Genomic DNA, 57,361 nt, shown 5'->3' with positions numbered 1-57,361 from the left:
GAAAAGGCGGCCGAGGCGGCCGCCTAGAAATCACCCCGCCAGGGGCGGCAGTGTCAGGTGAATACTATCTCTGTACACTCTGTACATACTATCTCTGTACAAGATGTGGCTTCATTCTAATAGCTTGTTACACAACCAGTTAAAGCGCACAACATCAATTAATCATATCTGTTCAAAAAATATTAATTTGAACCAAAATAAATACTTTTTGCTCGTTTCGTTATCTTACTTTTCATGACACCATCCGCTTGCCCCTTCTCAACCAAGTCATTTTCCTGCAATTTTGCAGTTCGCTTTCCGACCATTTGATATGTTGTATCAATTAACTGTGATATTTCACTGGCTTTCATGCTTTTATTCTCAGAATTAAGGACATCCAATATATCCAGTTCAACAGCTTCAAGCATCGATGCATTATCTACAGCCATAAGATCTTCAATGTACTCGTCTGCCAAGTTGACAATATTGCAATGGCCAGACTTACATTCCGGACAAATCCACCCAAACATATCAAAAGCATCTTTTTTGTCCATGGAAAACGATTGATGGCATGCGGAGCACCTAATTGTCTGCGTTGACGCTAAAAACTGATGAATCACACTGTTATAAGCAAAACACCTTTGAACAAAATAACTCCTATCGTCACGACGCCCCTTTGGGTATCCCCAAGGAATACGTTCAGATTCCGTCAATCCATAATATAAAGCAAACACAGATACATCGTTACCAGACTTATCTCGCATTTCGTGATATTTTGTTAACAGGAAGTTCAGCTCAAGGGGGGCCAGCATATATTCCAAACTTTTATATACTGAAAAATGGCTTGCAGGAGCATTCGATATTCCCTCAAAATATGATCCTCCAATTTCACCTATTGAAATTTTTCTCCTCACATTTTTTGCCTCATTTACGAGCTGACTAAACAGCACCAGCTGATTATGTCTATCGATCTTTGCCGCAAACGGTTCAAGAACAAATCTATTTTTAATGTCAAAATAAGGCCTCAACACGTCTTCATAATATTTTTGAGCAGCAAGTCGAATCGATGCAACAGTTATTTTCTCACCATAAGAGACCTTATCCTTATAACAATAGCTCAATATATAACCAATTATCCTAGGAACATTAAACGACGCCTCAAAAATCGACCTCATATATTCGTCGATTGATGTTTTTTCGTCAAACACGTCATTAAATTCTATACCAAAAGACTTAAATCGGTGCAAGATAAGCCTGTTCGTATAATCAACTGACCGCTTCTCCATTTCTTGAACAGTGTGAGCTTTATACAAATCATAAAAATCCAATTTAACTGTTTCAATTTTTCCAGGATCTATCGACCCATAATACACCATCCCGGGATATGCTGCTATTTTTAACTTGATTGTTTCATCACTTGAATTATTCAATGGAGACAATATAGTATCAACAAAAAGCTTCTGACTCGCCCATGGAATCTCAGAGAAATCATCAAAGAATATAACGACCCTGCTCATACTAAGCTCACCAAGAATTTGTTTCACCTGGTCAATCAGCTCTGAATACGGAAAAGACTGTATTATTGCACTTGAATATTTTTCATAAAAAGCATCATCATTGATCATTTCCTCAAAATGCTCAACACTCACACTCAAACTAACAGATGGACTTACAGGTGATAAAGTAGTCCCGCAGCCAATAGCTCCACCTCCTGAATCTTTTTCTGATCTTCTTGACAACGACTTTTCATCTATTGATTGTAATATTGGTATTATTGTCTTTGTTAAATATCCATCATTCACTTTGGCAACAATCTTCAAAAGTGAATCTTTAGCTTCGTCAATTTGTTTATTTTTCCCCATCCACCTTTCATAAAATCTTGGCTTTCCGACAATGCCACCCAACTCCTTAATTATCTCAGCCAATATAGCATTTAGAAATGATTTTTTAAGTAAATGAGATTGCAGTATAGCGCCATCAATTTCGACACCCTCTATGCTTTTCGCCGGGACATCTTCAGCAGAAACAAGACCATGTAACGCTTTTACATCTATATATATAGATATAATATCATTATTTTTTCTTATCGCGGACTGAGCTTTTGCAAATATTGTGCTTTTACCTGTACCTTTCCTGCCCATCAAAATAGTCGTATTGGAAGATAAAACTGTATTTAAAATAGCATTGTCTGGCAAAGGATCCACATATAATGCGTCAATGGATCTGCTCCCAATCTCTTGATCAAAATCTTTTAGCTCTGCCCGTCGATATTGCCGCAGGGACTCTGTCAGCCTAAGGAATTTATTTTTCATATCTCCTCCAATATATTCATTAATAAAATCTTACCCAATCATCCACAACTTGTCCAGATTACTCCACGAAACAAAAAAGCTGGCCGTCAAACTCGACAACCAGCCTTAGTTTTCCCAAACGAGGACAGATCAAAACATTACTCTTCCCACATTTCCTCGGCCCTGCGCGCGGCTTCGCGTTCCTGGCGGGCGGCTTCCTGTTTGCGTTCGCGGGTGCCGAGGTTCTTGCTCGCCGGATCAAGCGGTTCCTGCTGGCGGGCGAAGATCAGAAAACCCGTGTGGGCCACCATGCGGTCGGCCGGGCGCAGGCGGTCGGGTACGGGCTTCCAGCGGCGGATGAGGATTTCCAAGACCTCGATGTCGTCGAACGGAGCGGTCTCCAGGGCCTCCAGGAGCTGGCTGACCTGGTTGACCACCGGTGCCAGGAAGCAGACCGGCGCGCCCGGGCGCACGGCCTTGGCCACGGTGTGCACGTGGTTCCAAGGGTCGCGCACGTCCAGGAACAGCGCGTCCACGTCGTCCTGCTTGAAGCCGTCGGCCACGTCGCCCTCGAACTGCTCCACGTTGGCCCCCAGGCCGCAGCGGTTCAAATTCTGGCGCGCCAGCTTCATGAACTCGGGCCTGCGCTCGTAGGTGTAGACCCGCCCGGTCTCGCCCACGGCGTGGGACAGGGCCACGGTGAGCCCGCCCGAGCCGCCGCCCGCCTCGATGATGCGCGAGCCCGAGCCGATGCCCAGCTTGACCAGGATGTAGCCGATCTCCTTGGGATACAGGATCTGCGTCTGGCGCTTGATGCCGTATTTGATGAGATCGCAGGTGGTGGGCCGCACCACGCGGAAGCTTTGGCCCAGGTGCGTAACGGCCAGTCCCCCGTAGCCCGCCTCGGCCACATCGGTCATCTTGAGCACGCCCTCGTTGCAGTGCAACTCGTCCTCGGGATCGAAAACCCGAACGTAGCGCTTGCCCTTCGGGCTGATGAGCATTACCAATTGTCCTTGTTTCGGCATACGTCCTCCGGGGGCGTGGGTAGGTCTTTGCGCACGCGGCGTCAAGCCCCTGTCCCCGGGGAGGTAAATGGTTTACAAGGAACAGGCAACAGTGGAGTACAAATACGTCTTCGGCCCCGTACGCTCGGGCAGGCTCGGCCTGTCCCTGGGGCTGGACCTTCTGGGCGACGCGGTGTGCTCCCTGGACTGCGTGTACTGCGAGGTGGGGCGCACCACCCGCCTGACCGCCGAGCGCGCCGCATACGTGCCCGCGCGGGCGATCCTCGAAGAGCTGGAACACTGGAAGAGGCAGGCCGCGCGCCTGCCGGACTACGTGACCCTGGGCGGGCTGGGCGAGCCCTGCCTGAACAGCGAAATGGGCGAGGTCATCGCCGGGGCCCGGCGCATCCTGCCGGGCACGCCCGTGGCGGTCCTGACCAACTCCACCCTGCTCACGGACCCCGAGGTGCGGCGCGAACTGGCCCTGGCCGACGCGGTCCTGCCCTCGGTGGACACGCTGGTCGAGGACGAAATGCGCCGCCTGAACCGGCCCTGCCGGGGGGTGGACGTGGGCGGCGTGCGCCGGGGGCTCCTGGCGTTCGCGAAAGAATTTAACGGCAGCATCTTCCTGGAAGTGCTGCTGGTGGCGGGCATCAACGACAGCGCCGAAAACCTGGCCCAGATCACGGACTTCGTCCGCGAAATCGGGCCCGCGCGCGTGGACGTCGTGACCATGACCCGCCCGGGCACCCTGGCCACGGCGGCCCCGGTGCCCCCAGAGACCCTGGCCCGCTGGCGCGAGGCCCTGGGCGCGGCCGAGAAGCCGCAGAAAGACAAGAGCGTGTCCCGCACGGGCGGGACAAGGCATATTCCAAGGGACGCCGCTTCCGACCCCGGGGCCGACAAGGCCGCCGCCGGGCGGGAAGCGGTGGACGCCGCAAGACAACAGGTGGCCGCCTCCATCACGCGCAGGCCCCAGACCGTATCCCAGCTGGCCGACGCCCTGGGCCTCCGCGAGGAGACCGTGCGCCGGACCCTGGACGGGCTGGACGCGCAGGGAGGCCTGACCTCGTTCACCAGCGACGGAGAGACCTTCTTCGCGCTGCGCGAGGACAGGAGCTGACGCCCCAGGGGACCACATCCCCGGGAAGGCAGCCCCGGCCCCCGGCCCGCCTTGCGGCCGGTTCCTAACTTTTTGACAACAGAGGTACATGCATGCCGAGCAAGAAGAACCGGCAGAAGATGTTTATCAGCATCCTGCCCGGCGAACAGGTGGAGACGGCCATCACCATGGATGGCAAGATCCAGGAATACTACGTGGAGATGCTCCACCAGGCGAAGACCAAAGGCAACATCTACAAGGGCACCATCAACAACATCGATCCCAACCTGCAGGCCGCCTTCGTGAACTACGGGGCCGAGCGCAACGGGTTCCTGCAGATCGACGAGGTGCACCCGGAATACTATCTCGACTCCAACGCCCCCAAGAAGGGCTTCAAGTACCCGCCAATCCAGAAGGTCTTGAAGACCGGCCAGGAGGTGCTGGTGCAGGTGGTCAAGGAGCCCACGGGCAAGAAGGGCGCCTTCGTGACCACCTTCCTGTCCCTGCCGGGGCGCTATTTCGTGCTCACCATCGGCCGCGAGCAGGTGGGCATCTCGCGCAAGATCGAGGACGACAAGGAGCGCGAGAAGCTCAAAAGCGTTGTCGAGGACCCGAACCTGGGCCAGGGCATCGGCGTCATCGTGCGCACGGCGGCCTTGGGCGTATCCAAGACCATGCTCTCCAAGGACCTGAAATTTTTGAAGCGCCTCTGGGCGGACGTGCGCAAGAAGGCCGTGTCCAAGAAGGCGCCCATGATGGCCTACCAGGAGATGGACCTGGCCTCGCGCGCCATCCGCGACTACATGAACAGCGACACCGCCGAGATCTGGGTGGACCACAAGGACACCTCGGAAATCCTCAAGGAAATGGTCTCCCTGGTCTTCCCGAGGCGGCCCAGCTTGGTGAAGCTGCACGCCGACCCGGACAAGAACCTCTGGGAGCGCTTCGGCCTGGACAAGCAGATCGAGTCCATCTACGGCCGCGAGGTGGAGCTGCCCAGCGGCGGGCGGCTGGTGTTCGACGCCACCGAGGCGCTCACCGCCGTGGACATCAACTCCGGCCGCATCGCGGGCAAGAAGAACTTCCGCGACATGGCGCTGAAGACCAACATGGAGGCCGCCGAGGAGATCGCGCGCCAGCTCATCCTGCGCGACATCGGCGGGCAGGTGGTCATCGACTTCATCGAGATGAAGGACAAGAACCACGTGCGCGATGTGGAAAAGACCCTGCGCACCGCCGTGAAGAACGACCGCGCACGCACGGACGTGGGGCGCATGTCGCGCTTCGGCCTGTTGGAGATGGTGCGCCAGCGCCTGGGCTCCTCGGCCCTGGCCGTGTCCACGGAGCCCTGTCCCTGCTGCGGGGGCACGGGCATGCGCCGCAACATGGAGTGGCAGGCCCTGCAGGCGCTGAAATCCATCGATCGTCTGCTCAGGCGCAGGCAGAACGGCGACCCCGTGCGCTACGCCTGCGGCCCGGAGCTTCTGGCCTACATGGCCAATCACAAGCGTGAGCAACTCTCCCTCATGGAGGAAGACTTCAACGCCAAGATCGTCCTGGCCCCCGAGTAGGGAACCGGGGGGCCGGGGGCCGACGCCATGCCCAGAATCCTTCTGCATATCTGCTGCGGACCGTGCGCCATCACGCCGGTCCGCAGCCTCATGGACCAGGGGTTCGAGATCACGGGCCTGTACCTGAACCCCAACATCCACCCGCTGCAAGAATATCTGCGCCGCCGCGACGGGCTGGCGCAGGTGGCCGCGCGCCTAGGCTTCAACGTGCTCTACAAGGACGAGGACTACCACCCGCGCGACTGGTTCCGGGCCGTGGCCCATCGCGAGGACAACCGCTGCTTCCACTGCTACGCCATGCGCCTGGAGCGCACGGCCTCCATCGCCAAGCGCGGCGGGTTCGACTGCTTTTCCACCACCCTGCTCTACTCCAAGTTCCAGAAGCACGAGATGATCGCGGGCCTGGGCCGCGACCTGGCCGGGGGCGGCAAATGCGCCTTCCACTACCAGGACTTCCGCGAGGGCTGGAAGGAGGGCATCGAGACCTCCAAGGGCTGGGGCATCTATCGCCAGCAATACTGCGGCTGCCTGTACAGCGAGAACGAGCGCTACGCCGGGGATCTCAGGAAGCCGCCCCTGGCCGGGCAGGACGCGGACCACCCCGCCGGGGAACCGGATGCTTGACCAGACCATGTACCTGGCCGGGCTGGCCCTGGGCGCGGACAACACGCCCCTGGTCATGCACCTCGTGGCCGCCCTGGTCCCGGCGGTGTTCATCGGCTGGGCCGCCATCAAGGGCAACAACAAGTTCCTGGCCACCGTCGGCTTCGTAAGCCTCAACGCCATGGTCTTTTGCGGCGCGGGCTGGTTCACGGACGGGGGCTACAACTACTGGCTCTACTCCCTGTGCCGCCCGCTCCACGACGCCGGACTCACGGCCATGGCCTCCCCCACGTTCTTCGACAGCGTCATGCTCTACCTGATCCCGGGCCTGATCCACGGCCTGGGCGCGCCCCTCGTCGGCGCGGCGGCCCTGGCCGTGGCGCGCTCGGCGCGCAGGGGGCGCTAAGGCCCGGACGCGCAAAAGGCCGGAGGCTCGCGCCCCCGGCCCTGCGTCGGCCGACGCGCCGCACCCCCCGCGCGGCGTCCGGCCCGTCTGGCGTCCCGTCTAGGCCGGAGTGTACACGTAGGTCATGGACATGGCCGAGAGCTTCTTCTGCACGATCTTGCCCTTGGACTCGGCCAGCATGCGCAACATCTCCTTCTCCCCGAAGACCAGGGCGTCGGTCATGCAGACCTCCACGCACACGGGCTGCTTGCCCGCCACCACGCGGTCATGGCAGAGGTCGCACTTGTGGGCCTTGCCCAGCACCGCGTCGAACTGGATGACCCCGTAGGGGCAGGCCGGGACGCAACTGCCCTTGCCCACGCACTTCTCCGCGTCGATGAGCACGATGCCGTTGGACGGGTCCTTGGTGATGGCCCCGGCCTCGCAGGCCTTGACGCACGCGGCGTTCTTGCAATGCTGGCAGGGCACCACCCAGAAGTCCTGCTTCGGGTTGGGGTAGACGCCCGTACACTCGGTCTCCACGCGGATGTAATAGGGAATCTGCCCGGGGAGGCACTTCTCGTGGTCCACTATCTTGTGGGCGTTTCGGCACGCGACCACGCAGGTCTTGCAGCCGATGCACCTGTCCATGTCGATCATCAATCCAAGCTGTTTCATGGCCGCTCCCTCCTACTTGGTTACGCGCACGCGGGTGGAGACATGCGCCTCGCCGCCCACCAGGTCCTGCCAATCCAGGTGCGAGCCCGCGTCCGGGATCAGCTCGTTGTCGCAGTACCCCGCTCCCGCGCCCACGCGGCCCACCGTGGCCCCGAAGCCGTGCATGATGCCGACGCAGTCGGGCCGGATGTGCTCCGAGAGCTTCACGGGCATGCGCAGCGTGCCCGTGCGGGAGGCGACCGTGACCATATCGCCGTCCTTGAGGCCCAGCCTCTCCCCGGCCGCGGTGTTCATGACCACCGGATTCTCCCCCAGCCCGGACATGGGGTCTCGCAGCTGGGCGTTGTTCACGGACCAGGGCCCCGTGCCGTTGATGTGGATGCGGCGGTAGCTGATCATGATGAAGGGATAGTCCTGGACGTCCGCCTCGTATTCCGGGGCCAGGATGTCCCTGGGCAGCCCCCGGCCCTCGGCCTCCTCCAGGTCGTCCCAGAACAGGTGCACCTTGCCCGTGGGCGTGCCGAAGCCGCCGTCGCGGTACTTGTAAAAGCCCATGGCGCCGGGCGACCACACGCAGCCCATGTCCTGGAGCTTCTTCACCGACAGGCCGAGCCCCTTGAGCTGGATGTCGTAGTATTCGAGGTCGTCCTTGAACTGGAAGTATTCCGGGAACATGCGTTTGCCCAGCTCGATGAACACGCGGTTGGAATGCCGGGCCTCGCCCACGGGCTCCACCACGGGCTGGCGCAGGCACACGCCGTGGCCGAAGTTGTACCACCAGGGCATGTACAGGATTTCCCAGCGCTCGAAGTGGGTCTGGTCCGGGAGCACCAGGTCCGCGAAGCGCCCGGTGTCCGAGAGCATGATGTCCGTGCTCACCAGGAACTCCAGTTTGTACTCGCCGTTCTCGTCCTTCATGCACACGGCGTCCTGCCAGACCTTGTTGCCCATCTCCGTAAGGGCCGGGTTGGCCTCGGTGACCATGAGGATCTTGAGGGAGTCCTCCTTGATGGCCTGGGCCTCGAACCAGGTGGGCTCCAGGATGAACTGGTAGTTCTTGAAGGCGTCCGCGCTGGCGCCCGTGCGGTGGAAGCCCTTCTCGCCGAGCGGCGCGGGGCCGGGAGGCGCGGGCAGCACCGGAGACAGGGGCGTCAGTTCGGGGATGGGCTGGCCGCCGGGGTTGTCCAGGTTGCCGGTGATGGCCAGGAAGATGGCCCAGGCGTGGCCGAAGTCCAGGGCCTGGCCGAGCATGATGGACTTGAACCCGTCCACGCCCACGGCCGGGGCCTCGGCGCACAGGCGCGCCAGCTTGCGGATGTCGTCCGCCGGGATGTCGCAGATGGGGCTCATGGCCTCGGGGGTCTTGGTCTTGGCCCACTGGCGGACCTTGTCGAAATCGCCCTCGCGCACCCACTCGTCCACGAACTTCTTGTCCCAGAGCCCCTCCTCGATGATCACGTTGATCATGCCCATGAACAGGGCCGTGTCGCCCGACGGGCGGATGGGAATCCACCAGTCGGCCTTGGCCGCGTCGGGGCTGAAGATGGGGTCTACCACGATGAGCTTGGCCCCGCGCTCCTTGGCGTCCAGGATGTGCTTGGGCACCACGGCGTCGTCCAAGCAGCCGAAGGCGTGCCGCCCGGCCAGGAGCATGATGCCGCCCCTGGGCATGGTGTGCCACGCCGGGGGGATGTGGTGGTTGGGGATGCCGCCCCAGCACTTGATCTGGGACACGATCTTGGCCGAGTCGCAGTGCGGCAGGCCCGTGTTGATGTACCCGCCGAAGGCGTTGAGGAAATGCCACTTGGGGTCCGTGAGGGAATGGGGGAAGAAGCTGTAGGTCAGCTTGTGGGCCTCGCCTCGGTCGTAGAGGCCGCGCAGCTTCTCCTCCATGAGGTCCAGGGCCTCGTCCCAGGAGATGCGCTCGAACTTGCCCTCCCCGCGCTCGCCCACGCGCTTCAGCGGATGGGTCAGGCGGTCCTCGGCGTACTGCAGCGTGACGCCGGCCATGCCCTTGACGCAGGCCTTGCCGAACTTGTCCGGATTCCCCCGGACCTCGGTGACCTTGCCGTTCTCGATTTTCGCCAAAATGGCGCATTCAGCCTTGCATTGGTAGCATACCGTAGGAACCCAGCCGTTTTTCATCATAGTCCACCTCCTGCTGCCCGCCGGCGGGTCATCCCTTGCGGACGACGCGCGCCGCGGCAAAATGATACAGGGACAAAAGCAACACTCCCCCCCCCATGACCGCCAATCCCAGGCCGTAGGCCGCGCCGGACAGGGGCCGCAGACACATCAGCGCGAAACCCGCCACGCACACGGCCAGCCCCGCGAACTCGGAGCGCCCCATGTTCAGCGCCCCGCACGTCCCGTCCTCCTCGTCGCGGGACGGGGACCGGAACCAGACCCCGTTCCAGGCCATGCCGACGAGCACGGCGGCCACGCCGCCCCAGGCCATGTGCAGGGGCAGGACCAACGCCCCGGCGGGAAGGGGCAAAATGGCCGGAATGGCGGCCGTGGCCGCGGCCGGGGGATGGTCGGCGTCCAGGACCTGCATGAAGGCCGAGGCCAGGAGCACGGCCAGGCCGAGCTTGGCCGCCACGACCAGGCCCGTGCCCCCGAAAACCGCCTCGCCCAGCCAGACCCCCAGCAACCCGCCCACGGTGGAGACGAAATGCCCCACGATGACGCTCTTGGGCCTGGCCACGCGCAGATGCACGCAGGCCGCGCCGATGAAGCACGTGGCCGCCAGGGGCGGATACAGGACCCCCACCCCGCTCCACCCGGAAAGCACGGCCACAACGGCCAGGGACAATCCGCCGCCCAGGGAGCCCCAGACCAGCCGGGTCAGGGAAATAACCCCGGGCCTGTAGAACTCCTTGCGGAATTCCTCGGAGCACAGCGGCACCAGGCGAATCTTGACCATCATCCCTCCCCGCCGGAACCGCGCGCGCGGAATCCGGCCCGACGCTCTCCAATCAAAGAGGGCCGAAACAGGAAAAAGGTTCGCTGACGACGGCGAAGAGCCGCGAAAAACTAGTGGAAGGATGGATGGAGAAAGGCGTCCAGATCGCAGGCCACGCTCAGGCACGACAGGCGGAGGCCCTGGTCCATGACCCGAGCCACCGTCTCCCTGTCGGGCTTGAGGTCCCCGAACCGGATGCCGTCCTCCAGCAACACGTGCTCGGCCAGGGACGCGTCCACGCCCGTGTACAGGGACTGGATGCGCGCCCCGGCCCGGGGGTCGCGCTCCACGTGGCGCCCGGCGTCCCGCAGCAGGGCCGTGTAGCACTCCAGGAGGCCCGGATGCCGCGAGGCCAGGTCCTCGCGCACGGCCAGGCCGCAGCAGACGTGGTCGGGGCAGGACGAGCTGGACCTGAAGAGCTGCCGCCCCCAGCCCTCGGCCACGGCCTTGGCGCCCCAGGGCTCGGAGCAGAAAAAGGCGTCCAGGGCGCGCTCGCGCAGCAGCCGGTCGGCGTAGGGCGGGCTGGCGTAGCTGGCCAGGAACCCCTGCCAGCGGGCCCCGTCCTCCAGCCGCCCCTCGGCCAGCAGGTTGCGGAACAGGATCTCGTGCGTGGACACGCTGTGCGGGAGGCCCATGCGCGCGATCCCGGCGCAGGCCTCGCCCGGAATGGTCTTGCGCACGGTCATGGAGCTGCCGCCCAGGTGGGCGTTGAGCACGTACCGCAGGGGCACGCCCCGGCCCCTGAGATGCAGGGCCAGGGGCAGCATCACGAAGGCCGCGTCCAGGTGCCCGTTTCCCAGGGCGCGGGCCAGGCTGTCCCAGGACAGGAACTTGCGCAGCTGGATGTCGCATGCCGCGCTGTCGCGCCGCTGATGGGAAACCATGGCCAGAAGGTGGTCCGTGATGGGCATGAACCCCACGCGCAGGGTCGCCCGCTCCCCGCACAGCGAGGACCGGATGATCCGCTGCCGCGCCTCGTGCAGCCGCCGCTTGACCGTGCCCATGGGCAGGCCCAGGGAATCGGCGATCTCGCGGTAGCTGAGACCCTGCACATAGCGCATCCAGCAGGCCTCGCGCGCCGCGCCGGGCAGGGACTCCAGGGTGCGGGCCACCATCTCGCGGGTCTGCCAGCGCACGCACAGTTCCTCGGGCCCCTCGATCCAGGAAGCCGCGTCCAGCTCCGCGCCGCCGTCCAGGGGCACGGTGGGCACATTCTCCTTGCGGAGTTTCCGGCAGGCGGAATAGACTATGGCCTTGAGCCAGGAAGGGAAAGCGGTGGGATTCCGCAGCTGGTCGAGCTTGAGAAAGGCCGTGAGAAAGGCCTCCTGCACGGCGTCTTCCACCAGGCTTTCGTCACTCAGGTGGCGCCTGGCCACGGACAGGGCCATGGAACGGAACCGGGCGGCCAGTTCGCCGAAGGCCACACGCCCGCCGCGACGGGCCTCGCCCAGGAGTTCCTGATACGTCTTCATTGCCGCCCCCGGTGGATTCCTCCGTTGGACGCCTCGACCTTTTCCTAATTATTTCCACCACCATAGAGCAAATATAAAAAATGTTCAACCGGTTAGCAAAACATCGCCAGGCCCGCACGCCATGCTGATCTACGTCCACGTCCCCTTTTGCCGCAGCAAATGCGCCTACTGCGCCTTCCACTCCGTGGTGCCCGGCGCGGGCGACCCCGCGCGCTGGGCCGAGGCCGTGCGCAAGGAGGCCGAATACTGGGGCCGCAAGCTCAAGCGCCCCAAGGTCACCAGCGTGTATTTCGGGGGCGGCACCCCGAGCCTGGTGCAGCAGCCCCTGCTGGCCACGGTGTTCGCGGCGCTCAAACGCAACTTCGCCCTGTCCCCGGACCTGGAATGCACCCTGGAGGCCAACCCGGACTCCATGCTGGACATGAACCACCTGCACGGCCTGCTGACCATGGGCGTGAACCGCTTGTCCATCGGCGTGCAGAGCCTGCGGGACGACTACCTGGGCACCATGGGCCGCCGCCACACGGCGGACCAGGCCCGGGCCGCCGTGCGCCTGGCCCGGGACGTGGGCTTCGCCAACATCTCCCTGGACCTCATCTGGGGCCTGCCCAAGCAGCGCCTGTACACCTGGATGGCCGACCTGCGCGAGGCCGTGCGCATGCGCCCGGAGCACCTGTCCTGCTACGGCCTGACCCTGGAGCCCGGCACCCCCCTGGAACGCCTGGCCCGCAAGGTGGACCTGGAGATCGCCCCGGAGGACGACCTGGCCAAGATGTACATACACGGGGCCGAGTATCTGGAAAGCGAAGGCTACCTGCAGTACGAGATATCCAACTTCGCGCGCATGGGCTTCACCAGCCGCCACAACCAGGGTTACTGGGACGGGAAGAACTACCTGGGCCTGGGGCCGGCGGCGGTGTCCACCCTGACGGGCCGGCGCTGGAAGAACCCCGAGGACCTCGGGGAATACGCCCGGGCCGTGGCCCAGGGCGAGCTGGGCGCGGATTTCGAGTCCCTGGACGAGCGCACCCGCCTGCGCGAGCTGGTCATGCTCTCCCTGCGCACCTCGCGCGGCCTGCGCCTGGCCGAATACAAGAAGCTCGCGGGCCGCAACTTCATCGAGGAATTCGGCCCCCTGGTGCGGGCGCTGCGGCAGAACGAGCTGATCCGCATCTCCGGCGGGTACCTGCGCCTGTCCAGGACCGGGATGCTGGTTTCCGACACCATCCTGGCCAACCTGTTCAGCGACGAGCCCCCCTCGGCCTGACCCCCCTTTTTCGGGGCCGACGACCCCAAAAATCCCATGGATGCTTTAGGCCCCGGCGAAAATTTCTTCGCCGGGGCCTCTTCGCGCCGCGCCGCGTAAACCGGCGCGCCCCAGGCTTTTGCCACAAGCCCCCTAAAGTTCCTTCCCCTAGAGGCCGAAGAGAGATGCACACGGCGCAATCCTCAACCGCAGCAGGGAAGCTGTACACACTCTCAAGGAGGGAACAACAACATGTCTCTGGTCATCAACAACAACTTGATGGCGGCCAACGCCGCCCGGAACCTGGGGTCCTCGTACGGCGAACTCAGCGTCTCCGTCCGTCGCCTGTCCTCGGGCCTGCGTGTCGGCACGGCGGCCGACGACGCGGCCGGACTGGCCATCCGCGAGTTGATGCGTTCGGACATCGCCGCCCTGAACCAGGGCGCGCGCAACGCCAACGACGCCATCTCGATGATCCAGACCGCGGACGGCGCACTGCAGGTCATCGACGAGAAGCTGATCCGCATGAAGGAACTGGCCGAGCAGGCGGCCACGGGCACCTACAACTCCGACCAGCGCCTGATCATCGACTCCGAGTATCAGGCCATGGCCTCGGAAATCACCCGTATCGCCAACGCCACGGACTTCAACGGCATCTATCTCCTGAACGGGAACCTCTCCGGCGACACCCACTCGGGATCCGGCCTGGTTTCCACCGGCAAGCTGAAGGTCCACTTCGGCACGGCCAACGATTCGAGCGAGGACTACTACTACATCAAGATCGACAACTCCACGGCCTCGGCCCTGGGTGTCGGCAACTCCGCGGCCACGGACTCGGCCGGCTACTCCATCTCCACCCAGTCCGCGGCCCAGGCCGCCCTGGACGGGATCAAGGAAGCCATCGTGTCCAAGGACAACATCCGCGCCAACCTCGGCGCTCTGCAGAACCGCCTGGAGAACACCATCTCCAACCTGCAGATCCAGTCCGAGAACCTGCAGGCCGCCGAGTCCCGCATCTCCGATGTGGACGTGGCCACGGAAATGACCAACTTCGTGCGTCAGCAGATCAAGTCGCAGGCCGCAGTGGCCATGCTCGCCCAGGCCAACTCGCTGCCCAGGCTGGCCATGCAGCTCTTGGGCGGTTAATCGGGCAGGCCGTCCTGGCCGCCTGATCGCCGCATGAGAGCCGCTTTCGGGCGTCTCGGGCACCTGGCAACGCACACAACAAACACAGCGCCCCCCTTTCTGCGCAGAAGGGGGGCGCTCTTTTGTGATGATGGGGGCGGCCGGGGGACAGCTGGTTCAAACGCTTGCGCATTTGAAGCAGCTACCAAAGGGGCCGGGCAAGCCCCCCTGGACTCCCCTGCTCCCCTTGTGGGGCAAAGGCGTTACCGCACCCTCATAGGTATGGGTAACGCCAAGGCGTGTCCTCCCATGAAAGCCGCGCGTGTCGGCGGGGCAGGGGCTTTGGCGGGGCTACGCGATACGCCTCTGCGTCGCACGGACGGTCTGATTGGCCGGACGCCGATTTGTTTTAGCGCAAAACCAGACGTGCCCTCCCGCGTTACGCGCTGGGCGTCAGCGAAGATTCTCCCCCGGTCCGAGAACGCGACAGAGAAAAGGGAAAGTATCCTACCTGACAAGGAGGATGGGGGCGCTGGGCAGAAACATACTTGGCCCCATGGTGCCGTACTATTTACGATGCTGCCCCACCTGCTCCCCAAGCCCCGGCGCGCTGCCCGGCGCAGCGGCTGCGATGGTAATCAGCGAAGCGGAGCCGGGCTCGTGCGACGGGGCGGCATCACCTGTGCCGCGACACGAGGGGAAGAATCATTAAGGGACCGCACCACCGCGACTTCCCAGCGCCCCATGCGGGTACGGGGGGCGCAGCGACCAGGGTGGAGCCCCCCGAAGCGAAGCCCCCCGTGCCCGCATGGGGCGCGGCCGCGTTACCTCTCCCATCATTCCCGACAAACCAACGCCCTACCCGCGAGGGAGCGCGGTGGGAGGGGGGGGGAGGGCACTTTTGGTTCTGCACCACGACAAAAAAACCTCCCGCCCAGCCAACCTGCCAAACGGGAGGAACTCATTGCTTCCGCATTACGACTCTTAAATCAAAGAGTCCGAGGTCAGGAACGGTTTCAGCCCAAATTCCTCGGCACTTCGACCAGCTCCCGCTCCAACTCCCCTTCATCCCCCACCCGCACATACGCCAGGGTGGGCCGGGCACCCGATTCGCGCAGGCTGCCGGGGTTCACAACGCGGGTGCCGCCCACCTGCTCCCAGGCGGGCTCGTGGGTGTGGCCGAAGCAGACCAGCCCGTACCCCGGGCCGAAGGACTCGGCCACGGCCCGCCACAGGGGCCGCCCGCCCAGCCCGTTGCCGTGGGCCATGCCGATGGTCAGGTCCCCGGCGGTCAGGGACAGGCGGGGGGTGAGCTCCGAGGCCAGGGACCACTCGTCCATGTTCCCGGCCACGGCGTTGAACCCCGGATGCTGCATGAAAAAGGACCACAGGCCCGGGCCGGTCATGTCGCCAGTGTGCAGCAGCAGGTCGGCGGGCGCGAGGTAGCGGTCGTACACCGCGCGCATCCAAGGCGTGGCCTCGCCGGCGTGGGTGTCGGAGACACAGGCAATGAACATCAATCCATCCCCGGCACGGGCGCGCTGGACATGATGTATTTCAAGTCCTCGTCGGTGAAGCGCAGGCCCGCGCCCGCGAAGAAGGTGCTGTCCCCAGAGGTGCTGGCGAAGTCGTCCCACCCGGCGGCCACGTAGAAGTTCTTCAGGAAGTGGAACTTGATGCCCGCCTTGAGGTGCGCGGGGTCGTCCTGGTCGAAGTCGAAGGCCTCGAAGTAGGCCTGCAGCCTGTCGTCCCAGAAATAGTAGTCCGCGCCCACGCCGCCCGTGGACTCGAAAATGCCGCCGCGCAGCACCAGGTCGTCCCAGCGTTTGGCGATCTGGGCGTTGAACTTCAGGCCGTCGCGCTTGGTCTCCTCCTCCACCACCCGGCGCTCGGAATAGGAGCCGCCGGACCAGGTCTTGTAGGTGGTGTCGGTGTCCTCGGTGCGGCCCTTGGGGTCCGAGACCAAGCCCAGGAGATAGTAGTGGCTCTTGCCCGGGTGCAGCTCCAGGTTCAGGTAGGACTTGATGTCCCCTGTCTCGGACTGGACCTCGCCGTGGTAGTCCAGGACGGTCTTGAAGGTGTCCTGCTTCTCCAGGTAGCGGTTGATGCCCTCCAGGGCCTTGTCCACGTTGTCGGCGGTCTCCTCGTCGTTGATGAGCTTGCCGAGCGTGCCCCGGCCCTCGTCGATCTTGCTGGCCACGCTCTGCAGGGAGGCCATGGTCTGCTTGAGGTCCTTGCCCATCTGCTCGTCGTTGATCATGGCGCCCATCGCGCCCTGGCCGCTGTCGATCTTTTCCAGCACCGAGCCCATCCTGTCCAGGGTGGTGCGCAGCTGGCCCGAGGCAACCTCGAAATTCTCGATGATGGTGTTGATGCCCTGCTTGTTCCGGCCGGAGACGTCGCGCAGGTCCGTGGAGAACTCGCGCAGGTTCTCCACCAGCATGTTCACGCTCTCCATGTTGGACTGCACCATCTGGTTCAGGCCCACGCTGAGGTCGCGCAGGCTCTCGAACGTCAGGCGCAGGTCGCGCTCGCCCTGGGGGCCGCCCATGACCGAGGCCACGCTCTTGGCCACCGCGCCGATGTCGTCGGCGATCTGGCCCACCTTCTGGAACAACAGCTCCAGGTCCGCGCTGCGGTCCGAGCGCTGGATGCTCTGCCCGGCCTCCAGCTGCGGATAGCTGTCCGAGCCCCCGGCCAGCTCCACGAACTTGTCGCCCAGAACGCCCCGAGACTTGATCATGGCCGTGACGTCGGCGCGCACGCGCACCCCCCGGTTCACGGCCAGCACCAGGCGAGCCCGGCCGTTCTCAAGGCCGATGCCGCTGACCTTGCCGACCTCGATGCCCGCCACCTCCACGGGTGCGCCCACCTTGAGGCCCGTGACGTTGTCGAAGGTCACCACCAGCTCGTAGGCGTCGTCGCCGAACATGGAGCCGGAGCCCACCTGCAGCGACATGTAGCCCAGGGCCAGGATGGCGATGAGCACGAACAAACCGACCTTGATTTCCGTCCCAGTCTTGAAGGCCATGACAGTCTCTCTTTGCTTGTCCGCCCCGTGGGGCGGGCGCGCCCAGGCGGCGTTTCGCCGCTCAGGTGATTTGGATCGGCCCTTCGGCCCTGCCCTCTATGAATTGCCGCACCACGGGGTCGTCGGACTCGCGGAGGGCCTCGGGAGGCCCGCTGGCGATGATCCGCCCCTCGTAGAGCATGAAAATTTCGTCCGCGATGGCGAAGGTGGCCTGGATGTCGTGGCTGATGACCACGCAGGTGGCCCCGAACTCGTCGCGGGTGCGCAGGATGAGATCGTTGATGTTGGCGGCCATCACCGGGTCCAGCCCGCTGGTGGGCTCGTCGAAGAGCACGATGGCCGGGTCCAGGGCGATGGCGCGGGCCAGGCCCACGCGCTTGCGCATGCCGCCGGACAGCTCCGAGGGCATCTTGTAGCCCTGGCCCGAGAGGCCCACGGCGGCCAGCTTGGCGTCCACCACCCCGGCCACCTCCCCGGCGGGCATGCGCGCATGCTCCTCCAGGGGAAAGGCCACGTTCTCGGCCACGGTCATGGAGTCGAACAGCGCGGCCTCCTGGAACAGCAGGCCGAAGCCCTTGCGCACCTCGGTCATCTCGCGCTCGGACAGGCCCACGGTGCTCACGCCCTGGACGCGCACGTCCCCGGAGTCGGGCTTGAGCAGCCCGATGATGTGCTTGAGCAGCACGGACTTGCCCCCGCCGCTGCGCCCGATGATCACGCTCACCGTGCCCGGCCTGACGGCCAGATCCACGCCCCTGAGCACCTCATGGGCCCCGAAGGCCTTGCGCACGTCCTTGAGTTCGATGATCGGTTCCATGGTTCCCAGCCTACATCATCAGAGCGGTGAGCACGTAGTCGCTGGCCAGAATCAGCACCGAGGACAGGACCACGCTTTCGGTGGTGGCCCGGCCCACGCCCTCGGCCCCGCCGCTGGTGTAGAAGCCCTTGTAGCAGCCCACCAGCGCCAGGATGCCCCCGAAGACGGCGGCCTTGTACATGCCCTCAAGGATGTCGTCGGTCTTCACCAGCTCGTAAATCTTGTTCATGAACAGCCCGGAGTTGATGCCCAGGGTCTTCACGCCCACCAAATAGCCGCCCACCACGCCGATGAAATCCGCGACCACGGTGAGCAGGGGCAGCATGAACACCCCGGCCAGCACGCGCGGGGTCACCAGGTATTGCACCGGGCTCACGGCCATGACCGTGAGGGCGTCCACCTGCTCGGTGACGCGCATGGTGCCGATCTCCGCGGCGATGGCCGATCCGGCCCGGCCCGTGACCATCAGCGCGGTGATCACCGGCCCCAGCTCGCGGGTCATGGACAGGGCGACCGTGGCCCCCACCAGGCTCTCGGCGGAAAACATGCGGAAGGCGTAGTAGGTCTGCAGGGCCAGGACCATGCCCGTGAACAGGGAGGTCAGGCAGACCACGAACAGGGAGCGGACGCCCACGAACTCCATCTGCTTGAAGAACAGACGCACCCGCCACGGGGGCCGCGCGAGCCAGGCGCAGGCCTCGGCCATGAGCAGCATCATGCGGCCCATTTCCGAGACCGCATCCAGGGTCCAGCGCCCGAGCCATTCCAGGAATCGATTCATCACACGTCCGTCGCAGAACGAAATTGCCGGCCGCCCGCCATGCGCCCCGCCCACGGGCGGGACACCCCCAAGGGGCCTCTCAAGGAAACCAGGGTTTATCATCAATCGAAGAGCTTTGCCAGACGCGAAAGCCATGCCCAGCGCCGTTTTAAGCGCTCTCCACGGGATGGAGCGCCGGACGAAACCGCCCGCGCCCCAGGGCTCAGAACGTGGCCCCGTTCCAGCCGAACAGGCAACGCTCCAGGTTCTTGAACTCAATGTACACCCTGGCCTGGGGCACCCCCAGCTCCCGCTCCACGAACTCGCAGATCCCGGCGGACTGGTCCGCGCAGACGTTCTCGGCCAGGCCGATGCTCTTGAACTCCACGTAGGCCGCGGGCTCCCGAGTACCGGCGAAGGCCAGCGCCGCCCCGTCCTCCACGCAGGCCATGACCCACTGGGCGGGCTTGCCCGTCAGCTCCGAGGCCAGGGCCGTGAGCCCCTCCAGGATACCATTCCTGCGCCCCTCGTCCAGGGCCACGTTGGTTTTGACCTTGATGAACGGCATGATTCTCCTCCTGCTCAGGGATCCTTGAGCTCCGTATCTTCGTGTCCGTAAGGCGGGGAGCAGCAGCACAGGATGCGCAGCTCCCCGCTGCCGGTGTTCTCCACGTGGTGCCGCACCCCCGGGCCGATGCGCACGGTGTCCCCGGGCCCCACGTCGAAGGCCTCCCCGCCCAGGAACATGCGCCCGCTGCCCGCCGTGACGTGATAGAGCTCCTCGGCCCGGCGGTGCGCGTGGGCCAGGGTGGCCGCCCCGGGCCGGACCACGGCCTCGGCCAGGGAAAGATTGCGCACCGGGTGCGCGGACGGATGCATGAGTTCCCGGATCAGGGAACCGTCCTTGGTCACGTAGGGGGTGATGTCCCCGTAGGCTGTTTTCATGATTGATCTATGCCGCAAACCCGCGTCCTTGAAAAGGCCGCCGCCAAAACAAAGGCGGGGCCCTGGGGCCCCGCTTTGTGGGTGGAGAGATGCAGTGTGAGGTGTCGCAAGCCTGAAAACCGCAGTTGTGGTTGTCGGAGCGGGCCTCTCAGCCGCTCATGGGCCCGCCGTCTACCCCCCCAGGAGGTTCATGGCCAGCCTGGGCAGGGAGTTCGCCTGGGCCAGCATGGCCACGGCGGTCTGCGACATGATCTGGTTGCGCACGAAGTTGGTCATCTCCGTGGACACGTCCACGTCGGAGACGCGCGACTCCGCGGCCTGCAGGTTTTCAGACTGGATCTGCAGGTTGGTGATGGTGTTCTCCAGGCGGTTCTGCATGGCTCCCAACTGGGCGCGGATCTTGTCCTTGGACACGATGGCGTCCTTGATGCCGTCCAGGGCGGCCTGGGCCGCGGACTGGGTGGAGATGCTGTACCCGGCGGACGTGGACGCCGCCTGGTTGCCGACGCCCAGCGCCGACGCGGTGGAGTTGTCGATGGTCACGTAGTAGTAGTCTTCGCTCGAATCGTTGCCGGCGCCGAAGTGCACCTTGAGCTTGCCCGAGGACTGCAGGGTCGACCCCGTGTGGGTGGTGCTCGAGAGGTTGCCGTTCAGCAGGTAGATGCCGTTGAAGTCCGTGGCGTTGGCGATACGGGTGATTTCCGAGGCCATGGCCTGATACTCGGAGTCGATGATCAGGCGCTGGTCGGAGTTGTAGGTGCCCGTGGCCGCCTGTTCGGCCAGTTCCTTCATGCGGATCAGTTTTTCGTCGATGACCTGGAGCGCGCCGTCCGCGGTCTGGATCATCGAGATGGCGTCGTTGGCGTTGCGCACTCCCTGGTTCAGGGACGCGATGTCCGCGCGCATGAGTTCGCGCACGGCCAGCCCCGCCGCGTCGTCCGCCGAGATCCCCACTCTCAGGCCGGACGACAGGCGACGCACCGAGGTCTGCAGAGCACCGTAGGAGATGCTCAGGTTCCTCGACGCGTTGGCCGCCATCAGGTTATTGTTGATGATGAGTGACATAGCCTTTCCTCCTTGAATGTCTATGCTGCCGTAAAAAACGACTTGTCGGGGCTTGTGATCGCGCTCACTGCGGCGAATCTGTTGCCCCTCCCCACTTGGACAACTTATCGACTTGAGTTTAGGAAACTTTAGGTTTTTTTCCGCGATCCGCGCATTTTTCCTCACACTCCCCCCGGAGCCCCTGAAAACACGGCGCAAAACAAGGGGCTGGCAATCGGCCCGATGCTCAGGCTTTTCCGCCGCGCCCGCCCGTGCATCCATAAAAAAACGCCGCACCCCCGAAGGGATGCGGCGTGGAAATCGTCACGCGGACGATCAGTATATCTGTTTCAGGAGGTCCTCGCCCTTGGAGGACGTGGCCGGGCTGGGGCCGCCCGCGGAGCCCTGGGCGGTCTCCTTGGGCTGGGTGCCGTCCTTGAAGGGCAGGAAGTAGGTCCTTTCCGTGTCCGGACCGGCCAACAGGCCGCTGGACGCGTCGATGCGGGCCATGACCACGCCCGGAGGCTGGGGGAAGTCCTCCACCGGGTACTGGGCCTCCACGGCCATGCGGTAGTCCACCCACAGGGGCGAGGCCGCGCGCGAGCCGGTCTCGTACTTGCCCATGGGCGTGACCTGGTCGAAGCCCACCCAGACCACGGACAACAGGTACGGGGAGAAGCCCACGTACCAGGCGTCCTGCTCATCGTTGGACGTGCCGGTCTTGCCGGCCACGGGGCGCTTGAGCACCCGGGCGCGCCAGCCCGTGCCGTCGCGCACCACCTCCTTCATCAGGGAGGTGATGATGAAGGCGGTCTGCGGGCTGACGGCCTCGGTGACCTCGGGCTCGGAGGCGTAGAGGTCCTCGCCCCAGGCGCTCTTCACCGAGAGGATCAGGCGCGGCTGCACGTAGCTGCCCCCGCGCGCGAAGGCCGTGTAGGCCCGGGTCAGGTTCAGGGGCGTCACCGGCGCGGAGCCCAGGCTCACGGAGAGGTCCTCGGGGAACTCGGCCTCCAGGCCCAGGGCCTTGGCCCGGTCGATGATGGTCTTCACGCCCAGGCGCTGGGCCACGCGGATGGTCACCAAGTTGCGGGACTTGACCAGGGCCGTGCGCAGCAGCGTGGGCCCGTAGAACACGCCCTCGAAGTTCTCGGGCTTCCAGACCTTGTCCGTCTCGTTGTCCGTGTACACGATGGGCGCGTCCAGAAGCACCGAGGACGGGGTGAAGCCGTTGTCCAGGGCCGCGGAATAGACGATGGGCTTGAAGGCCGATCCGGGCTGGCGGTGGGCCTGGGTGGCGCGGTTGAACTGGCTGTCCTCGAAGGAATAGCCGCCCACCAGGGCCACGACCTCGCCAGTGCGCGGGTCGACGGAGACCATGGCGCCCTGCACCTCGGGCCGCCGCCTGAGGGCCAGGGGCCAGGAGGCGGGCTTGCCCTTCCCGGCCTCGGGCACGGCCAGGACCTCGGCCCAGACCACGTCACCGGCCTTGAGCACCCGGGTGCAGTCGTTGACCGGGGGCACGTCCTCCGGGGCCTTGGACGGATCCGGAGTGCGGGCCCAGGACAGGCCCTTGGCCGCGATGACGCCGGACAATTCGCCGAAGCGCACCTGCGCCGCGTCGCTGGCCACCTTCGCCACCAGGACCTTGACCCACTCCCCTTCGGCCAGGGCCTCGGGGGCCACGGGGTTCTCGGCCAGCCAGGCCTCGCGTTCGGCCTCGTCCTCCAGGTGCTCTATGGGGCCGGTCCAGCCCCGGCGCAGGGCCGAGGCCTCCAGGCCCTTGCGCACGGCCAGCTCGGCCGCCACCTGGTGGGAGAGGTCCACGCCGGTGCGCACGATCATGCCCGCGTTGTAGACCTGGTCCTCGCCGAAGCGCTCCACCAGACGGCGCCGCACCTCCTCCAGGTAGTACGCGCCCTGCTTCCAGGACGGATCCTCCATGCTCTTGAAGACCAGTTCCTCGGCCATGGCCTGGTCGTACTGGTCCTTGGTGATCCAGCCCAGGTCCAGCATGCGCGAGAGCACGTAATGCTGCCGGCCGATGGCGCCCTCGGGGTTGTGGAAGGGGTTGAACTTGCTCGGGGCCTTGGGCAGGCCCGCCAGTATGGCGGCCTGAGCCAGGGTCAGGTCCTTGGCGTGGACCCCGAAATAGGTCCTGGCCGCAGCCTCCACCCCGTAGGAGCGCGCGCCGAAGAATATCTGGTTCAGGTAGATGGTCAGGATCTCGTCCTTGGTCAGGAAGCTCTCCAGGCGGTAGGCCAGGATGGCCTCCTTGATCTTGCGCTGGTAGCTGCGCTCCGGGGTCAGGAGCAGGGACTTGATGACCTGCTGGGTGATGGTGGAAGCGCCCTGGACCACGTGCCCGGCCTGGAGGTTCTTGATCGTGGCCCGGAAGATGGCCACCGGATCCACGCCCTCATGCTCGTAGAAGCCCGAGTCCTCGGCCGCCAGGAACACGCGCGAGACGTGGGCGGGCAGCTCGTCGATGGTCACCAGGAAGCGGCGTTCCTTGTAGAAATATCCCAGCACCTGGCCGTCGCGGGCCAGCACCGTGGTCACCAGGGGCGGATTGTAGTCCGTGATGCGCTTGAAGTCGGGCAGGTCCAGGGACGCCCAATAGTACATGCCGCCCGCCAGGGCCACGGCCAGGATCATCCCGCCGCCGAACAGGGCGGCCAAAGCTATGAGAAACTTTTTCATATAGGTACCGTTATCAAATTGTTGAACCAGTTGTTTTGCGCAGGCCGTTCAAAAATAGTGAGATGCGAGGCGCAAGAAAAGGACAAGGCCGACGCGTACTCCCCGTACGCGAAGGTTTGTGTTTTTCGCAGCAACGAAGCAGATCGCTGTTTTTCAACGGCCTGTCGGGGACAGGCCCCAGGCCAGGCGCAGCCTGCCGTACAGGTCCTTGAGCTGTTTTTCCGTCACGTCGAACAGGGACAGGAGACGCCTCCTGGCCCCGGCCTCCCGCTGCGCCCGGCAGCTCTCGGAGGCGAAGACATACAATGCGCCGCCCTGGAACCAGAAGGGGAACAGGCGGCAGTAATACGGACGGGCCTCGCGGGACAGGACGCAGCCCTCCGGCCCGAGCAGGCGGCAGCGTCCGGTTTCGTCCGTGGCCATCCTGATGTGAAATCCCCGGGCCGGAAACAGGACGTCCACGTCCGCCTCCTCCCCGGGAAACAGGGAATGCATGTTCCGCACGAAGCCCGGGGTGTTGGCCTGGCGCGCAAAGGCCCCGGCGTCCCCGGCCAGCTCGCGCAGGATCCGGTCCCGCTCCATCTCCGAGAGGGGAAAGCACATCTCCTCCAGCCCGGGTTCGAGCCGGCAGCAGGTGCCCTCGGATTCCGCGCAACGCGCGCACACATGCGGATCGCCCATGTCTCAGTATCCCGTTCCCACGCTGCGGGGCCAGTTCCCCTTGAAGCCGCGACAGAGGTAGATGGTGAACCTCCTGGCCGGCTGGCCCCCATGGATGGACTGATAGTGCATTTGCTCGATTTTTTCAAAAAGCGGCAGGACCTGGGATTCCGGGTCGCCCTTGAACTTCTGGCGCACGTAGATCGCGTCCCAGCCCTCTTTTCCCTCGGGCCCGGGCCAGAGGTCATACTGGTTCAGCCTGCGCCCGGTGTCCAGGCAGAAGGCCCGCGCCCGGCCGGGCACGTAATAGGACAGGGCCGCGGTGACGTCGTAGTTGCTGCCGAAGAAAAAGACCTTGTCCGGGTCCGCGAAGCGCGTGCGCCTGAGTTCGTCCACCTCGCGGCCCAGATCGCTCCAGCCCTTGAGGTGCAGGACGGGGTTCTCGATCTCGATATGCCGGTCCGTGAAGGGGATGGTGCCCTCCACGCGCCAGGGCATGGGCAGGGAGTCGTGCGCCAAAAACAGGCCGAAGATCGCCGCGCCCAGCGCGGGCCACAGCCAGACCCGCCAGTCGCGGCCGGACAGGGCGCGCCAGGCGTGGTCCCAGACCACGGCGGCCAGGATGAAACCCGAGGCGTAGCTCACCGCGGACCAGTTGGGATTGATCTTGGTGTGGAAGGCCCAGAACAGGAAGAAGCCCCACACGGGCCAGAACCCGGCGGCCAGGAGCGCGTACTGGCGGTAGTCCAGGGCGGCCATGATCCGCGCGGCGCGGCCCCGGCCGTCGAAGGTCCGGGCCAGTGCGCCCCAGGCCCCGTAGACGCAGAAAGCGAACCACCAGGGCAGGAGCAGGCCCGCCTGGCTGCCCAGGTATTCCGGGAAGCGGTCGAAACGGATGAAGCCCTGGGCGCTCTTTCCGGACACGCCGCCCAGATGCGCCACGTGCCGGAACCCGGCGAAGTCGTTGGCCAGGTTCCAGACCAGGATGGGCGCCAGCCCCAGGACGCAGCCCACGCCCAGGGCGACGCCCAGGCGCTTCCAGAACGGGCCGCCGTCCAGCATGCGCCGCCTGAGCAGCAGGCCGTAGAGCACGGCCGTGCCCGCGAAGGCCAGCATCATGTACTTGGCCCAGGTGCCCAGCGCCAGGGCCACGGCCAGGCCGACGAAGGGCCAGCGCCGCTCGGGCTTGCGCCCGGCCTCGTAGAGCAGGAACAGCGCGGCCCACCAGCAGACCATGAGGGGGTTGTCCGTGGTCATGAGCACGCCCGAGGCCATGAACAGGAGCACGCCGTTCAGCACCAGCAGGCAGAGCACGCCCAGCCGGGGGCGCTTCCAGAGCACGCCCACCCCCAGGAACACGATGCACTGGGCCAGGCACGAGCCCAGGACGGCCCCAAAGCGCACGCCCAGCGGCGTGTCCCCGAATATCCAGGTCCAGAAGCCGATGATGTAGGCGATGAGCGGGCCCTTGGTGAAGTAGGAGAGCTGCGGCGTGCGCGACCAGTCCCAATACTGGGCCTCGTCCTGCACCAGATCCAGCTGCCCGGAGAGCACGAACCAGACCCTGAGCGCCGTGGTGCCCAAAATGAGAACACCGGCCCAGACTTCCGGCCGGCATCCCCACAACCTGTATTCCCTCGGGTCCTTCGCCATGCTCATGGACACGTCCGCGTTGTTGGGCCTCAGCCCGAAAACTTGAGCAGACCCTTGCCCAGCAGGTCGTGGAGGTGGATCATGCCCGCCAGGCCGCCCTCGGCGTCCACGATGGGCACGACGGTGATGGCCTTCTCCTCCATCAGGTCCAGGACCTCGGCGGCCGAGGCCTGCGCGTCCACGTGGGCCGGGTCGGCGGTCATCTGGGAGGAGACGGGGGTTTCGGGGGCCAGCCCCCCGGAGCAGGCCACGCGGCGCACGTCGCCGTCGGTGAGGATGCCCTTGAGCTTCCCGCCCCCGTCGACCACGGCCAGGGCGCCCAGGCCCCCCCGGGTCAGAATCCCCAGGGCCTCGGTCCAGGGCGTGTCCTCCCGCGCCACGGGCAGGTCGCCCACGTGCATCAGGTCGGCCACGGACAGGCGCAGGCGCGTGCCCAGGGCTCCGCCCGGGTGGCAGCGCTTGAAATCCTCGGCCTTGAAGGCCTTCCATTCGATGAGGCACACGGCCAGGGCGTCGCCCACGGCCAGGGTGGCGGTGGTGCTGGCCGTGGGGGCCAGGTTCAGGGTGCAGGCCTCGCGCTCCACGGACACGTCCACGACCACGTCGGCCAGCCTGGCCATGTGGGAATGGGGCTTGCCCGTGAGGGCGATGATGCGCACCCCGGCCGCGCGCATGGCGGGCAGGATGGCGTTCAGCTCATCCGTGGCCCCGCTGTAGGAGATGGCCAGGGCCACGTCCACGGGCCGGAGCATGCCCAGATCGCCGTGGGCGCCCTCCACGGGATGCAGGAAAAACGACGGGGTGCCCGTGCTGGACAGGGTGGCCGCGATCTTGCGGCCCACCAGCCCGGACTTGCCCAGGCCCGTGACCACCACGCGCCCGGCGCACCCGGCCATGAGGTCCAGGGCCTCCACAAAGGACTCGCCCAGGCGCGAACTCACGCGGGCGAGGCCCTCGGCTTCGATGCCGATGGTTTCCCGGGCCAGGCCCAGCCAGTCCCGTTCAAACGCCTTGGGTCCCATGCCGCTCCTTATGCCTTCATGCCCCGGATGGTCTCCAGGCAGTCCTTGTCCTGGCCCTCGCAGGGGCACACGGGGTAGTTGCCGTTGAAGCAGGCCAGACAGAAATCCTCGGGGTGGCGCACCGAGGACAACAGGCCCTCGATGGTCAGGTAGTGCAGGCTGTCCAGGCCGATCTGCCGGGCGATGTCGTCCACGGACTCCTGGGCCGCGATGAGCTGCTGGCGGTCCGGGAAGTCGATGCCGTAGTAGCAGCCGTAGCGGATGGGCGGGCAGGACACGCGCATGTGGATCTCGCGCGCGCCCAGGTCGCGCAGGCGCTTGATGCGCGTGCGGATGGTGGTGCCGCGCACGATGGAGTCCTCCACCACCACGATGCTCTTGCCCTCCACCATGCTGCGCACGGGGTTGAGCTTCATGTTCGTGGAGAAGTCGCGGTCCCCCTGGGAGGGCTTGATGAAGGTCCGGCCCACGTAGTGGTTGCGGATCATGCACTGCTCGAAGGGCAGGCCCGACTCCTGGGAGTAGCCCACTGCCGCGTAGTTGCCCGAGTCCGGGAAGGGCATCACGAAATCCGCGTCCACGGGCGCCTCGCGGGCCAAGGCCGCGCCCATGGCCTTGCGCCGCTGGTACACGTTCTGGCCGAACACGTCGGAGTCCGGCCGGGCGAAATAGATCAGCTCGAAGATGCACTGGCTGCGCTGGCGCGGCTCGGCGTAGCGCACGGTGCGCATCCCGTCGGGGTCGATGATGACCATGGTGCCCGGCTCCACCGGGTCCTGGGTCACGGCGCCCACCAGATCGAAGGCGCAGGTCTCGCTGGCGAACACGTAGCCGTCGCCGAGCCTGCCCATGGCCAGGGGCCGGAACCCGTTGGGGTCCTTCAGGGCGATGAGCTTGTCGTCGGCCAGGATGAGCAGGGAGAAGGCGCCCTCCACCTTGCGGCAGGCCGCGCCCACGGCGTCCTCGATGGACATGCCCGTGGACATGCTGCGCGCTATGAGATGCACGATGATCTCGGTGTCCATGGTGGTCTGGAAGATGGTCCCGGCGTCCTCCAGCTCGCGGCGCAGCACGCTGGCGTTGGAAAGGTTGCCGTTGTGGGCGATGGCCACCTGCACGCCGCCGAAACGCGCCAGGAAAGGCTGGGCATTGCGGATCAGGGAGGCCCCGGTGGTGGAGTAGCGCACGTGGCCCACGGCCACATCGCCCTTGAGCTCCTTTTGCAGGTGGCGCTCGTTGAACACGTCGGCCACCAGGCCCATGCCCTTCTGCTCGCGGATGAAGCGCTTGTCCCCGTCCCAGGTGACGATGCCCGCGCTCTCCTGGCCCCGGTGCTGCTGGGCGTAGAGGCCCAGATAGGTCATGTGGGCGGCTTCAGGGTTGCCGTAGATGCCGAACAGTCCGCAGTATTCGCGTTTCATGCACAGTTCCGTGCCGCCCGGGGGGCGGGCTGAGATGCCCGGTCGCGGCGCGCCCTACCCACGGGGGGCGGGACAGCCGCAGGCCGCCTCGTAGTATTCCTGGAGGCTCTTGACCCCCGGCTCGTTTTCCTTGAGCGCGCGCAGGGCGTGGGCCATGGCGCGGGCCCCGGCCACCGTGGTGGTGTAGGGCACGTTGTACAAGAGCGTGTTCTGGCGGATGACCGTGGAGTCGCCCCTGGTCTTGCCGCCCGAGGCGGTGTTGATGACCAGGTCCACCTCGCCGTTCTTGATGCGGTCCACCACGTGGGGCCGGCCCTCGTGGACCTTGAAGACCACCTCGGCCTCCACCCCGCGCTTTTCCAGGAAGTCCACCGTGCCCTTGGTGGCCAGAATCTCGAAACCCAGCTGCTTCAAGGTCTGGGCCACGTCCACGATGCCCTCCTTGTCGCGGTCGTTCACCGAGATGAACACCCGCCCCGAGGTGGGCAGCTTCTGGCCGCAGGCCAACTGGCCCTTCAGGAACGCCAGGCCGAAATTGGAGTCGATGCCCATGACCTCGCCCGTGGAGCGCATCTCGGGTCCCAGCAGCACGTCCACGCCCGGGAAGCGGTTGAAGGGGAACACGCTCTCCTTCACGGACACGTGCCCGGACTTGCGCATGCTCCAGGGATCGAGGTCCTTCAAGCGCTCGCCCATCATGACCTTGGTGGCCAGCCGTGGCAGGGGCACGCCCGTGGCCTTGGACACGAAGGGCGCGGTGCGCGAGGCCCGGGGGTTGACCTCCAGAATGTAGATTACCCCGTCCTTGATGGCGAACTGGATGTTCATCAGGCCGACCACGTCCAGCTCCCGGGCCAGGGCCACGGTCTGGCGGCTGATCTCATCCACGGTGAGGTTGCCCAGGGTGATGGGCGGAATCACGCAGGCCGAGTCGCCGGAATGGATGCCCGCCTCTTCGATGTGCTCCATGATGCCGGCCACGTAGACGTCCTTGCCGTCGGACAGGGCATCCACGTCCACCTCGATGGCGCTCTCCAGGAACTTGTCGATGAGGATGGGGTGCTCGGGCGCGACCTTGACCTCGTCGCGGAAGTAGGCCTCCAGCGCCTCCTGGTCGTAGACGATCTGCATGGCCCGGCCGCCCAGCACGTAGCTGGGCCTGACCACCACGGGGTAGCCGATCTCCACGGCCACGTGCTTGGCCTCGTCCACGTTCATGGCGATGCCGTTGGCGGGCTGCCGGAGCCCCAGCTTGCGCAGCAGGGCCTGGAAGCGCTCGCGGTCCTCGGCGCGGTCGATGGAGTCCGGGCTGGTGCCCAGGATGGGCACCCCGGCCTTCAGAAGCGGCACGGCCAGGTTCAGGGGCGTCTGCCCGCCGAACTGCACGATGACGCCGTCCGGGCGCTCGAACTCGATGATGTTCAGGACGTCCTCGAAGGTCAGGGGCTCGAAATACAGCTTGTCCGAGGTGTCGTAGTCCGTGGACACGGTCTCGGGGTTGGAGTTGACCATGATGGAGGTCACGCCCATGTCCCTGAGGGCGTAGGAGGCGTGCACGCAGCAGTAGTCGAACTCGATGCCCTGGCCGATGCGGTTGGGGCCGCCGCCCAGGATGATGACCTTCTTGCCCTCGCCCGGGCTGACCTCGCTGCCCGTCTCGTAGGTGGAGTAGAAATACGGGGTGTAGGCCTCGAACTCCGCGGCGCAGGTGTCCACCAGGTAGTAGGTGGGCTCCACCCCGGCCTCCTGGCGCAGGCGGCGGACGTCGTCCTCGCCGCGCTTCCACAGGGCCGAGAGCTGGCGGTCGGAGAAGCCGTACTCCTTGGCCCGGCGCAGCAGATGCCGGAACTCGGAATCCAGGGGATCCAGGCCGTGGTCCAGGGAGAAGGCCCGGATCTCATCCTCCATGGCCACGATGTCCTGGATCTGGCGCAGAAACCAGGGGTCGATGGTCGTGGCCTCGAAGATGGCCTCCAGGCTCATGCCCGCGAGCAGGGCCTGGCGCACCCAATACAGGCGCTGGGAGTTGGGCCGGCGCAAAAGGGGCAGGATCTCGTCCTCGGAGCAGGCGGGCTTGCCGAACTCCTTGCCCAGGCCGGGCATGCCCGTCTCCAGGCTGCGGAGGCCCTTTTGCAGGGACTCCTTGAAGGTCCGGCCGATGCTCATGGCCTCGCCCACGCTCTTCATGGCCGTGGTCAGGAAGTCCTCGGTGCCCGGGAACTTCTCGAAGGTCAGGCGCGGGATCTTGGTCACCACGTAGTCGATGGTCGGCTCGAAGGAGGCCATGGTCTCGCGGGTGATGTCGTTGGGAATCTCGTCCAGGGTGTAGCCCACGGCCAGCTTGGCCGCGATCTTGGCGATGGGGAAGCCCGTGGCCTTGGAGGCCAGGGCCGAGGACCGCGACACCCGGGGGTTCATCTCGATGACCACCAGCTCGCCGTCCGCCGGGTTCACGGCGAACTGCACGTTGGACCCGCCCGTCTCCACGCCGATCTCGCGCATGATGGCCAGGGAGGCGTCGCGCATCTGCTGGTACTCGACGTCGGTCAGCGTCTGGGCCGGGGCCACGGTGACGGAATCGCCCGTGTGCACGCCCATGGGGTCCAGGTTCTCGATGGAGCAGATGATCACGCAGTTGTCGTTCTTGTCGCGCATGACCTCCAGCTCGTACTCCTTCCAGCCCAGGATGGAGCGCTCGAGCATGACCTCGGAGGTGCGGCTGGCGGCCAGGCCCTGGGAGGCGATGGCCTCCAGGTCCTCGAGGTTGTAGGCCACGCCGCCGCCCGTGCCGCCCAGGGTGTAGGCCGGGCGCACGATGATGGGGAAATCGATCTCCTTGGCGGCCTCGCGCACGTCGTCCAGGTTGCGGCAGATGCGGCTGTCCGGGACCTTGAGGCCGATGTTCTCCATTGCCGCGCGGAACAGCTCCCGGGACTCGGCCTTTTCGATGACCTCGCGGGTGGCGCCCAACAGCTCCACCCCGTACTTGTCCAGGGTGCCCATCTCGGCCACGGCCAGGGCCGTGTTCAGGCCGGTCTGGCCGCCCAGGGTGGGCAGCAGGGCGTCGGGGCGCTCCTTGGCGATGATGCGGGACACGGTCTCGGGCTCGATGGGCTCGATGTAGGTCCTGTCGGCCAGCTCCGGGTCGGTCATGATGGTGGCCGGGTTGGAGTTGACCAGGATCACCTCGTAGCCCTCCTCCTTGAGTGCCTTGAGGGCCTGGGTGCCGGAATAGTCGAACTCGCAGGCCTGGCCGATGACGATGGGGCCGGAGCCTATGAGCATGATCTTGGAGATGTCGGTACGTTTGGGCATGTGCTCGATCGGGTGTTCAGGTTTTCGCGTGTCGCCCCGGTCCCGAGGGGCCGGGCGCTTGAGGCGTGCCGCCCGGACGGGTGAAACCGTCGCGTTCGGAGGGGGGGCGCTCCCGGTGAAATGGTTGCGGGTTTTATAGTTCAGCCAGTGCCGGGAGTCCAGCGAAAAGGCCCGGGCGTTCCCGGCCGGCCCGCGCGGAGTTTCGCCCCGTCTCCCCTACCCCGCCTGGGCGTAGCGCTGGGCCAGACGCACGTACTGGGCGCGCAGCTCGCCGGGGATGGGCAGGCCCTCGTCCGCGCCGAGCATGGCGTAGGCCTTGGACAGCTCGCGGCGCACCACGGGCTGGTTGTCCTTGCGCCAGATCCACGAGCGACGGCGGATGAGCGCCTCGGCGCGCTCCAGGATGGTCCGCGCGCGCACACGGTCGCTGTGCGCGGACAGCACCAGGTCGCGCCCGGCCCGGGCCACCTCGGCCAGGGCCTCGGGCCGCGCCAGCCACTCCCCGGCCACGGCCGCCGCGGCCTCGGCGTCCCCGCGCGGGTAGACCAGCAGGTCCTCGCCCGGGGTGAAAATCTCGTTCTGGCCGTTGGCGATGTCCTCGGTGAGCACCGCGGCCCCGCAGGCCGCGGCCTGGAAGGTGCGGAAATTGATCTCCCCGGCCGCGCTCTGGTTGACCACCATGCGGCTGCGGCCGAACACCGGGGCGTACGCGCCCTGACGCAGGATCAGGGGCTGGCGCTTGCGGAAGCGCTCCATGAAGGCCATGCGCCCCGAGTTGATGGACCCGGTGAGCGTGCCCACGAAGCCCACGGGGATGTCCCGCTCCACGCCCGGGTCCGCGTCCTTGACCGCGTCGCAGAACAGGGGGAACCACTCGGTCCCGCGCACCAGGTCGCGGTGATCGAACAGGGGCAGGTAGTCCTTCTGGGCCAGGAGCATCAGGTCGAAGGCGGCGGAAAACGGGACGTGCCAGGGATTGCAGTACTGGTCGATGGAAAAGCCCACCAGGGGCGCGGGCAGGGCCTCGAAGCCCACCACCGTGGGCGGGCGGCCGCTGTCGCACCACACAACCAGGTCCGGCCTGAAATCCCGGCCCTCCATGAACTCCAGCAGGCGCCTGAGGGACGCGACCTCGGCGAGGCGCAGGTCCGAGGATGCGGCCTCGCCCACGGTCAGGACCTCGTGCCCCGACTCCCGGAAGGCGCGCACGAAATACGCGCCGTCGATGTTCAGGATGCGCATGGGTCGTCCACTCCCGCCTAAGCGGTCACTTTCCCTTTGCCCTTGGAACCACATCGCAAGCAGCAGCAACGAAGCGACGCAGCAGCGCAAGCGATCGTGCGTTTTGGGACTGCTTGCCTGCTAGGAGACCTTGCTCCCGTTGGCCACCTGGCCGCTCGTGGCGAGGAGCTGCATGCCCTTGTCGTCCTTGACGGCCAGGATCATGCCCCGGGATTCCAGGCCCCGGAGTTTGCGCGGGGCCAGGTTGGCCACCACGACCACCTGCCGCCCCACCAGGAAATCCGCCTCGAAATGCTCGCGCAGCCCGGCCACCACCTGGCGCGGCTCGGCCTCGCCCAGGTCCACCTTGACCACGAAGAGCCGGTCCGCGTCGGGATGCGGATCGGCCGACAGCACCGTGCCCACGCGCAGGTCCAGCTTCTGGAAATCCGCGAACTCGGCCACGCCGGGCTCCGCCGCCGCTTCCGGGGCCTTCTTTTCAGCCTTCTTGGCCTTTTGGGCGGGCTTGGGGGCCTCCTGCGGCCCGGGCTTCTTCAGCTCCACGCGCGGGAAGAGGTTGGAGGCCTGGGCCAGAGCCGTGCCCGGCTCGAGCCCGCCAAATCCGCCGCCCTCGGCCACGAGGTCCAGGGAGGCCAGGTCCAGCTTCTGGCCCAGCTGGCCGAGCATGGTCTCGGCGGTTTCGGGCATCACCGGCCAGACGTGCAGGGCCACCTTGCGCATGTATTCCAGGAGCGAATACATGACCACGGCCAGCTCGTCCGTGCGGCCCTCCTTGAACAGGGTCCAGGGGGCCGAGGAGTCCACGTACTTGTTCAGCGCCCGCACCAGGTCCCAGACGGCCTCCAGGCCCTCGCCGAAGCGCAGGCGGGAGAACAGGCCGCGATAGTTCTCGAAGGAGTTCGCCGCCAGTTCGGCCAGTTCCGCGTCGGGGCGCGCGGCCCCGGGGTCGGGCACCAGGCCGCCGAAATACTTGTGGGTCATGGACAGGACCCGGGAGAAGAGGTTGCCCAGGTCGTTGGCCAGGTCGGCGTTGAGCCGCCCCACCAGGGCGTCCTCGGAAAAGGAGGCGTCGCGGCCGAAGCGCATCTCCCGGAGCAGGAAATAACGAAAGGCGTCCAGGCCGTAGGTGTCCTTCATGGCCAGGGGCTCCACCACGTTGCCCAGGGACTTGGACATCTTGGTTTCCTTGACCAGCCAGTAACCGTGCACGTTCAAGTGCTGGTAGGGCTCGAACCCGGCGGCCCTCAGCATGGTGGGCCAGAACACGGCGTGGGGCTTCAGGATATCCTTGGCCACCAGGTGGTTGGCCGCGGGCCAGAAGCGCTGGAACTTGTCCTGGTTGTCCGGCCATTCCAGGGCCGTGATGTAGTTCAGGAGCGCGTCGAACCAGACGTAGGTCACGTAGTCCGGGTCGAAGGGCAGCTCGATGCCCCAGGTCAGGCGGGTCTTGGGCCGGGAGATGCACAGGTCGTCCAGGACCCCCATCTCCAGCATGGACAGGACCTCGTTGCGGTAGCGCTCCGGGCGGATGAAGTCCGGGTTCTCCAGGATGTGGTTCTTGAGCCAGTCCTGGTACTTGGACATGCGGAAGAAGTAGTTCTTCTCCTTGATGACCTGGGGCTTGACCTTGTGGTCCGGGCAGCAGCCGTTCTCGTCGAGGTCCTTTTCCGTCAGGAACTGCTCGCAGCCGAAACAGTACAGGCCCTCGTACTCGCTCTGGTAGATGTCCCCGGCGTCGTAGACCTTTTGCAGCACCTCGCGGACCACGCGCTTGTGACGCTGTTCGGTGGTGCGGATGAAGTCGTCGTTGGAGATGTTCAGCTCGGGCCACAGGCCGCTGAACAGGCCGCTGATCTCGTCCACGTACTCGGCGGGGGTGCGGCCGTTCTTCTCGGCGGCCTGCACGATCTTGTCCCCGTGCTCGTCCGTGCCCGTGAGAAAGAAGGTCTCGTCGCCCATGAGGCGGTGGAACCGGGCCAGGCAGTCGGCCACGATGGTCGTATAGGCATGCCCCAGGTGGGGCTTGGCGTTCACGTAATATATGGGCGTGGATATGAAAAAGCGGCTCAACGTCTGTCCTCCTGTCTCCGCTTGGGAACCGTTCATTCGGATTTGCCCGCTTCCTTGGGCTTGCGGCGGCGTTTGCGGCGGCGGGGCTTGCGCTTGGACTTGGCGTCCTGGGCGTGCTCGCCGTCCTGGGCCCGGGGCGGCGCGGCCGGGGCCTCGGCGGGCTCATCCTGACCCAAGGGCGCGTCCTGGGCGCGGGGCTCGCGCCGGGGGGCCTTGGGCCGGGGGGCGCGCCGGGGGGGCGCCGGGGCCGGGGCCGGAGCCTCGGGCCGGGGGACGTTGGGATCGAACCGCCGGGGGTTCATCTCCTCCCACTCCTCCAGGGTCACCTCAAGCTCCTCTCCGTGCTCGCTGAACAGGGTCACGCTGCCGCGGAAGAAATTGGCGCGCAGGACCTTCATCAGGCCCTGGTCCGTGTCCATGCGCTTGCCGATCTTGGGGCAGCGCCGATAGAAGGTCTGGTAGTTCTCTTCCTCGAAGGCCAGGCAGCACAGGAGCCGGCCGCAGATGCCGGAAATCTTGGTGGGGTTCAGGAACAGGTTCTGCTCCTTGGCCATCTTGATGGTCACGGGGTCGAACTTGCGCATGAAGCGGCGGCAGCAGGCCACCTGGCCGCAGTTGCCCACGGCCCCGAGCATCTGGGTCTCGTGGCGCACGCCGATCTGGCGAAGCTCGATGCGCGTGCGGTAGTTCTTGACCAGGTCCTTGACCAGCTCGCGGAAGTCGATGCGCCCGGGCGCGGTGAAATAGAAGACCATCTTGCCCCGGTCGAAGAAGACCTCCACGTCCACCAGCTTCATCTCCAGGGCGCGGCGCTCCACGCATTCCCGGCAGAAGGAATAGGCTTCCCTGGCGAAGGCGACGTTCTCCTTTTCCGCGGCGAGGTCCTCCTCGGAGGCCAAGCGGAAAATAGGCTTCAGGTCGCTCGTGTCCAGGCCCTCGGGCGCCTCGTCGAACAGCGTCACCACCGTGCCCAGGCCCATGCCCTGCTCGGTCTTGACGATGACGCGGTCGCCCTTGGCCACCACAAAGGCGCCGGACTCGAAATAATAGATTTGGCCGTAGTCGCTGAACTTGAGGCCGAGTATATTGCTCATGCGGTCACTCCCGCGGACGGAGGTCGTTGCCGTGCGTAACGCGCCTGTATAGAACAGTTCGGCCCGAACATCAAACACCCTCCGCCCCCGGGGCCCGCCGGGGCCGGGACGGGTTGACTTGCGCGCCCCGGGGGTTAGATTTCCCGTAACGCCTTCAACAACCCCAGGAGATTCTCATGCAATACTCCGTCACCCCCCTGCTCACGGGCGTCCGCAACCCGGACCAGGGCATCATGACCTATCAGCAAGGATACGGAAAACCCATCTGGCTGCCCATCTACGCCTTTCTCGTGCGCGGGGAGGGGCACACCGCGCTCATCGACACGGGCCTGGACGAGGACGAGGTCATGGAGCCCGCTGGCTTCACGGACGAGACCGGCATGCCCGTGACCACCCTCAGCAAGGCGCTGGAGGCCGAGGGCGTGGCCCCGGAAGCCGTGGACACCATCATCAACACCCACCTGCACGACGACCACTGCGGCAACAACAAACTGTTCCCGAACGCGCGCCACGTCGTGCAGAAGACCGAAATGGAATTCCTGAAAAACCCGCATCCCCTGGACCACCGCTACGACGAGTACTTCGTGGAGGGCCTGGACTTCGAACTGCTGGACGGCGACGCCGAGCCCCTGCCCGGCATTCGCTGCCTGCCGACCCCGGGCCACACCCCGGGCATCCAGACCGTGGTCATCCCCACGGCGTCGGGCGACGTGATCGTGCCGGGGTTCTGCTGCAACGAGAAGAACTTCCCGGACAACGGCCCGGCCATCTGCCCGGGCGTGCACTGCGACGCCTTCACGGCCTACGACACGGCCCAGCGCGTCAAGGCCATGGACGGGACCATCCTGCCCATGCACGGCCTGACCACCGCCGCCATGCGCTTCTAGCGGGCCGTCCCAGGAGCATAATCTGCTGCGTTGCTGCGAAAAAGGCAAAACCTCGCGTATCGGGATACGCGTCGGTCTTGCCTTTTTCTTGCGCCTTGCATCTCATGCTCCTGGAACGGCCCGCAAGACAAAAAGGCGGGGCCGCGCTGAAGGCGGCCCCGCGGCAGGTTGGCACCGTAGGTGTTGGAGCCTACGGGTGATTGTGGAACTTGTCGGCCGTGTGCTCGGAGCCGCTGTGGCAGGGCGTGCAGTGCTGCTTGCCCTTGTGGATGGGGGATTGTTTGCCGTCGCCGTGGCACTCGGTGCACTGCTTGACGGAATCCTGCTTGCCCAGGACGCCGGCGAAGGTCCCGTCGATCTTGGAGTTGATGATCTCGATGGCCTTGACGGCCACGTCCGCGGTGATGCGGGCACAGCGCTCGGAACGGATCTTGGACTTGGCGGGCAGGCCGGTCTGGTGGCACCAACGGGATACGGACACGTGGCAGAGCACGGACTCGCTGACCGTGGTGGGGATGGCCTCCTTGACCCGGGAATCCGGGCCGGGGTCGTAGATGGGCAGCGCGGTCTTCTCGTACCAGCGGAACAGCTCGTCCACCATGGGGTCGCGCTCCTTGCGGCCCCAGAACAGGGCCATGGCCGAGGCCGCGCCCAGCAGCGCGCCGCAGATGGTGCCCCAGCCCGAGATGCCGCTCTTGCCCACCTCTAGCATGCGGAACGGGAAGGTGTTGTACGGAGCGCCATGTTCCTTGGCCATCACACCGACTATGGCATAGAAAGTTCCATAGCAGCACCCGTATCCGTTGCTCCAGTATCCCTCATGCCCATAGGGGGCGCACTTTACTGCGTCGAGCTTATGCGCGACCCATAACTCCCCTTTTGGCATTTCTGGAGCCGCAAACGAAGGTATGGCCGAAGCCATAACGCCTCCAGCCACCATACCACCCATTACGGTAAGCATTTCACGCCTTGTACACTTGCTCATCTGCTTCCTCTCTTGTGTGTTGCGACAGCGCGATAACAGGCATTAAGATCAATAAGCGCTGCTTATTCGAAAGGACTAGAGCAAGCTTCATGCCACGGGGAAAACACATCTGGAAGGCCCGGTTGGCACCACTCCGACAGATTGACGATATGGAAAAGCGCATAGATCGGTTGGCGATCCGCCAACCAGGGTTGGCTGGTCGCACAACCAGCGGATGGTCGGCGGAAGCGGAAAGGGATGCTGAAGGGGAGGGGGAAAACGCCGGGCTACAGCCCGAGATAGGACGCGGAGAGGCCCACGATGCGGATGCCGTTCTTTTCGGCCAGGGCCACGGCCTCCTCCTGGTCGAAGAACACCGAGCGCCCGGCTTCGATGCCGATGCAGGCGCCGCCCGCCTCCATCATGGAGCGCACGGTGTTGACTCCGACGGCGGGCAGGTCGAGACGCAGGTCCTGGCCGGGCTTGTAGACCTTGCAGAGCACCATTCCCTTGCCCCCCAACTCCCCGGCCCGTCTGATGGCCGCGTCCGTGCCCTCGGGGCCTTCCACGGCCAGGACGATGCCCTCGCGCATGAGCAGGCTCTGGCCGATGTCCATCTCGCCGATGGCCTTGGCCTTGGGCCAGGCCAGGCGCAGGTCGGCCAGCTCGCGCTCGCGCGGGGGCTTGGACGTGAGCGGCCCTTCGGGAGTGGCCAGGGAGGGCACGAGGTCCAGAGGGTTGCCCACGGGCAGGCCCTGGCCCTCGAATTCGTCGGCCAGGGCGTGCAGCAGGGCGTCGTCACCCTTGCCGGGCAGGCGCATAAGCAGCTTGGCGGCCGTGAGGTCCGGGCGCAGGTCCATGGCCTTGGGCTTGGAGATGGCCCCGCAGAACACGACGCGCTCGGCCCCGTTGTCCTTGAGGAAACGGATGGTCTTGCCCACCTGGCCCAGGTGGAGCATGGCGAAGGCGTCGGCCTCGGCCTCCATGGCGGGGTCGGTGTGCCCGGAAAAGCCCACCACCACCACGCGCATCCCGGCCCCGCGCGCGGCGCGCGCCACGCGGAAGGGGAACTGCCGCCCACCGGCCACGATGCCCAGGGTGGTGATGCTCATGCCGCCTCGTGTTTCCCAGACTTGCGAAAGCCTAGCTACTTTCCATCCATTCGCCTCGCAGGCGGTTCAAAAATGTGCGAGTGCGAGGCGCAAGAACAATGCAAGCCTGACGCGTACTCCCCGTACGCGAAGGTTTGGATTGTTCGCAGCAACGAAGCAATCGTGCGTTTTTCAACCGCCTGCTAGATGTCCTTTTGGCCGTTTCTCAGGCCGACATCCGAAAGTACGCCTCGCTCGCTGCCCTTGATGAAGGCGATGAGGTTCATGACCTCGGGCACGTCGCCCAGGACCTCCTCGGCCTCTTCCAGGGCCTCCTGGCGGCCCATGCCGGAGCGGAAGATGGTGGTGTAGGCCTTTTTCAAGGCCTTGACCGTCTCGCGGTCCATGCCCGAGCGCCTGAGCCCGATGAGGTTCAGGCCGTGCAGGGCCCCGCGGATGCCGGCGGCCATACAGTAGGGGGGCACGTCCATGTTCACGCCGGTCATGCCGCCCACGAAGGCGTAGTCGCCGATGCGCGCGAACTGCTGCACGCCGCTCATGCCGCTGACCACGGCGTGGGAGCCAACGTCCACGTGCCCGGCCAGCATCACGCAGTTGACCAGGATGGCGTGGTCGAACAGCTTGCAGTCGTGGGCCACGTGGGCATAGGCCATGATCATGCAGTGGGAGCCGATGACGGTCTCGCCGCGACCGCCCGGGGTGCCCCGGTGGATGGTCACGAACTCGCGCACGATGTTGCCCTCGCCCATGACGAGGCGGGTGTCGGCGTCCTTGAACTTCAGGTCCTGCGGATCGCCGCCAAGGAGCGCGTTGGAGTGGATGACGTTGCCCGTGCCCATGGTGGTGTAGCGCTTGACCTGGGCGAAGGCGTCGATGCGGCAGTCATCGCCGATGACCGTGTCCGCCTCGATGATGGCGTAGGGACCCACCACGACGTTGGCGCCGATGCGCGCCCCGGGGTCCACCACGGCAGAGGGATGAATCTGGGTGGCCAATCTACATATCCTCTTTGTTGACGATGGCGGCGGACATGGTGCCGGAACAGGCGATCTCGCCGTCCACGGTGGCCTGTCCGCTCATCTTGATCAGGTTCAGCTTGCGGCGAATATCGTAGACCTCCAGGTCCAGCCGGTCCCCGGGGGACACGGGCCGCCTGAAGCGCACCTTGTCGATGCCCGTAAACAGGAAAACGCTCCGCCCTCCGGCCAGCTCGGGGTCCGAGAGCAGGGCCAGGAGCCCTCCCGCCTGGGCCAGGGCCTCGCACATGAGCACCCCGGGCATTACGGGCAGCCCGGGAAAATGCCCCTGGAAAAAGGGCTCGTTCACGGTGACGTTCTTGTAGCCCGCCAGGCGCTCGCCCGGGGTCAGCTCCGTCACGCGGTCCACCATCAGGAAGGGATAGCGGTGGGGCAGATGCTCCATGATGCCACGGATGTCCACGGGCATGACGATCTCGCTCATGACTCTCCTCCTTCCCTCTCGGCCTTCAGGGCGGCCAGCTCCTTTTCCAGGGCCTTGACCCGCTTGAACAGGTCCGGGACCCTGGGGGCCAGGGACAGGGTACGCATGTAGGTGCCGTACTCCATGGCCGGGACGCCGCCAACCTTCTTGTCCTCGGCCACATGGGTACGCACCCCGCACAGGGGGCCGATGACCGCGTTGTCGCCGATGTCCACGTGGTCCGCGACGGCGGCCTGGCCGGCCATGACCACGTTCCTACCCACGTTGCAGGAGCCCGCGATGCCCACCTGGGCCACGATGGTGCAGTTCTCGCCCAGCACGCAGTTGTGCGCGATCTGCACCAGGTTGTCGATCTTGGTGCCCCGGCCGATGACGGTCTTGTCCAGCATGGCCCGGTCCACGGTGGTGCAGGCGCCGATCTCGCAGTCGTCCTCCACCACCACGACCCCCACCTGGGGGATCTTCTCGCGGCCCGCGTCCGTGGGCACGTAGCCGAAGCCGTCGGCCCCGAGCACCGCGCCCGGATGCACGATGACCCGGTCGCCCAGGCGCGTCCCGGCCATGAGCTGCGCGCCCGGATAGAGCACGCAGTCCTCGCCCAGAACGCAGTCCTCGCCCACATAGCAATGGGGGAAGACGCGGGTCCGCGCGCCCACCGAGGCCCCCCGGCCCACGAAGGCGAAGGGGTAGACGTCGGCGCTCTCGTGCACCTCGGCCTCTGGATGCACGTAGGCCCCGTCGCTGACGCCGGACAGGCAGCCCTGGGGCGGCGAGAAGAATTGCAACAGGCGCGCGAAGTCCAGGTACGGGTCCGCGCCCACCAGGGCGGCGCCCCTGACCCGGTCCGCATGCTCGGCCGCGCAGAGCACGGCCGCGGCCTTGGTGGTGGCCAGCGACGCCAGGTACTTGGGGTTGGCCAGGAAGGTCACGTCATCCGGACCTGCAGAATCCAGGGTGCCGACCCCCGAGACCTCGCGATCCCCGCCGCGCAGCTCCAGGCCCAGCCGCCCGGCCAATTCCGAAAGCAGCATCCTCATGGCGGCGAGCTACTTCTTGGCCCTGGCGCGCCAGGCCTTGTTGACCTCGGCGATGATCTCGTTGGTCAGGTTGCTGGCGTCGGCGGCGTAGAGCACGCCGGCCTTGGAGTCCAGGATCAGGGACAAGCCGTGCTTCTTGCCGTAGGCGGTGAGGGTGTCCTGGATCAGGTCGATGACGGGCTGGGCCAAGCGGCTTTCCTCGGCCTTGGCCTTGCGCTGGAAGTCGCGCATGGCGTCCTGGTAGTCGCGGACCTTGCGCTTGAACTCGACTTCCTTGTCCATCTTGGCTTCCTGGGACAGGACCAGGCTCTGCTTCTGCAGGTCCTGGCTCATCTTGTCCAGCTCGGCCTTCTGGGCGTCCATTTCGTCCTTGGTGCCCTTGAAGGTCTTCTCCAGGGTGGCGCGGACCTCCTTGCCGGGCTCGCACTCCAGGATCACCTTGGGCACGTTGACCACGCCCACGGACCCGGCGGACGCGGCATGGGCGGCCGGAGCCATGATCAGCAGGGCAAAAACGGCAATCAAAAGCTTACGCATTACATCCTCGTTGGTTGTTGGTTTTCTTGTTCAGGCCGCGCGGGGCGGCGGTTTCTCTCCGGGGCGGCCTAGAAGAACTGCCCGATGGAGAACTCGAACCGGCCCTTGCTGCCCTGCTCTCGCACGCTGTCCAGGGCGTAGCCGTATTCCAGGCGCAGGGGGCCCATAGGCGAGTACCAGCGGATGCCGGCGCCCACGCTCTTCTTGAAGTCGAAGTCCATGGTGTCGTCCTCGTCCCAGACCTCGCCGGCGTCGAAGAAGAACAGGCCCACGATCCCGGTCTCTTCCATGAGCGGGAAGATGTACTCCAGGTTCATGAAGGCTTCCTTGTTGCCGCCGATGACGTCGCCGGTGGCGTCGTCGCGCGGGGAGATGTGCCGCTGCTTGTAGCCGCGCACGCTGTTGATCCCGCCGAGGTAGAACTTGCGGTGCACGGGAATGTCGTCGCCGTCGAACTGCTCCATGACGTAGCCCAGCTGGCCGTGGGCATGGAACACGTGATCCCACCACAGGGGCACGTACTGGGAGTGGTCCGCCACGTAGCGGATGAAGTCGTCGCTGCCCATGAGCAGTCCGCCGGAGTACGTGACAGCCAGGGAGGACTTCGTGCCCGTCGTGGGGTTGATGACTCGGTCCAGGGTGGAGCGCACCAGGTCCGAATACAGGGCGCTGGAGATATGCGTGCCCTCGACGTCGCGGATGACCTGGGCCGCGTCCTCGTCCACTTCCAGGATCTCGTAGCGCTCCAGTTCGTAACTCAGGCCCCACGAGGAGTACTCGCCCACCCTGCGGCCCGTGCGGATGCGCGCGCCCAGGCTGTTGCGGTCGTACTCGTCCCATTCGTACTTGGTCAGGTACACGTCGCTGCCGACCAGCCACTGGGAGTCGTTGAACCGCGGGTTGACGAAGGAGGCCATGTAGGCGGTGGAGGAGCCGCCGAAGGTGCCCTCCAGGGAGGCGTAGAGCCCCTTGCCGAAGAGGTTCTTCTCCGCGACCTTGGTGACCAGGTACATGCCGCTCGCGCTGGCCCAGCCCGCGCCCAGGGAGATCTCGCCCGTGGTGGTTTCCTTGACGCGGACCTTGAGGTCCATGAGCCCGGGGTCGTCCGTGGGCACGGTCTGGATGTCGGCCTGCTCGAAGTAGCCCAGGTTGTTCAGGCGCTGGGTGGAGCGCGCCAGCTTGGAGCCGCTGAACAGGTCGCCGTCGTTGAGGCGCATCTCGCGGCGGATGACGTTGTCGCGGGTGCGGGTGTTGCCCTCGATGGCCACGCGGCGGATGTAGATCTTCTGCCGCTTGTGCAGCTGGAAGGTCACGTCGGCGGTCAGGGTGTCGGGGTGGGAATCGATGTTGAAGTCCACCTCGGCGAAGGCGTATCCGTAATCGGAATAGTAGTCCGTGAGCTTCTGGGCGTCCTCACGCAGCAGGGAGCGGTTCAGGTAGCCGTCCTCCTCCTCGTGCAGGTCGTCGGAGGCGATGATCCCGTTGAGCTTTTCCGGGGTCTCCAGGAGGTCGCCCTCGAAGTCGACCTTGCCGATCTTGAAGCGCCGGCCTTCGGAGATCTCGAAGGTGATGACGATGCCGTCCTCCTGATACTCCACCTTGGGCTGGCCCACCTGGGCCTCGATGAACCCGTGGTTGCCGTAGTAGGCCTCCAGGGCGGCGGAGTCCCGGACCAGGTACTCCTCCTTGAGCACGCCCGTGCCCGTGATCCAGGAGAACATGCCCCGCTCGCCCAGGGCCAGCTCGTCCTTGAGGTCGTCCTCGTCCAATTGCTCGGCGCCCACGATCCTGATTTCCTCGATGTAGAGCTTCTTGCCCTCGTCGATCTTGATGTGCAGGCGGGCCTGGCCCTGGTCGGACTCCTCAAGCTCGTAGCCGACCGTGGCGTTGTAGAAGCCTTCCTTGCGGTATTCGCTCTTGATCTTGCCCATGTCGTCGGCCAGGACCTTGGGGTTCAGGACCGACCCGGCGCGGGTGCTCATGAGCTCCAGCACGTCGTCCGTGTCCATCTCCTCGGCGCCCAGCACGTCCACGGCCTGGATCAGCGGCTTCTCCTTGACCACGAAGGTCACGCCCATGCCCTCGGGCAGGTCGTCCACGCGCACCTGCACGTCGTCGAAATAGCCCAGCTCGTAGATGCTCTTGATCTCGTCGTTCAGGGCCTTGGGGTCGTAGATGTCGCCCTTCTTGGCGCGCACGCGCATGAGCACCACGTCCTTCTCCAGGACCTTGGTGCCCTCCACGTCCACGGACTCGATGCGCTCCTTGCGCAGGAGTTCGAGCTTGATCTTATCCGCCAGGTCCTCGATGGCCGGCACTGCGTTGATCAGGCCCTCCTGGACCACGAACAGGGGTTTGGCCGGCTTGACCCCGAAGGCCTCCACCAGGCGCACGTCCAGGCTGATGGTCTCGCCCACCTGGCTGAAGCTGCCGTACACGGACCAGTTGGCGTCAGCCAGAAGGGCCATGTCCTTGGCCGTGGCCAGGTCCAGATATTCCACGTTGTGCTCGCGGATGAGCTTGCTGACGTCCGCCTGGGGCACCACGCTGAAGCCGTCCTTTTCCAGACGGTCGGCGAGAAGCTCGGGCAGGCTGTCCTTCAGGTAGCCCAGATCAGGCCCCGCGTTGACCTCAAAGGGCAGGACCATGATCTTGATCTTCCCGGCATCCGGCTGCGCTGCCGCCGCAAGGGGAAACCAGAGCGCCATGACGGCCAGAACCAGGGTCAGAAGGCCAACTTGCCTAGCTATTTTGCTCATACAGCTCTCCGGAACGCAGTTCCAGGCGTCGGCTCATGCCGCCTGCAAGTTCCACGTTGTGGGTGACGACCACCAGGGTCATACCCAGTTCTTCGTTCAGTTCGTACAGCAGGCGGGCGATGCGCCCCCCCGTGCGTTCGTCCAGATTGCCCGTGGGCTCGTCGGCCAGAAGCACCGAGGGCCGCAGCAGGATGGCCCGGGCGATGGCCGCCCGCTGGCGCTCCCCGCCGGACAGGGTGGTGACCCTGTGCTGGTCACGGTCCTCAAGCCCCACGAGTTTCAGGGCCTCGGCCGCGCGCTCGCGGGCCTCGGCCTTGGCCTGCCCGGCGATGAACCCGGGCATGGCCACGTTCTCCAGGGTCGTGAACTCGGGCAGCAGATGATGGAACTGGAACACGAACCCGATGTCCCGGTTGCGCAACCGGGCCCGGGCTTCCGCGTCCAGCGCCCCCATGTCCTGCCCGCGGAACAGGACCCTCCCCGAGGAGGCCGTGTCCAGCGAACCCAGCAAATGCAACAGGGTGGATTTCCCCGCGCCCGACGAACCGAGCACGGCGACGCTCTCCCCCTCGGCCACGACAAGATCGAGATTCTTGAGAATCTCGATGCTGCCGCTCGGCCCGGGGTAATCCTTACCAACACCCTGCAATTCGTACAATGGCAAATTACTCATAGCGCAGGGCCTCGGCGGGCAGAAGCCTGGAGGCCTGGCGCGCGGGATAGATGGTCGCCAGGAAGCACAGGGCCAGGGCGCAGAGGCCGATGGCCGCCAGGTCCTGCCATTGCAGAAGCACGGGCAGATAGTCCAGGGAATAGATGCCCTTGGGCAGCTTCACGAACTGGTAGCGCTCCAGGAGGAAGCACAGGGCCAAGCCCAGGGCGAAGCCCAGGATCGTGCCCGCCAGGCCCACGATCATGCCCTGGAGGATGAAAATCTTGCGGATGCTCCTGCTGGTGGCGCCCATGGACATCAGGATGGCGATGTCCCGGGTCTTCTCCATGACCAGCATGACCAGGGCCGTGACGATGGAGAAGGTGCCCACCAGCACGATCATGGCCAGCATCACGGAGATGCCCACCTTTTCCAGGCGCAGGGCCGCGTAGAGATTCTGGTTCATCTCCTTCCAGTCGCGCACGTACAGCGGGTAGCCGCCCACCACCTTTTCCAGGCGCCCGCCCACCTCGTCGGCGCGGTCCACGTCGGCCACGCGCAGCTCAAGCCCGCTCACGGCGTCGCCCGCGTAGCCCAGCACGTCCTGGGCCGCGGGGATGGACACGTAGGCCAGGGAGGAGTCGTACTCGAACATCCCGGTCTTGAACACGCCCACCACGCGCAGGGTCTTGATGGAGGGCTTGAAGCCAGCGGCGGTCTTCATGCCCGAGGGGGTCAGCATGTGCACCAGGCTGCCCCGGCGCGCGCCCAGGCGCGAGGCCAGCTCCGAGCCCAGGACGATACCGTGCGGGCCAGGGGGGCCGTAGCCGTCGACCAGGTCCTTGAAGGAGCCCTCGAGCATGTTCCCGCCCACGGTCAGCACGTCCGCGGCCTCTTCGGGGTCCACGCCCCGGAGCACCACGCCCTTGACCCCGTGGCGGGTGGACAGCATGACCTCGGAATAGACGAAGGGCATGACCCCGGTGACGCCCTCGACCTTGGCGGCCCGCTGGGCCAGGTCCTTGTAGTCGGCGATGGACGCTTCCAGGCTGCCCACCAGCAGGTGGGCGTTGACCCCCAGGATCTTGTCCCTCAGGTCCGTGCTCATGCCGTTCATGACCCCGAGCACGACGATGAGCGCGGCGACGCCGATGGCCACCCCCAGGATCGAGATCAGGGAGATGACCGAAATGAACGCCTGCTTGCGTCGCGCCAGCAGGTAGCGCAGGGCGATGAATCGCTCGAAACTCATGATCCGGCGGATCCCTCCGGCTTGAGCAGCGGGAACAATATCACCTCGCGGATGCTGGGCGAATCCGTGAGCAGCATGACCAGGCGGTCGATGCCCACGCCCTGCCCGGCCGTGGGAGGCATGCCGTACTCCAGGGCGCGGACGTAGTCCTCGTCCATGAAGTGCGCCTCCTCGTCCCCGGCCTCCTTCTCGGCCACCTGGGCCTCGAAGCGCACCCGCTGGTCCACGGGGTCGTTGAGCTCGGAAAACGCGTTGGCCATTTCGCGGCCCGTCATGAACAGCTCGAAACGGTCGGTGATGTCGGGGTTCCCGTCGTTGCGCCGCGACAGGGGGGAGATGTCCGTGGGATAATGGTAGATGAAATGGGGCTGGACGAGCTTGGGTTCCACGAAGAGGTCGAAGAGCTTGGCCTGGACCTTGCCCAGGCATTCGCCGTCCAGGACCTTCTCGCCGCTGGCCTTGGCCAGGGCCATGGCCTGGTCGTAGTCCCGGTAGACCTCCGGCGCGATGCCGCCGATCTTCTCCAGGGACTCGTGGAAGGTCACGCGGTTCCAGCGCCCGGGGGTCAGGTCGATGTCCTGGCCCTGGTAGCTGACCACCGTGGAGCCGCAGACCTCCTGGGCCAAATGCGCGAAAAGCCGCTCCGTGAGGTCCATGAGGTCCTCGAAGGTGGCGTAGGCCCAGTAGAACTCACACATGGTGAATTCCGGGTTGTGCTGGGTGTCGATGCCCTCGTTGCGGAAGCTGCGGTTGATCTCGAAGACCCGCTCCAGCCCACCCACGATGAGCCGTTTGAGATACAGCTCCGGCGCGATGCGCATGTAGAGCTTCATGTCCAGGGCGTTGTGGAACGTCTCAAACGGCCTGGCCGTGGCGCCACCCGGGATGGGCTGCATCATGGGGGTCTCCACCTCCAGGAAGCCCTCGCCCTCCATGAACCGGCGGAACTCGCGCACGATCCTGGTGCGCTTGAGGGCGATCTCCTTGGTGCGCTCGGTGACGATGAGGTCCACGTAGCGCTGGCGGTAGCGCGTCTCCACGTCCTTCAGGCCGTGGTATTTCTCGGGCAGGGGGCGCATGGACTTGGTGAGCAGGACCACCTCTAAGGCCTTGAGGGTCACCTCGCCGGTCTTGGTGCGGAACAGGCCGCCCCTGACGCCCACGATGTCGCCGATGTCGAATTTCTTGAACGCGGAGTAGGAGTCGGTCCCCAGTTCGTCGCGGGCCGCGTAGACCTGCATGCGGCCGGACACGTCCATCAGGTGGAAGAAGGTGACCTTGCCGAAGGACCGCAGGGACACGATGCGCCCGGCCAGGGCGAACCCGTCGCCCAGGGCGGCCAGGGCCTCCTCGTCCAGTTCCCCGCGCCCGGCCAGCACGTCGGCCACGCGGTTCGCCTGCTTGAAGGTATTGGGGAACAAGGGCACGCCGCCGTCCAGGAGCGTGCAGGCCTTGCTCACGCGGTTCTTGAGGACGTCGTTGAGTTCCTCACGATCCTGCAGGGCCTCGAGCATGGGCATGAAACGCTCCACGTTCGGGGATTTCACTGGCAATTTTATCGGCTTCTGCCGGGGGGCGTCGCCCTTGGTGCTCAACTTCGGTATCTCCATGCTTCAAATCAGCGTAAACGAACCTGCAACGTTTATGCAGAAAGCACCGGTGCGTCAAGGCCGGGCCCCCGGCGCTGCCCGTGTTTCCCGGGACGGGGAATTTTCTGCGCCGCCGACACTTTGCTCTTGACGAAGGCCTGCTTTCCTCCTAAAAGGTCCTTCCTGCCACGCCGTAAACGGCCTGGCGGCAATGTTCCCCGGTAGCTCAATCGGCAGAGCGGGTGGCTGTTAACCACTAGGTTCGCGGTTCAAGTCCGTGCCGGGGAGCCAGAAATCTCAAGGGATTTCAGGAAACGTTCTTTCCTGGAATCCCTTTTTCGTATTGAAGTCCACCCTTCCCACCTGTCTGACACCTCGCAGCAGACTTCTCCCTCAAATTCTCGTTTAATTCCGTCTCCCGAATCACTATTTACGAAGAATTGATGATCTTCCTCATTTACCCCATTTTCACTTGTATCCCAGCCGCACGCGGCAACAGCCACTGCACCGAATCTGCTTGACATAGACGTGCTCGAATTTATAAGCGCTCAAGCCCCAAACAACGTCAGAACCGCTGAAAGCGATTACGCAGAATATATAATTAGCAAACGTTTGACCCCTCACTGCAGAAGTGATAGCGTCCGACTGCAAGGTCCTACTGTGCACAAGTTTTTTCAATAAAGACAACACGATAGTGAAACCTCATGACAAATTTTGGCCATTTAATATAAAGAGCAAAATGTGCGATTCGATCATATGGGAACCTGAACAACGGCACTACGAACAATAGAGACCACCATGAAATCAAAACTTTTCGGCGAGTTCGATCCTAGTAGTGAAACAAACAAACAATTCATTTCTGATCTAAAAACCATATTCGACTTAGATCAAAGGCAGCGTCATGCAATAGCAAACGCCCTGCCTGGTCTCGTCTCGATCCGGACTGAAAAAGAAATGGAAAAACGGATCGAAGATATTCAGTCAGAGACAGGAACAACACGACTCCTCATCGGACATATTTTTGACATTGCAGGCTTCTTCTTACGCCAGATGCTAGATGACCGCCTGAAGGACGAACCCCACACAGATTGGTCTAGTGATCTAATCGAACTCGGCCTACTTGAACAAGATCAAGAAGCAATATTCTTGGCTTTTTTGCAGGAACTGAAAGAAAGATCTGTTCCAGAACTGTCACAGGCAAAAAAAGAGCGCACGTACGAGGCCGGTGTACTTCCTGTTCTCCGCAGTTGTGGAACTACTGTCGAGTTGAGAGCAGTTTTTGATAAGCCGTACCGATGGGGCACCCCTCTAGACAAATACAACCCCATATTGGAAACTGTTATTCCAGTCATCTCAGTCCGTATCACGTTAGATTCTGGCGAGACTAGTGATATCGGGTTCCAGATTACGCCCGAGGTGGCTGACCTCCTCATTAACCAATTGGGGGCGGCAAAATTGGATGCCGACCTACTTTTACAAAAGATCACAATACCAGAAAGTAAACAAGCATAGGCCGCAGGCTGGTGCCCCTTAAAGCAATTCATCCGACGACGCGTGTAATCGTATGAAGGCATCAAAAATTTTATACTCAACAAATTGCCTTCTTGCGTATCGCATCAATCAATTGTATTATGATGATAAGCATTATGTCTGGGCTGCGTCAGAAGCTGGCTCAGAAGTCGATTCCGACTGCCTTCTTGCCAACCCTCCCACTTCTCAACCCATGCATCGATACAAGCAACTTGCGCTTGAGTCACAACGCGGTGACTTACATGGTCTATTTATCAAGGAGCAAAAGACTGGTATCAGGCGCGGCGCCGAAGTAAAATACGAGGCAAGGATTATTTCATCAAAGCAAAAAAAAGATATATTCAAAATAGTTGAGCTTTCAACCCCCCCTGATTTTAAGCCTTTAATGTACCAAATGACATACGATGACGTCAAACAGCTAATCTCTATCCCTGATATTGGAGAACTTGCTCACCCCTGCTCATCGGAATTTCTTATTCTTTCATTGCCTCGGGAATTATTCCGAGTACATGATTTTTCGGAATTAATGGTATGACAACAAATCTTCATGCTTTACCATTGGGAAAGGCCATCAAGGCAACATACGTCTTGACAAAGCTCTTGACTCATCGCATCGATGTTAGATCGACATATGAAGTTCCTGCTGCCGATCGTGATGTTTTAAATGCAGTATTGTGCACCGTCGCCGAGGTCGAGCAAACAGAAGGAGTACCCCTGACCAACCTCTCTCCTGCTCGTGTAGCTGACTATATCACACATTTTGATAACTTGGTTTCCGAAAAAGTTTTATCAGAAACCCCTTTGAGCCCCAGCGATGAGAGCCTAATGATTGCTATACGCACTCCACTTTGCCCAAACAGATAGGGTATATTATTTAGCACTTAACTACGCTACTTTCCTACCCCATACTGCAAATATTACGTAAGGGCAAAGAAGACTCGAGTGTACATGTTGCCCTCATCGCGCAAATTCCGTAGTGCCATTCCATTACATATCCTTATCCAGGGCATTCCGCACCAATCTACCAGATCGATATCCAGGGCTACCCACAAATATGCAAGATAACGAATCAACAGCCGAAGCGCACACCGAAACCAATACAAATCACCCCGAGTGCCCACGTCTCATCTTAGACAACTGCCACCGCAAGTTTGCAAACCATTCCGCATACATTACCTGCGTTTTGCAGGCCTGACAGAACCTCTTCTCAATATGCCTCCGCCTTTAAAAACGAAATCTGAGTTTTCTCTCCCTACACTCCAAACTCCTCCCTGTTGACATATCTCACCGCACGCCAAGCCCCCCTGTCTAACAGTCATTATTTGCCTATCACCCCCCTTTGCAGTTATGCTATGGTCAGGATTGTGGCCTGACCACACCCAGCAGCCCTGAAGGCAGACAGAGATCGAGTTTCCAACCAAGGACTATGTCTCGTGCGCACCACACAACGCTTCCTGCTCGCCTGCGCCCTCGCCGCCCTGGCTTTCGCCACGTTCATCGTCATCAACCAGGCCAGGTCCTACGACCAAGCCCAAGAAGAGGCGCGCAACCATTCGCGGGTCATCGCCAACGCCCTGTGGACATTTGAGGAGTCCAGCGCCCTGGCCTATCTGCGCCTGGCCGCGGAGTCCTACGGCTACGAATGGATCGAGGTCAAGGACGACCTGGACAAGGTCTTTCTGCGCATCGAAGGGCCCAAGCCCTCGCGCACCGACTCCCTGCTCATCGCCATCGGCCTCATCCCCCGCCACGTGATCAGCGCGGACATCCGCCACGACAACCGCACCATCGGCACCATCCGGGTGCTCTGGCCCTCGCGCGCGGTGTACATGTACCTCTACGTGCTCCTCTGCCTGGTGCTGTTCATGGGCGGGGTCTGGCTGTTCCTGCGCCTGCTGGACATGAACCGCCACCTGGAGACCCGGGTGCGCAAGCGCACGTCCGAGCTGGAAAGCGTCCTGGCCGAACTCAGGGACAACGAGGAGAAATACCGCTCCCTGGTGGAGAACATTCCCGGGTCCGTGCTGCACTGCCGCAACGACGAGAACTGGACGCCGCTGTTCGCCAGCGACTCCCTCTGCGACATCACCGGGTTCCCGCCGTCGCGGTTCTTCTCCGGGGAGATCGCCTACACCCGCGACGTGGTGCATCCCAACGACAGCCTGCGGGTGCGCGCCACCATCTCCGACGCCCTGACCCGGGGCGCGGACTTCAACATCGAATACCGCATCATCCACGCCGACGGCCAGCTGCGCTGGGTCTCGGAAAAGGGCCAGGGCGTGTCCTGGCGCGAGGGGCGGCCCGAATATTTCACCAGCGCCATCTTCGACATCACCCCGCGCAAGCTCGCGGAGCAGGAGCTCATGCGCCTGCAGAACCTCTTGCAAGGCATCATCAACTCCATGCCCTCGGCTCTGGTGGGCGTGGACTCCTCGGGGCACATCACCCAGTGGAACCTGGAGGCCGAACGGGTCACGGGCATCAGCGCGGCCGCGGCCCACGGCCGGCCCCTGGAGGAGGTCTTCCCGGCCCTGGCCCCGGAGATGGAAAACGTGCGCACGGCCATCAAGGAGCACCGCGTGCTGACCACGCCGCGCCTGTTCCGCCAGGACAGGGGCGAGGTGCGCTTCGACGACGTCACCGTGTTCCCCCTGGTGGCCAGCAAGATGGAGGGCGCGGTGATCCGGGTGGACGACGTCACCGAGCGCGTGCGCATCGACGAGATGATGGTCCAGACCGAAAAGATGATGTCCGTGGGCGGGCTGGCCGCGGGCATGGCCCACGAGATCAACAACCCCCTGGGCGGCATCCTCCAGGGCGCGCAGAACATCGTGCGCAGGCTCTCGCCGGAGCTGGCCGCCAACGCCAAGGCCGCCGAGGAGCTGGGCTTCTCCATGGACCAAATGCAGCGGTACATGGAACAGCGGGGCATTCTGCGCATGCTCGCGGGCATCCAGGACTCCGGCCAGCGCGCGGCCAAGATCGTCTCCAACATGCTGGACTTCAGCCGCAAGAGCGGCAACAGCATGGCCCCTTGCGAACTCAACGACCTGGTGGAGACGGTGCTGACCCTGGCGGCCAGCGACTACGACCTGAAAAAGAACTACGACTTCAAGAAGGTGCGCATCGTGCGGGAATGCTCGGACTCCCTGCCCCCGGTGACCTGCGCGCACACCGAGATCGAGCAGGTGCTCTTCAACCTGGTCAAGAACGCGGCCTACGCCATGGCCGATGTGCCCAAGCCCGGGGTCAAGCCGACCATCGTGCTCAGGACCTTCCAGGCCGGCGGCTACGCGGTGCTCCAGGTGGAGGACAACGGCCCGGGCATGTCCCCGGAGACCCGCAAACGCATCTTCGAGCCCTTCTTCACCACCAAGGCCCCGGGCGTGGGCACGGGCCTGGGCCTGTCCGTGTCCTACTTCATCGTGACCCAGAACCACGGGGGCCAGTTCAGCGTGGAGTCCTCCCCGGGCGTGGGCTCGGTGTTCACCATCCGCCTGCCCCTGTCCCGGTAGGGCGCGCGACGCCACGGAGCACAGCGCGGCCCCGGCCCCTCGCGAGGGGCCGGGGCCGCGTTTCATTCGTCCGTCAGCGGACGGCTAGACGCCGCACTCGCCTTCGCCCTTGAGCTCGGCCACCAGGGCGTTGAGGTCCTCGGCCTGCTCCAGGAGCTCGCGCAGGGCCTTGGCGGACTCCTCCACTCCCTGGGCGGTTTCCGAGGCGATGGCGTTGATCTCCTCCAGGGCCTGGCTGATCTCCTCGCTGGCCGCGGACTGCTCCTCGGCCGCCGTGGCGATGCTCTGGATCTTCTGGGCGCTCTCCTCGGTGCCCGAGACGATCTCCTCCAGCACCACGCCGGACTCGTTGGAGTATTCCGTGGCCTTGACCAGGCCCTCCATGGCCACGCGCATGCCCGAGATGTTCTCGGCGGCCACGCGCTGGATGGCGTCGATGGAATCGCCCACCTCCTTGGTGGCGCTCATGGTCTTCTCGGCCAGCTTGCGCACCTCGTCGGCCACCACGGCGAAGCCTCGGCCCGCGTCGCCCGCGCGCGCGGCCTCGATGGCCGCGTTGAGCGCCAGGAGGTTGGTCTGGTCCGCGATGTCCGTGATCACGCCCATGATGGCGCCGATGGCCTCGGCCTGGGCCCCCAGGGTGTTCATACTCTCCTGCAGGGCGTCGGTCTGCGTCCGGGTGGTGTTCATGGCCGCCACGGACCGGCCCACCACCTCGGCGCCCTGGCGGGCCTTGCCCGTGGCGTCCTCGGCGTTCTGGGAGGCGTCCGAGGCGTTCCTGGCCACCTCCAGCACCGTGGCGTTCATCTCCTCCATGGCCGTGGCCGTGGTGTGGATGCGCTCGCGCTGGTTCTCGGTGCCGCCCCTGATCTCCTCGGACTGGGCGGAAATCTGCTCCGTGGCCGAGGCGATGCGCGCCACCACGGCCTCCAGGCGCTCGGCGGCCTGGCACATGCCCTCAGCCTTGGCCCGCTCGGCGCGCTTGGTGGCCTCCTCGGCCTCGGCCTGGGCCTGGGCGGCGGCGGCGGCCTTGTCCTCGGCCTCGCGGCTCTTGGCCGTGATCTCGTCGATGTTCGCGGCCAGGGTCTCGGCCATGGCGTTCAGGGCCTGCTGGAGCTTGGCGGCCTCGTCGCGGCCCTGGACCTTGAGGGCCACGTCGTAGTTGCCCCCGGCGATCTCCTCGGCCGCGGCCGTGGAATTGGCGATGGGCACGGTGATGCTGCGCACGATGAGCCAGGCCAGGGGCAGCACGCCGAGCACCAGCACCGCGCCCAGCACGGACACGATCCAGGCGGTGTGCTCGTTGACCACCTCGGTGATGCGCCCATCCACCTCGTCCTTGGCCGCCTGGATATTGTCGATGTAGATGCCCGTTCCGACCCAGAAATCAGTGCCCGGAATCATCTCCGCATAGCCCAGCTTGGGCACGTCGCCGGCCCCGGGCTTGGGATAGATGTAGTCGATGAATCCGCCCCCGGCCTTGGCCTTGGCCGCGAGCCCCTTGACGTAGGCCACCCCGTTCTTGTCCTTGACCCCGGCCAGGTCCTTGCCCCGCAGGTCGGGCCTGGGCGGCACCGTGACCACGGTGGTGCCCTGGTAGACGAAGAAGTAGCCGGACTTGTCCGCCTCGAAGCGCACGGGGTCCAGGGCGGCGCGGATGAGCTCCACCCGCTCGGCGTCCCCGGGAACGCCCTTGACCACCTCGCCCAGGGCCAGGGCCAGGGAATGCGAGGCCACCTGCAGCTTGTCCTTTTGCCCGGCGAGCATGCGCTCGTCCACCTGGCCCACGCTGAGGGTCTTTATTCCTTCGGAATTATTCAAAAACGCAGCCACGGTACCGGCGATGAACAAGATCAGAAGCGCCAGCACGAAAAATATGCGCACTGGAATGGAAAACGAACGCAGCATGATACGCCCCCATCAGTATTGATTTATAAATACAAGTTTGTTCAAAAATACATCATTTCATCTGCCACGGCAAACAGAACGACGACAACCGCCTGTTGCTCCATTGTTGATCTCCAATAAATCCGGATGGCGCGAAACAGGCCCCGGAAACGGCGACGATGCGGTCCGGACGCGGAGCGCGCCGCCCTTACGGGAAACCGCGCGGGAAACCCGCACCACGCGCGGACGCGCCACCGGAAGGCGGCGGACAGCCCAGCGCGAATCCCGACGCGGGGCGCGGGCCGCCCGCCGGGCCGCCCGCCGGGCGCACGAAAAACCCTCCCGCGCCAGTATGGTCAGCGCCGGGGAATTAGTGTATTTATATGGGCTTCGATCCCCAGGAACATTTGCCACAAGGAGAGCCTTTGTCATGATCGCAGCCGTGCCCAAGGAAACCTTTCCCGGCGAACGCCGCGTGGCCCTCGTGCCCGCGGTGGTGCCGCAGCTCGCCAAGGCGGGCTTCGAAGTCCTCGTGCAGAGCGGGGCGGGAGTCCCGGCCGGATTCCCGGACCAGGCTTACGTGGACAAGGGCGCCACGCTGGTGGCCGAGCGCGCGGAGCTGTTCTCCCGCGCGGACGTGCTGCTCATGGTCCGCACTCCCGGGGCCAACCCGAGCCACGGGGCCCAGGACCTCGCCCTGATCAAGCCCGGCCAGATCGTGGTGGGCCACGCCGACCCCCTGGGCGATCCGTCCCAGTCCGAGGCCGTGGCCAGGACCGGGGCCGTGCTCTTCGCCATGGAGCTCATCCCGCGCATCACCCGCGCCCAGAGCATGGACGTGCTCTCCTCCATGGCCACCCTGGCCGGCTACCAGGCCGTGCTCCTGGCCGCCGCGGCCCTGCCCAAGATGTTCCCGATGATGATGACCGCCGCGGGCACCATCGCCCCGGCCAAGGTCTTCATCGTGGGCGTTGGCGTGGCCGGGCTCATGGCCATCGCCCAGGCCCGCAAGCTGGGCGCGGTGGTGGAGGCCTACGACGTGCGCCCGGCCGTCAAGGAACAGGTCCAGAGCCTGGGAGCCAAGTTCGTGGAAATGGAGCTGGACTCCGGGGGGTCCGAGGACAAGGGCGGCTACGCCAAGGCCATGGACGAGGCCTTCTACGCCAAGCAGCGCGAGCTCATGACCCGCGTGGTGGCGGGCAGCGACGTGGTCATCACCACGGCGGCCGTGCCCGGGCGCAAGGCCCCGGTGCTGGTCACCGCGCCCATGGTGGAGGGCATGCAGCACGGGTCCGTGATCGTGGACCTGGCCGCGGCCACGGGCGGCAACTGCGAGCTGACCAAGGCCGACGAAATCGTGATCACGGGCAACGGCGTGACCGTCATCGGCCCCACGGACCTGCCCTCGCAGATGTGCGGCGACGCCTCGCGCATGTACTCCAAGAACATCGTGACCATGCTCCTGAACATGACCGAGGACGGCGCGGTGAACATCGACAAGGACGACGAGATCGTCGCCGGCACCATGGTCACGCGCGACGGCAAGGTCGTGCACCCCATGCTGCTGGAAAAACTCCAGGCAGCGTCCTAGGAGTCATTTTGCGCAGGCCGTTCAAAAATAACGAGATGCGAGGCGCAAGGAAAATTCAAGACCGACGCGTACTGCCCGTACGCGAGGGTTTGAATCTTTCGCGGCAACGAAGCAGATCGCTGTTTTGGGGCGGCCTGCCAGGCCAAGGAGAATAGAATTATGGAAGCTTTCGTCATCGGACTGACCATCTTCGTGCTGGCGGTTTTCGTCGGCTTCGAGGTCATCACCAAGGTCCCGCCGACCCTGCACACCCCGCTGATGTCCGGCACCAACGCCATCTCGGGCATCACCCTCATCGGGGCCATCCTCTCGGCGGGCAGCGAACACGGCGCCCTGACCACCGTCCTCGGTGTCGGCGCCCTGGTCTTCGCCTCCATCAACGTGGTGGGC

45 protein-coding genes and 1 tRNA gene (1 of these 46 running past the window's edge) are annotated in these 57,361 nt (G+C 64.5%); 13 read left to right on the top strand and 33 right to left on the bottom strand.

Annotation, left to right across the window (positions count from 1 at the left end):
- Positions 1 to 182 precede the first annotated feature (182 nt).
- Together ACYYG1_RS10840 and ACYYG1_RS10835 are read right to left on the bottom strand one after the other, a co-directional pair.
- Entirely contained in the window at positions 183 to 2,291 is a 2,109-nt protein-coding gene (locus ACYYG1_RS10840) for a hypothetical protein (protein ID WP_461210325.1), read from the bottom strand.
- Positions 2,292 to 2,428: 137 nt separating this feature from the next.
- On the bottom strand, positions 2,429 to 3,298 hold the full coding sequence (locus ACYYG1_RS10835; protein WP_461210324.1) for a tRNA (adenine-N1)-methyltransferase: 870 nt from the start codon (positions 3,296 to 3,298) through the stop codon (positions 2,429 to 2,431).
- Positions 3,299 to 3,365: 67 nt separating this feature from the next.
- Here ACYYG1_RS10835 and ACYYG1_RS10830 point away from each other — a divergent pair, with 67 nt between their 5' ends.
- From ACYYG1_RS10830 to ACYYG1_RS10815, 4 genes are all read left to right on the top strand, one after another.
- Positions 3,366 to 4,400: a radical SAM protein gene (locus tag ACYYG1_RS10830; RefSeq protein WP_461210323.1), complete on the top strand. Its 1,035-nt coding sequence runs from the start codon at positions 3,366 to 3,368 to the stop codon at positions 4,398 to 4,400.
- Between the two features lie 92 nt (positions 4,401 to 4,492).
- Positions 4,493 to 5,950 carry an Rne/Rng family ribonuclease gene (locus ACYYG1_RS10825; RefSeq protein ID WP_461210322.1) on the top strand — a complete coding sequence of 486 codons (1,458 nt, stop codon included), beginning with the start codon at positions 4,493 to 4,495 and terminating at the stop codon, positions 5,948 to 5,950.
- 27 nt (positions 5,951 to 5,977) lie between these two features.
- Entirely contained in the window at positions 5,978 to 6,574 is a 597-nt protein-coding gene (locus ACYYG1_RS10820; protein WP_461210321.1) for an epoxyqueuosine reductase QueH, read from the top strand.
- A complete protein-coding gene (locus ACYYG1_RS10815) occupies positions 6,567 to 6,959 on the top strand; it encodes a hypothetical protein (RefSeq protein ID WP_461210320.1) in 393 nt (130 codons plus the stop codon). Before ACYYG1_RS10820 ends, ACYYG1_RS10815 begins: the two co-directional genes overlap by 8 nt.
- Positions 6,960 to 7,058: 99 nt before the next feature.
- Here ACYYG1_RS10815 and ACYYG1_RS10810 read toward each other — a convergent pair whose 3' ends face one another.
- From ACYYG1_RS10810 to ACYYG1_RS10795, 4 genes are all read right to left on the bottom strand, one after another.
- On the bottom strand, positions 7,059 to 7,616 hold the full coding sequence (locus tag ACYYG1_RS10810; RefSeq protein WP_461210319.1) for a 4Fe-4S dicluster domain-containing protein: 558 nt from the start codon (positions 7,614 to 7,616) through the stop codon (positions 7,059 to 7,061).
- 12 nt (positions 7,617 to 7,628) lie between these two features.
- Entirely contained in the window at positions 7,629 to 9,761 is a 2,133-nt protein-coding gene (locus ACYYG1_RS10805; protein WP_461210327.1) for a molybdopterin-containing oxidoreductase family protein, read from the bottom strand.
- Positions 9,762 to 9,792: 31 nt separating this feature from the next.
- Complete coding sequence (locus ACYYG1_RS10800) at positions 9,793 to 10,545, bottom strand: HPP family protein (protein ID WP_461210318.1); 753 nt, start codon at positions 10,543 to 10,545, stop codon at positions 9,793 to 9,795.
- Positions 10,546 to 10,652: 107 nt separating this feature from the next.
- Positions 10,653 to 12,053, bottom strand: a complete 1,401-nt coding sequence (locus tag ACYYG1_RS10795) for a sigma-70 family RNA polymerase sigma factor (RefSeq protein WP_461210317.1) — start codon at positions 12,051 to 12,053, stop codon at positions 10,653 to 10,655.
- 121 nt (positions 12,054 to 12,174) lie between these two features.
- On the opposite strand from ACYYG1_RS10795, the gene hemW reads away from it, so the two are divergent.
- Positions 12,175 to 13,320 carry a radical SAM family heme chaperone HemW gene (gene hemW / locus ACYYG1_RS10790; RefSeq protein WP_461210316.1) on the top strand — a complete coding sequence of 382 codons (1,146 nt, stop codon included), beginning with the start codon at positions 12,175 to 12,177 and terminating at the stop codon, positions 13,318 to 13,320.
- Between the two features lie 231 nt (positions 13,321 to 13,551).
- Positions 13,552 to 14,445, top strand: coding sequence for a flagellin N-terminal helical domain-containing protein (locus ACYYG1_RS10785; protein ID WP_461210315.1), 894 nt, complete (start codon positions 13,552 to 13,554; stop codon positions 14,443 to 14,445).
- Positions 14,446 to 15,440: 995 nt separating this feature from the next.
- Here ACYYG1_RS10785 and ACYYG1_RS10780 read toward each other — a convergent pair.
- The 16 genes from ACYYG1_RS10780 to ACYYG1_RS10705 form a co-directional block, all read right to left on the bottom strand.
- Positions 15,441 to 15,941, bottom strand: a complete 501-nt coding sequence (locus ACYYG1_RS10780; protein ID WP_461210314.1) for a metallophosphoesterase family protein — start codon at positions 15,939 to 15,941, stop codon at positions 15,441 to 15,443.
- A complete protein-coding gene (locus tag ACYYG1_RS10775; RefSeq protein WP_461210313.1) occupies positions 15,941 to 17,455 on the bottom strand; it encodes an MlaD family protein in 1,515 nt (504 codons plus the stop codon). The genes ACYYG1_RS10780 and ACYYG1_RS10775 overlap by 1 nt, the downstream gene beginning before the upstream one ends.
- Positions 17,456 to 17,516: 61 nt before the next feature.
- Positions 17,517 to 18,272: an ABC transporter ATP-binding protein gene (locus ACYYG1_RS10770; protein WP_461210312.1), complete on the bottom strand. Its 756-nt coding sequence runs from the start codon at positions 18,270 to 18,272 to the stop codon at positions 17,517 to 17,519.
- 10 nt (positions 18,273 to 18,282) lie between these two features.
- A complete protein-coding gene (locus ACYYG1_RS10765) occupies positions 18,283 to 19,053 on the bottom strand; it encodes an MlaE family ABC transporter permease (protein ID WP_461210311.1) in 771 nt (256 codons plus the stop codon).
- Between the two features lie 202 nt (positions 19,054 to 19,255).
- A complete protein-coding gene (locus ACYYG1_RS10760; protein WP_461210310.1) occupies positions 19,256 to 19,600 on the bottom strand; it encodes a phenylpyruvate tautomerase MIF-related protein in 345 nt (114 codons plus the stop codon).
- 14 nt (positions 19,601 to 19,614) lie between these two features.
- On the bottom strand, positions 19,615 to 19,977 hold the full coding sequence (locus ACYYG1_RS10755) for a cupin domain-containing protein (RefSeq protein ID WP_461210309.1): 363 nt from the start codon (positions 19,975 to 19,977) through the stop codon (positions 19,615 to 19,617).
- Positions 19,978 to 20,148: 171 nt separating this feature from the next.
- On the bottom strand, positions 20,149 to 21,042 hold the full coding sequence (locus ACYYG1_RS10750) for a flagellin N-terminal helical domain-containing protein (protein ID WP_461210308.1): 894 nt from the start codon (positions 21,040 to 21,042) through the stop codon (positions 20,149 to 20,151).
- A gap of 315 nt (positions 21,043 to 21,357) precedes the next feature.
- Complete coding sequence (locus ACYYG1_RS10745; RefSeq protein WP_461210307.1) at positions 21,358 to 23,721, bottom strand: penicillin-binding protein 1A; 2,364 nt, start codon at positions 23,719 to 23,721, stop codon at positions 21,358 to 21,360.
- Positions 23,722 to 23,874: 153 nt separating this feature from the next.
- Positions 23,875 to 24,402 carry a YkgJ family cysteine cluster protein gene (locus tag ACYYG1_RS10740; RefSeq protein ID WP_461210306.1) on the bottom strand — a complete coding sequence of 176 codons (528 nt, stop codon included), beginning with the start codon at positions 24,400 to 24,402 and terminating at the stop codon, positions 23,875 to 23,877.
- A gap of 3 nt (positions 24,403 to 24,405) precedes the next feature.
- Positions 24,406 to 26,040, bottom strand: a complete 1,635-nt coding sequence (locus tag ACYYG1_RS10735; protein ID WP_461210305.1) for an ArnT family glycosyltransferase — start codon at positions 26,038 to 26,040, stop codon at positions 24,406 to 24,408.
- A gap of 23 nt (positions 26,041 to 26,063) precedes the next feature.
- A complete protein-coding gene (locus ACYYG1_RS10730; protein WP_461210304.1) occupies positions 26,064 to 27,056 on the bottom strand; it encodes a KpsF/GutQ family sugar-phosphate isomerase in 993 nt (330 codons plus the stop codon).
- An 8-nt stretch (positions 27,057 to 27,064) separates the two neighbouring features.
- Positions 27,065 to 28,477 (bottom strand): amidophosphoribosyltransferase, encoded by a 1,413-nt coding sequence (gene purF / locus ACYYG1_RS10725; RefSeq protein ID WP_461210303.1) that lies wholly within the window; start codon positions 28,475 to 28,477, stop codon positions 27,065 to 27,067.
- A 54-nt stretch (positions 28,478 to 28,531) separates the two neighbouring features.
- Positions 28,532 to 31,792, bottom strand: coding sequence for a carbamoyl-phosphate synthase large subunit (carB, locus tag ACYYG1_RS10720; protein WP_461210302.1), 3,261 nt, complete (start codon positions 31,790 to 31,792; stop codon positions 28,532 to 28,534).
- Between the two features lie 216 nt (positions 31,793 to 32,008).
- Positions 32,009 to 33,034 carry a glycosyltransferase family protein gene (locus tag ACYYG1_RS10715; protein ID WP_461210301.1) on the bottom strand — a complete coding sequence of 342 codons (1,026 nt, stop codon included), beginning with the start codon at positions 33,032 to 33,034 and terminating at the stop codon, positions 32,009 to 32,011.
- A 120-nt stretch (positions 33,035 to 33,154) separates the two neighbouring features.
- Entirely contained in the window at positions 33,155 to 35,104 is a 1,950-nt protein-coding gene (metG, locus tag ACYYG1_RS10710; protein WP_461210300.1) for a methionine--tRNA ligase, read from the bottom strand.
- Between the two features lie 32 nt (positions 35,105 to 35,136).
- Positions 35,137 to 36,198 carry a PSP1 domain-containing protein gene (locus tag ACYYG1_RS10705; RefSeq protein WP_461210299.1) on the bottom strand — a complete coding sequence of 354 codons (1,062 nt, stop codon included), beginning with the start codon at positions 36,196 to 36,198 and terminating at the stop codon, positions 35,137 to 35,139.
- A gap of 176 nt (positions 36,199 to 36,374) precedes the next feature.
- Between ACYYG1_RS10705 and ACYYG1_RS10700 the strand changes: the two genes are divergently transcribed.
- Positions 36,375 to 37,085: an N-acyl homoserine lactonase family protein gene (locus tag ACYYG1_RS10700; RefSeq protein WP_461210298.1), complete on the top strand. Its 711-nt coding sequence runs from the start codon at positions 36,375 to 36,377 to the stop codon at positions 37,083 to 37,085.
- Between the two features lie 190 nt (positions 37,086 to 37,275).
- Here ACYYG1_RS10700 and ACYYG1_RS10695 read toward each other — a convergent pair whose 3' ends face one another.
- The 10 genes from ACYYG1_RS10695 to lysS all read right to left on the bottom strand — a co-directional run bounded on the left by ACYYG1_RS10695 (position 37,276) and on the right by lysS (position 48,379).
- Positions 37,276 to 38,046 (bottom strand): C-GCAxxG-C-C family protein, encoded by a 771-nt coding sequence (locus tag ACYYG1_RS10695; protein WP_461210326.1) that lies wholly within the window; start codon positions 38,044 to 38,046, stop codon positions 37,276 to 37,278.
- A 290-nt stretch (positions 38,047 to 38,336) separates the two neighbouring features.
- On the bottom strand, positions 38,337 to 39,161 hold the full coding sequence (locus ACYYG1_RS10690; RefSeq protein ID WP_461210297.1) for an LpxI family protein: 825 nt from the start codon (positions 39,159 to 39,161) through the stop codon (positions 38,337 to 38,339).
- 182 nt (positions 39,162 to 39,343) lie between these two features.
- Positions 39,344 to 40,156, bottom strand: a complete 813-nt coding sequence (gene lpxA, locus ACYYG1_RS10685; protein ID WP_461210296.1) for an acyl-ACP--UDP-N-acetylglucosamine O-acyltransferase — start codon at positions 40,154 to 40,156, stop codon at positions 39,344 to 39,346.
- A 1-nt stretch (position 40,157) separates the two neighbouring features.
- A complete protein-coding gene (gene fabZ / locus ACYYG1_RS10680; protein ID WP_461210295.1) occupies positions 40,158 to 40,622 on the bottom strand; it encodes a 3-hydroxyacyl-ACP dehydratase FabZ in 465 nt (154 codons plus the stop codon).
- Positions 40,619 to 41,659: a UDP-3-O-(3-hydroxymyristoyl)glucosamine N-acyltransferase gene (gene lpxD, locus ACYYG1_RS10675; protein ID WP_461210294.1), complete on the bottom strand. Its 1,041-nt coding sequence runs from the start codon at positions 41,657 to 41,659 to the stop codon at positions 40,619 to 40,621. The genes fabZ and lpxD overlap by 4 nt, the downstream gene beginning before the upstream one ends.
- Before the next feature lie 9 nt (positions 41,660 to 41,668).
- Positions 41,669 to 42,196, bottom strand: a complete 528-nt coding sequence (locus ACYYG1_RS10670) for an OmpH/Skp family outer membrane protein (protein WP_461210293.1) — start codon at positions 42,194 to 42,196, stop codon at positions 41,669 to 41,671.
- A 68-nt stretch (positions 42,197 to 42,264) separates the two neighbouring features.
- Positions 42,265 to 44,955, bottom strand: a complete 2,691-nt coding sequence (bamA, locus tag ACYYG1_RS10665; protein WP_461210292.1) for an outer membrane protein assembly factor BamA — start codon at positions 44,953 to 44,955, stop codon at positions 42,265 to 42,267.
- The gene (locus ACYYG1_RS10660; RefSeq protein ID WP_461210291.1) at positions 44,939 to 45,628 is read right to left on the bottom strand and encodes an ABC transporter ATP-binding protein; all 690 of its coding nucleotides are present in this window, start codon (positions 45,626 to 45,628) and stop codon (positions 44,939 to 44,941) included. Before ACYYG1_RS10660 ends, bamA begins: the two co-directional genes overlap by 17 nt.
- A complete protein-coding gene (locus ACYYG1_RS10655) occupies positions 45,621 to 46,859 on the bottom strand; it encodes a lipoprotein-releasing ABC transporter permease subunit (protein WP_461210290.1) in 1,239 nt (412 codons plus the stop codon). Before ACYYG1_RS10655 ends, ACYYG1_RS10660 begins: the two co-directional genes overlap by 8 nt.
- On the bottom strand, positions 46,856 to 48,379 hold the full coding sequence (gene lysS / locus ACYYG1_RS10650) for a lysine--tRNA ligase (RefSeq protein WP_461210289.1): 1,524 nt from the start codon (positions 48,377 to 48,379) through the stop codon (positions 46,856 to 46,858). The genes ACYYG1_RS10655 and lysS overlap by 4 nt, the downstream gene beginning before the upstream one ends.
- Positions 48,380 to 48,663: 284 nt before the next feature.
- On the opposite strand from lysS, the gene ACYYG1_RS10645 reads away from it, so the two are divergent.
- From ACYYG1_RS10645 to ACYYG1_RS10630, 4 genes are all read left to right on the top strand, one after another.
- Positions 48,664 to 48,739, top strand: a tRNA-Asn gene (locus ACYYG1_RS10645).
- Positions 48,740 to 49,246: 507 nt separating this feature from the next.
- Positions 49,247 to 49,960, top strand: coding sequence for a hypothetical protein (locus ACYYG1_RS10640; RefSeq protein WP_461210288.1), 714 nt, complete (start codon positions 49,247 to 49,249; stop codon positions 49,958 to 49,960).
- A 52-nt stretch (positions 49,961 to 50,012) separates the two neighbouring features.
- Entirely contained in the window at positions 50,013 to 50,513 is a 501-nt protein-coding gene (locus tag ACYYG1_RS10635) for a hypothetical protein (protein ID WP_461210287.1), read from the top strand.
- Between the two features lie 898 nt (positions 50,514 to 51,411).
- Complete coding sequence (locus ACYYG1_RS10630; RefSeq protein WP_461210286.1) at positions 51,412 to 53,493, top strand: PAS domain-containing sensor histidine kinase; 2,082 nt, start codon at positions 51,412 to 51,414, stop codon at positions 53,491 to 53,493.
- Between the two features lie 84 nt (positions 53,494 to 53,577).
- On the opposite strand, the gene ACYYG1_RS10625 is transcribed toward ACYYG1_RS10630, so the two are convergent.
- The gene (locus ACYYG1_RS10625; protein WP_461210285.1) at positions 53,578 to 55,401 is read right to left on the bottom strand and encodes a methyl-accepting chemotaxis protein; all 1,824 of its coding nucleotides are present in this window, start codon (positions 55,399 to 55,401) and stop codon (positions 53,578 to 53,580) included.
- A 409-nt stretch (positions 55,402 to 55,810) separates the two neighbouring features.
- Here ACYYG1_RS10625 and ACYYG1_RS10620 point away from each other — a divergent pair, with 409 nt between their 5' ends.
- Both ACYYG1_RS10620 and ACYYG1_RS10615 read left to right on the top strand, forming a co-directional pair.
- Entirely contained in the window at positions 55,811 to 56,971 is a 1,161-nt protein-coding gene (locus ACYYG1_RS10620; RefSeq protein WP_461210284.1) for a Re/Si-specific NAD(P)(+) transhydrogenase subunit alpha, read from the top strand.
- A 159-nt stretch (positions 56,972 to 57,130) separates the two neighbouring features.
- Positions 57,131 to 57,361: the 5' portion of an NAD(P) transhydrogenase subunit alpha part 2 gene (locus ACYYG1_RS10615; protein ID WP_461210283.1), read on the top strand. Its footprint extends 60 nt past the window's final position; 231 of the gene's 291 nt are visible here — the first part of the coding sequence; it begins with the start codon at positions 57,131 to 57,133; the stop codon falls past the right edge of the window.

The organism is Desulfocurvus sp. DL1XJH-121, from assembly GCF_054819825.1.
Note: the sequence above shows the minus strand (reverse complement) of the source record. Positions and strands in the feature narration are given on the sequence as shown.

What these genes read in the sequence shown, in the direction of transcription:
- ACYYG1_RS10760 (WP_461210310.1), bottom strand. Translation starts at nt 19,600, where the DNA reads ATGCCGTTCATCAAGGTCAAAACCAACGTGGCCCTGGACGAGGGGCGC.
- ACYYG1_RS10670 (WP_461210293.1), bottom strand. Translation starts at nt 42,196, where the DNA reads ATGCGTAAGCTTTTGATTGCCGTTTTTGCCCTGCTGATCATGGCTCCG.
- ACYYG1_RS10640 (WP_461210288.1), top strand. Translation starts at nt 49,247, where the DNA reads ATGAAATCAAAACTTTTCGGCGAGTTCGATCCTAGTAGTGAAACAAAC.
- ACYYG1_RS10785 (WP_461210315.1), top strand. Translation starts at nt 13,552, where the DNA reads ATGTCTCTGGTCATCAACAACAACTTGATGGCGGCCAACGCCGCCCGG.
- ACYYG1_RS10765 (WP_461210311.1), bottom strand. Translation starts at nt 19,053, where the DNA reads ATGAATCGATTCCTGGAATGGCTCGGGCGCTGGACCCTGGATGCGGTC.
- hemW (WP_461210316.1), top strand. Translation starts at nt 12,175, where the DNA reads ATGCTGATCTACGTCCACGTCCCCTTTTGCCGCAGCAAATGCGCCTAC.
- ACYYG1_RS10655 (WP_461210290.1), bottom strand. Translation starts at nt 46,859, where the DNA reads ATGAGTTTCGAGCGATTCATCGCCCTGCGCTACCTGCTGGCGCGACGC.
- purF (WP_461210303.1), bottom strand. Translation starts at nt 28,477, where the DNA reads ATGAAACGCGAATACTGCGGACTGTTCGGCATCTACGGCAACCCTGAA.
- ACYYG1_RS10660 (WP_461210291.1), bottom strand. Translation starts at nt 45,628, where the DNA reads ATGAGTAATTTGCCATTGTACGAATTGCAGGGTGTTGGTAAGGATTAC.
- ACYYG1_RS10780 (WP_461210314.1), bottom strand. Translation starts at nt 15,941, where the DNA reads ATGTTCATTGCCTGTGTCTCCGACACCCACGCCGGCGAGGCCACGCCT.
- ACYYG1_RS10810 (WP_461210319.1), bottom strand. Translation starts at nt 7,616, where the DNA reads ATGAAACAGCTTGGATTGATGATCGACATGGACAGGTGCATCGGCTGC.
- ACYYG1_RS10815 (WP_461210320.1), top strand. Translation starts at nt 6,567, where the DNA reads ATGCTTGACCAGACCATGTACCTGGCCGGGCTGGCCCTGGGCGCGGAC.
- lysS (WP_461210289.1), bottom strand. Translation starts at nt 48,379, where the DNA reads ATGCCCATGCTCGAGGCCCTGCAGGATCGTGAGGAACTCAACGACGTC.
- ACYYG1_RS10805 (WP_461210327.1), bottom strand. Translation starts at nt 9,761, where the DNA reads ATGAAAAACGGCTGGGTTCCTACGGTATGCTACCAATGCAAGGCTGAA.
- ACYYG1_RS10705 (WP_461210299.1), bottom strand. Translation starts at nt 36,198, where the DNA reads ATGAGCAATATACTCGGCCTCAAGTTCAGCGACTACGGCCAAATCTAT.
- lpxD (WP_461210294.1), bottom strand. Translation starts at nt 41,659, where the DNA reads ATGAGGATGCTGCTTTCGGAATTGGCCGGGCGGCTGGGCCTGGAGCTG.
- bamA (WP_461210292.1), bottom strand. Translation starts at nt 44,955, where the DNA reads ATGAGCAAAATAGCTAGGCAAGTTGGCCTTCTGACCCTGGTTCTGGCC.
- ACYYG1_RS10775 (WP_461210313.1), bottom strand. Translation starts at nt 17,455, where the DNA reads ATGGCCTTCAAGACTGGGACGGAAATCAAGGTCGGTTTGTTCGTGCTC.
- ACYYG1_RS10755 (WP_461210309.1), bottom strand. Translation starts at nt 19,977, where the DNA reads ATGAAAACAGCCTACGGGGACATCACCCCCTACGTGACCAAGGACGGT.
- ACYYG1_RS10835 (WP_461210324.1), bottom strand. Translation starts at nt 3,298, where the DNA reads ATGCCGAAACAAGGACAATTGGTAATGCTCATCAGCCCGAAGGGCAAG.
- ACYYG1_RS10730 (WP_461210304.1), bottom strand. Translation starts at nt 27,056, where the DNA reads ATGGGACCCAAGGCGTTTGAACGGGACTGGCTGGGCCTGGCCCGGGAA.
- ACYYG1_RS10795 (WP_461210317.1), bottom strand. Translation starts at nt 12,053, where the DNA reads ATGAAGACGTATCAGGAACTCCTGGGCGAGGCCCGTCGCGGCGGGCGT.
- ACYYG1_RS10740 (WP_461210306.1), bottom strand. Translation starts at nt 24,402, where the DNA reads ATGGGCGATCCGCATGTGTGCGCGCGTTGCGCGGAATCCGAGGGCACC.
- ACYYG1_RS10745 (WP_461210307.1), bottom strand. Translation starts at nt 23,721, where the DNA reads ATGAAAAAGTTTCTCATAGCTTTGGCCGCCCTGTTCGGCGGCGGGATG.
- ACYYG1_RS10715 (WP_461210301.1), bottom strand. Translation starts at nt 33,034, where the DNA reads ATGCGCATCCTGAACATCGACGGCGCGTATTTCGTGCGCGCCTTCCGG.
- ACYYG1_RS10830 (WP_461210323.1), top strand. Translation starts at nt 3,366, where the DNA reads ATGGTTTACAAGGAACAGGCAACAGTGGAGTACAAATACGTCTTCGGC.
- ACYYG1_RS10770 (WP_461210312.1), bottom strand. Translation starts at nt 18,272, where the DNA reads ATGGAACCGATCATCGAACTCAAGGACGTGCGCAAGGCCTTCGGGGCC.
- ACYYG1_RS10840 (WP_461210325.1), bottom strand. Translation starts at nt 2,291, where the DNA reads ATGAAAAATAAATTCCTTAGGCTGACAGAGTCCCTGCGGCAATATCGA.
- ACYYG1_RS10820 (WP_461210321.1), top strand. Translation starts at nt 5,978, where the DNA reads ATGCCCAGAATCCTTCTGCATATCTGCTGCGGACCGTGCGCCATCACG.
- ACYYG1_RS10750 (WP_461210308.1), bottom strand. Translation starts at nt 21,042, where the DNA reads ATGTCACTCATCATCAACAATAACCTGATGGCGGCCAACGCGTCGAGG.
- ACYYG1_RS10625 (WP_461210285.1), bottom strand. Translation starts at nt 55,401, where the DNA reads ATGCTGCGTTCGTTTTCCATTCCAGTGCGCATATTTTTCGTGCTGGCG.
- fabZ (WP_461210295.1), bottom strand. Translation starts at nt 40,622, where the DNA reads ATGAGCGAGATCGTCATGCCCGTGGACATCCGTGGCATCATGGAGCAT.
- ACYYG1_RS10620 (WP_461210284.1), top strand. Translation starts at nt 55,811, where the DNA reads ATGATCGCAGCCGTGCCCAAGGAAACCTTTCCCGGCGAACGCCGCGTG.
- ACYYG1_RS10635 (WP_461210287.1), top strand. Translation starts at nt 50,013, where the DNA reads ATGAAGGCATCAAAAATTTTATACTCAACAAATTGCCTTCTTGCGTAT.
- ACYYG1_RS10735 (WP_461210305.1), bottom strand. Translation starts at nt 26,040, where the DNA reads ATGAGCATGGCGAAGGACCCGAGGGAATACAGGTTGTGGGGATGCCGG.
- ACYYG1_RS10695 (WP_461210326.1), bottom strand. Translation starts at nt 38,046, where the DNA reads ATGCTTACCGTAATGGGTGGTATGGTGGCTGGAGGCGTTATGGCTTCG.
- ACYYG1_RS10825 (WP_461210322.1), top strand. Translation starts at nt 4,493, where the DNA reads ATGCCGAGCAAGAAGAACCGGCAGAAGATGTTTATCAGCATCCTGCCC.
- ACYYG1_RS10700 (WP_461210298.1), top strand. Translation starts at nt 36,375, where the DNA reads ATGCAATACTCCGTCACCCCCCTGCTCACGGGCGTCCGCAACCCGGAC.
- carB (WP_461210302.1), bottom strand. Translation starts at nt 31,792, where the DNA reads ATGCCCAAACGTACCGACATCTCCAAGATCATGCTCATAGGCTCCGGC.
- ACYYG1_RS10800 (WP_461210318.1), bottom strand. Translation starts at nt 10,545, where the DNA reads ATGATGGTCAAGATTCGCCTGGTGCCGCTGTGCTCCGAGGAATTCCGC.
- ACYYG1_RS10690 (WP_461210297.1), bottom strand. Translation starts at nt 39,161, where the DNA reads ATGAGCATCACCACCCTGGGCATCGTGGCCGGTGGGCGGCAGTTCCCC.